The organism is Microbacterium sp. CnD16-F (assembly GCF_024124465.1).
Lineage (GTDB): Bacteria > Actinomycetota > Actinomycetes > Actinomycetales > Microbacteriaceae > Microbacterium > Microbacterium gawkjiense.
This window is the reverse complement of record NZ_JAMXSA010000003.1, coordinates 57,107-106,433: the sequence shown is the minus strand read 5'-3', so window position 1 is coordinate 106,433 and position 49,327 is coordinate 57,107. Positions and strand designations below refer to the sequence as shown.

The following is a 49,327-nucleotide window of genomic DNA, read 5'->3' as shown; positions in this document are numbered from 1 at the left end:
GCGCCTCGGCGCGCGAGGCGGGGGCCTCGGCGGCGGGCGCGTCCGAGATGGCGTCGCGGACGATGGCGACGACCTCGTCGGCCGTCGATGCGGCGCGCAGGCCCGCCGTGAAGTCGTCGCGCATGAGGCTGCGGGCGAGCTTGGAGAGCACGGCGAGGTGCTCCTCGGCGGCGGTGTCGGGAGCGGCGATGAGGAAGACGAGGTCGGCGCCGCCGTCCTCGGCACCGAAGTCGACGCCGGGGTTCAGCCGCGCGAAGGCCAGCGAGGCCTGCGTGACGGCGGCGCTCTTCGCGTGCGGGATGGCGATGCCGCCGGGCAGGCCGGTCTCGTCCTTCTCCTCGCGCGCCCAGGCGTCGTCGGCCAGGCGGGCGCCGTCGGTGGCCCTCCCCTGCGCCGCGACGCGCCGGGCGAGGGCGTCGATGACGGCGCGCTTGTCGGCGCCGAGCGGCTCGTCGATACTGACGAGTTCCGCGGTGATGATCTCAGTCACGGTGACCTCCAGTGGTCGGGTTGTCCTGCGAGAGGAGTCGCACCGGCACCGCGCCGGTCGACAGGTCGTGGGGGGTGGGAGGTTGGGTGCCCGGAAGCGACGCAGCCGCGGATCCGTAGCGGATGCCGGAGCGCAGGCGCTCCTCCGGTGCGGCACCGGTCGTCTCGGCGAGCAGGTAGCCGGCGAGCGAGCTGTCGCCGGCCCCCACCGTGCTGCGTACGCGCGTCGGGGGCGGTGTGCCGTGCCACGCGCCGTCGGCGGTGACGAGGACGGCTCCGTCGCCCCCGAGCGTCACGAGGGCGGCGGCGACGGATGCCGGGACCAGCCCGCGCGCGATCCGCGCGACGGCGTCGGGGAGCTCGAGCTCCGCGTCGAGGCCGCGACCGGTGAGTTCGGCGAGTTCCTCGTCGTTGGGCTTGATCAGGTCGGGGCGCCCGGCGGCGACGACGGCGGCCAGGGCGGGCCCCGAGGTGTCGACCGCGATGCGCGGAGCGGAGGGTCCCCAGGCCGCACGGACCGCCTCGATCACGCTCACGTAGTAGTCCACGAGCAGGCCCGGCGCGAGCGATCCGGCGAGCACCAGCCACGACGCGGCCTCCGACGCGGCGACGACCGCGGCGGTCAGGGCCGCGGCATCCTCTTCCGTGAACGCGGCCCCCGGCAGGTTCAGCTTCGTCGTGGTCCCGGCGTGGTCGGCGATCGTGATGTTCGCGCGGGTGGCGCCGTCGTGGGCGACGGTCCGCGTCGGGATGCCGGTCGCCGCCAGGGCGCCCGCGAACGGATCGCGGGGATCGAGCGGCAGGACGGCGAGAGTGGGACGGGATGCCGCGGCGACCACCCGCGCGACGTTGATCCCCTTGCCGCCCGCATCCTCGCGAACGCCGAGCGCGCTCTGCACCTCGCCCACCTGCAGGGGCGCGGCGAGGGAGATCGTGCGATCGAGGGACGGGTTGGTGGTGAAGGTGACGATCATCCGACCTGCACCTCCACGTCGGCGTCGCGGAGTGCGGCGGCGAGGGCTCCCGCCGGCGCCGTGTCGGTCAGGAGGACGTCGACGTCCGTCAGCGACGCGAACGAGACGAGGAGCTCCGCGTCGAACTTGTCGCCGTCGGCGACGACCACGATGCGGCGGGCCGACGCGACGATGGCGCGCTTGACGGCCGCCTCGTCGGGATCCGGCGTGCTGAGGCCGAATGCCGCGGAGACGCCGTTCGTGCCGATGAAGGCGATGTCGGGCCGGAGTCGGCCGATCGCCTCCACCGTCTGCGCTCCGACGGCGGCTGCGGTGAGCCCGCGCACCCGCCCGCCGATGGCCGTCAGTCCCACGGCGGGGGCGCCGGCGAGGATGTGGGCGACCGACATGGAGTGCGTGACGACCTCGAGGTCGCCGGCGGGGTGCGGTCCGGTCGCGAGAAGCTGGGCGATGGCCCCGGTCGTCGTGCCGGCGTCGAGGTAGAGGGCGCCGTCGAGCTCGGCGCCGAGCAGGTCGACGGCGGCACGGGCAATGGTCTGCTTCGCGCCGCTGCGCTGTCCCGCCCGCTCGGCGACCGAGACCTCGGCGGTGCTCGCGCGAGCCCGGTGGACGGCGCCGCCGTGGACGCGGCGGACGAGGCCGACACGCTCGAGGGCGGCGAGATCGCGACGGACCGTCTCGGTGGTGACCCCGAAGCGATCGGCGAGGTCGAGAACGGCGACGCGCCCGTCCGTGGCGATCAGCTGCTCGATCTGCTGCTGGCGCTCCGTTGCGTACATGTGGTCCTCCTCGAACAAGACCACACGTTACAACACAAAACCACACGAAACAAGAACCACTCACGCGACGACGCCCCCGGCCGAGGACCGGAGGCGTCGTCAGGGGGAGGCGAGTCAGGCCTCGCTCATCGCGAGGACCTCGCGCTGACCGCGAGCCGCGAGAGCAGCGGCACGGGCGGCGATGCGCCGCTCCTGCTCGGCCTGCGCGGCGTCGATGGCCTCCTGGTCGAGCGGAACGCTCTCGACCTTGTTCACGCCGTTGTACTTCTCCATGTAGGCGTCGAGCTCGGGGCCGGACTCCCACGACGTGATGAGGCAGTACCGCGGGGCGTCGCCGGGGTGGTAGGCGGCGTGCCACAGACGCTGCGTGTCGATGACGAGCTGCGCGCCGGCGGGCAGGGCGATGCGGGTTTCGCCGCCCGGGTCGGTGCGGTTGTCACGCAGGACGAAGAAGCTGTCCTTGTCGTCGGTGAGGTTGAAGAAGCTGCGGACGACCCAGCCGGTGCCGTCGGGGTTCAGCCGGTTGTTGTCGTCCTGGTGCAGGTTGTAGAGCGCGTCGGCGTAGGTGTTCGGCTGCAGCTCGATGATGCGGCAGCGTCCGACGTTCGAGCCCGGCTCGAGCGCGCGCTCGGTGAGCGTGGGCGCCTTCTCGGTCTGCGAGGGGATCCACACACCGTCCTTGTCGGTGCGCGGCGGCTGGTGGTTCCAGAAGCCGTTGCACTCGATCTCACCCTTGGCCGAGGCGAGCGGCGCGAAGCGGGTGTCCCCCGACGACTTCCAGTCGACGTACTCGACGTCGAGCCATTCCTTCGGATCGATGTGCTTGCCGTACATGTCGAGGACGGCGTAGCCGGTCTCCTCGAGCAGAGCACTCTTGATGTAACCCATGCGGATCAACCTTTCTGTCGGACGAGCGAAGTTTTTACAGGCCCGACTTAGGCCAGCCTACCTAGGCGTTCTGGGAGCGTCAGTAGACTCGACCGGGAAATTCGAGGAGCGATTCGAGGAACATGAGCAGCGCCACGAACGTCGATGCGACCGCCGTCAACACGATCGATTGGCTCTCCGCCTCGGACACCACGATCGTCGTGCCGGTCTATCAGCGGCAGTACCGCTGGGACATCGGCGGGTGCGAGCAGCTTCTCGGCGACATCCGCGCCGCAGCCGCAGGTGAAGACGGTCACACGCACTTCATCGGCTCCATCCTCTCGACCGCCAGCACGTCGGCGGAGGACGACGCCCACCTCGTCCTCATCGACGGGCAGCAGCGCGTCACGACGCTGATGCTGCTGGTCGCGGCGCTCCACCACACCCTCCGCGACGACGATCCGGCCCTCGCCGCCGAACTCGAGGCGGTGCTGGTGCGTCACGGCGAGCCGGCGCGGACGAAGCTGCGTCCCCACCGCGCCTGGGCGGACGTCTTCGAGAGCGTCGTGCTCGACCGCCGCTCCCCCGCCGACACCGACCGCGTGTCGCGCTTCGACGACAACTACGCGTTCTTCCGGAGCCAGATCCGGCCGGACGAGGCCGCCGACATCTGGCGTGGCCTGCGCAAGCTGGAGCACGTGTCGATCACCCTCGGCGGGCAGGCGAACGCGCAGCAGATCTTCGAGAGCCTCAACTCGACGGGCGAACCGCTGCGCGACCACGAGCTGATCCACAACTACGTGCTGATGGGCCTCACGCACGCCGAGCAGAGCGAGATCGAGAACGAGTACTGGCTCGCGATCGAGGCGAACACGGGCGAGCAGATCGGCGCCTTCTGGCGGGACTACCTCGTCATGCTGACAGGGCGCGAGGTGCTCGTCGAGGGCGAGCGCGGTGTCTACGACGCGTTCCGCCACGAGTTCCCGCGCTTGGATCGGACGACGCTGCGTGCCCGCGCGCAAGAGTGGCGTGAGCTGTCGGAGATCTACCGGCTCCTGCTCGAACCGGGCTCGGCGACGGATGCGGGCATCGCACGCCATTTCGCCGCGATCAACACGCTGGGCCGCGGCATGTATCCCCTCGCGATGCGGCTGTACCGGGACCACCTGCACGGTGAGCTCTCGGCATCCGATCTGTCGCTCGCCCTGACGCATGTGGAGTCCCTGCTGCTGCGCCGGACCGTCGTCGGCCTGTCCGTCGACCGGCTCGTCGCGCGCTTCTGCCGCGCGGCGGATGAGGGGATGGAGGCGCTCGTGCTCGCCATCGCCCGCATCACGCCGTCGGACGAGCGAACCCGAGTGGGTCTGCGCTACGGCGAACTTCCCCACGCGGGTTTCGTCCTCGCGCGCCTGACGGAGGTCGACGACGACGCGGACGTCGTCCTCGAGCACGTCCTCCCCGCGGCGCCCTCCGACGAGTGGACCGGCGACGGTGCCCGGCGCTGGGCCGACCTCAGCGACGACGAGCAGAACGCGCACCGCGCCCTCGTGAACACGCTCGGCAACCTGACGCTCCTCGAGGAGGACGCCGCCGATCGGGTGTTCGACGCCTCCTTCCCCGCGAAGCGGAGTGCCTACGCGTCGAGCGGCCTCGAGTTCACGCGTCGGATCGCGGATGCCGAGACCTGGACGACGGCTCGGATCGCCGAACGCACCGAGCAGCTGACCGCGCGCTTCATGGACGCGTGGCGCCGCCCCGCCGTGGTGGGGATCGACGACGACAACCTCACGCCGATCCTCGACGCCAAGAAGCGGCGCGGCTGGCCCCGCGGCTGGCAGCGCGAGTTCGACTACGTCGAGTACCGCGGCGAGCACTGGGACGTGCGGGACGTCCGCTACCTGTTCAATCGCGTGTTCGCGAGGCTCTGGGCCGACTCGCGGCAGAGTGTCGTCGAGTACAGCGCCCGCCAGGGCGGACCCGTCTACCCGGCGATGGCGTGGAACGGCCAGTGGGACACCCTCGACGAGGGGCGGTACCTCTACCTCGGTTGGGATTCGAAGTACATGCTGACCGCCGTGCAGGGCGTGCTCGAAGAGGCCGGGTGGGCCTCGGAGGTCTTCGTCAAGTACTCCTACATCGGCGACGCGATGCGCTGAGCAGGGTCAGTCCCCGTCGGCGCCGTCCGGCTCGGGTGCGGGATCGACGGGGATCTCGATCCACGTCGCCGTGGCGGGCGACACGGAGAGCAGGTCCGGAGACCAGTCCGAGACCGCGGGCCCGTCTCCCAGCCGCTCCACGGGGTTTCGTGGCTCCATCGGTTCGGCGGGGAGCCCTGCCCATTCCGACGGTTCTTCGGGTCGCTGCGTGAAGAGTCCCATGCGACCATTGTGCGCCTGTTGCGCTGATCCGCGCACTGGTTCCAGCAAAGCAAAACCCCCGCCGGAGCGGGGGTTTTCTACTTGCTGGGGTACCTGGACTCGAACCAAGAACAACTGAACCAGAATCAGCCGTGTTGCCAATTACACCATACCCCACCGGGTTTCAACCGGAGTCGTACCGAGGATCAAGCTTAGCCCACGGTACGGCCCCGGCCAAACCGGACGCGCATCCCGAGCGCGTCGCGTCTCAGCTGCGCTCGGCCCGCAGGCGCTCGAGGCGGTCGAGCGTGACGGCCTTGCCCAGCAGCTCCATCGACTCGAACAGCGGCGGCGAGACGCGCCGGCCGCTCAGTGCGACGCGCGCGGGTCCGTAGGCGACGCGGGGCTTCAGGCCCAACCCATCGATGAGGGATGCCGCCAGTGCCGCCTGGATCGCCTCGGCTGTGAAGGCATCCTCCGGCACCGCCTGCAGCGCGTCGATGGAGGCGGCGAGCACCTCGGCGGTGTTCGCGGGCAGTCCCTTCACCGCGTCCTCGTCGTACGCCTCCACGTCGCGGAAGAGGAATCCGAGCAGCCCCGGAGCGTCGCCGAGCATCTGCATCCGCTCCTGGACGAGCGGGGCAGCCTTCGCGAGCAGCTCGCGCTGCGCGTCGGTGGGAGGCGTGCTGACGACGCCGGCGCCGACCAGGTACGGGACCAGGCGCGACGCGAAGTCGGCGGGCTCCAGCATCCGGATGTGGTCACCGTTGATCGACTCGGCCTTCTTCTGGTCGAAGCGGGCGGGGTTGGGGTTCACGTTCACGATGTCGAACGCCTCGATGAGCTCCTGGCGCGAGAAGACGTCGCGGTCCGGCGCGATCGACCAGCCGAGGAGGGCGAGGTAGTTCAGGAGCCCCTCGTGGATGAAGCCCTTCTCGCGCTGCAGGAAAAGGTCGGCCTTCGGGTCGCGCTTGGAGAGCTTCTTCGTGCCCTCCTCGCCCAGCACGAGCGGCATGTGCGCGAAGCGGGGCACGAAGGTCGTCACCCCCGCGTCGATGAGCGCACTGTAGAGGGCGAGCTGACGGGCGGTGGAGGGCATGAGGTCCTCGCCGCGGAGCACATGGGTGATCCCCATCAGGGCGTCGTCGACGGGGTTGGTGAACGTGTAGAGCGGCACGCCGCCGGCGCGCACGACGACGAAGTCGGGGAACGATCCGGCCGGGAAGGTGACCTCGCCGCGGATGAGGTCTACGTAAGTGACGTCCTCGTCCGGCACGCGCAGTCGCCAGGCGGGCTCGCGCCCCTCCGCGCGGAACGCGGCCTTCTGCTCGTCCGTCAGCGTGCGGTCGAAGTTGTCGTAGCCGAGCTGCTTCGCGCGGCCGTTGGCTTCGTTGCGGGCGTCGATCTCCTCGGCCGTCGAGTACGACTCGTACACGGCGCCGGTCGCGATCAGCTTGTCGAGCACCTCGCGGTAGATGTCGTGGCGCTGCGACTGCCGGTACGGCTCGTGCGGGCCGCCCTTCTCGACGCCCTCGTCCCAGTCGATCTCGAGCCAGGTCAAGGCGTCGACGAGCTGACGATAGCTCTCCTCGCTGTCGCGAGCGGCATCCGTGTCCTCGACGCGGAAGATCATCTTGCCGCCGGTGTGCCGCGCGTACGCCCAGTTGAACAGGGCGGTGCGGACCATCCCGACGTGCGGGAGCCCCGTCGGCGAGGGGCAGAACCGGACGCGGACGTCGGAGCCGGAGGCGGTCGTGGTGAGGGGGTGCGGTGCAGTGGACATCGCCGTCAAGTCTACGACCGGCGCCGCTCCCGCCCCGCGCCCTCAGCGCCGCGCGTAGGGCGAGAGGACGGTGATCGCGACGACCACCGCGAGGGCGACGAGGGCGAGCCCGCCGTAGCCGATGAGGCTCAGGATGCCGCCCGCGAGCACCGATCCGATCGCCGCCGACAGCGTCATCGCCGTGTCGCTGCGCCCCTGCCTGCGGGGACGCAGTTCGGTCGGCGTCGCCTCGGTCAGCAGCGCCGCGCCGCCCACGGTCGCCGCGCTCCACCCGAGACCGAGCAACAGCAGAGCGATCAGGACCGCGGTGGACGAGTTCGGGGCGACCGCCGCCGTCACGAGGGACGCGGCGAGGATGCCCTGCCCCAGGAGGATCGTCTGCAGACGCCCCCACCGGTCGGCCAGGATGCCGAAGATCGGCGACAGCCCGTACATCCCGAACACATGGAGCGCGATCGTGACGCCGACGATCGTCGTCACGTTGCGGGGGTCGAGGTGGGAGAGGTGCACCGGGGTCATCGCCATGACGGAGGCCATCGTCACGTGCGAGCCCGCCACCGCGAACACGGCGTAGCGGGCGATGACGGGACGGTCCGGCTCGTCGATCTGCGGGTCCCGGGGATCGCGCGACCGCGCGACCTGCTGCGCGACCTTCAGCGGGTCGGGGCGCAGCGCCACCAGGTAGAGCGCCAGGGCGAGGGTCTGCGCGACGATCGAGAACGCGTACGAACCCGTGAGGGGCGGCATTCCGAGCCATCCGCCGACGGCCTCCCCCGGTGTGAGCATGAGCGGACCGACCACGCCCCCGACCGTGGTCGCCCACACGACCGTGCCGAGGTCGCGCCCCCGCCGCCCCTGCCCCGCGAGGTCGGTCGCCGCGAACCGGGACTGCAGATTGCCGGCGTTACCGGCGCCGATGAGGATCACGCCGACCAGGAGCAGGGGGAAGGCGCGGAGCGCCGCGGCCGTGATGACGACCGCGATCCCCACGAGGGCGAGCAGGTTGCCGAGGCTCAGCGCCCGGCGCCGCCCCTGCGCCGCCGCGAGCCGGGCGAGCGGGATCGCGCAGAGCGCGGCGCCGAGGGTGACGGATGCCGTCGCGAACCCCGACAGTGACTCCTGGCCCGACAGGTCGGCAGCCAGGAGCGCCCCCAGCGACACCGTCGCGCCGAACGCGACACCGCCGAGGACCTGCCCCGCCGCGAGGACGGTGACGGTGCGCCGCTGGATGCGCGCGACATCCGTCGTTGTGAGGGAGAGCAGTCCTTCGTCAGGCATTCCGCGCCGTGTTGCGCAGGATGCCGAGGCCCGAGATCTCCACTTCGAGGACGTCGCCGGCGTGGAACTCGCCGATCCCGGCCGGCGTACCGGTCAGGATGACGTCGCCGGGCAGCAGCGTGAACGCCGCCGAGGCGTAGGCGATGATCTCCGGTACCGAGTGGACCATGTCGGAGATCGGACCGTCCTGACGGACCTCGCCGTTCACGCGCGACACGATGCGCGCTCCCCCGTCGAGGTCGAACTCGGTCTCGATGATCGGTCCGAGCGGGCAGAACGTGTCGAATCCCTTGGCGCGGGACCACTGGCCGTCCGAGCGCTGCAGGTCGCGCGCCGTGATGTCGTTGCCGATCGTGTACCCGAACACGTAGTCGAGCGCCTTGTCGGCGGGGACGTTCTTCGCGACCCGCCCGATGACGACGGCGAGCTCGCCCTCGTAATCGGTGCGCTGCGACTGCGGCGGCCGCACGATCGCGTCGTCGGGGCCGATCACGGACGTGTTGGGCTTGAGGAACAGCAGCGGTTCGGTGGGCGCTTCCCCACCCATCTCGGCGGCGTGATCACGGTAGTTCTTGCCGACGCAGACGATCTTCGAGCGCGGAATCGAGGGCGCGAGGAGCGTGATCTCGGCGAGCGGGATCCGCTCACCCGTCGTCTCGAACCCGGTGAACATCGGGTCGCCGGCGAGCTCGACGACCTCCTTCTCGTCGATGATCCCGTAGCGGATGGCCTCGTTGCGGCTGTAACGGACGATGCGCACGGATCAGCCGTCCAGCCGGGTGAGCCAGCCGTGGACGTCCTCGACACGCCCGTACTGGATGTCGGTGAGGTGCTGGCGCAGCTCGAGGGCGAGCGTGCCCGTGGGCTGCGCGTCCTCGAAGCCGGAGGCCTTGAGCGCGCCGATGGGGGTCACCACGGCGGCAGTGCCGCACGCGAAGACCTCGACGATCTCTCCCGAGGCGACACCCTCACGCCACTCGGCGAGGGAGACGGCACGTCGCTCGACGCGGTGCCCGCGGTCCTCGGCGAGTCGGAGGATCGAGTCGCGCGTGATGCCGGCGAGGATCGACTCCGACTCGGGGGTCACGAGGGTGCCGTCCTTCATGACGAAGACGACGTTCATGCCGCCGAGCTCCTCGACGTTGCCGTCCTCGTCGAGGAAGACCACCTGGTCGCAGCCCTTCTCGTACGCCTCGGCCTGCGGCAGGAGGCTCGCGGCGTAGTTTCCGCCCGTCTTGGCCGCGCCGGTGCCGCCCTTGCCGGCGCGGGCATAGTCCTCGCTCAGCCAGATCTTCACGGGGGTCACGCCGCCCTTGAAGTAGGCACCCGCGGGGCTTGCGATCAGGTAGTAGGCGACCTTCTCGGCCGGGCGCACACCGAGGAACGCCTCCTTCGCGAACATGAACGGCCGCAGGTAGAGACTCTGGTCGGCGCCCGCGGGCACCCAGTCGCCGTCGACGGCGATGAGTTCGCGCAGCGACTGCAGGAAGTACTCGACGGGGAGCTCGGGGAGCGCCATGCGGCGCGCGGAGCGCTGCAGGCGCCGCGCGTTCTCCTCGGGCCGGAACGTGTGGATCGAGCCGTCCGCGTGACGGTACGCCTTGATGCCCTCGAAGATCTCCTGGCCGTAGTGCAGCACGGCGGCGGCGGGCGAGAGCGAGATCGGGCCGTACGGCGAGACGCGGGGACGGTGCCAGCCGCCCTTGGACGACCAGCAGATGTCGACCATGTGGTCGGTGAAGTTCGTGCCGAAGCCGGGGTTCGCGAGGATCTCCTCGCGGGCGGACGGCGAAGCGGCAGCCAGGTTCTTCGTCACCGAGAAGGTGAGGGGGGCTGCGGTCGAGTCGGTGAGGGTCATGTCAGTCCTGTTCCTCGCGCGGCGTCTGCGCGGCGCGCATCCACTCAGATTACGCCCGGAGGCGTGCGGTGATGGCGTCGCCGACCTGCGCGGTCGTGCGGGCGGTGCCGTCCCTGCTCTCGATGTCCTCGCGGGCCGCGCGGGTGACGCGCTCGGCCTCACCCTGCAGTCCGAGGTGGTCGAGCAGCAGGGCGACGGAGAGGATCGCAGCGGTGGGATCGGCGATCTGCTGTCCGGCGATGTCGGGCGCGGAACCGTGCACGGGCTCGAACATCGACGGGAACGCGCCGTCGGGGTTGATGTTCCCCGAAGCGGCGAGACCGATGCCTCCGGTGACGGCGCCGGCCAAGTCGGTCAGGATGTCGCCGAAGAGGTTGTCGGTGACGATCACGTCGAAGCGGCCCGGGTTCGTGACCAGGAAGATCGTCGCCGCGTCGACGTGCAGGTAGTCTACGGCCACGTCCGGGTGCTCCGCGGCCACCTCGTCGACGATCCGCTTCCACATGCCGCCGGCGTGGACGAGCACGTTGGTCTTGTGCACGAGGGTCAGCTTCCGACGGCGCTTCTGCGCCTGCGCGAAGGCGAACCGGACGACCCGCTCGACCCCGAACGCCGTGTTCACGGAGGTCTCGTTCGCGATCTCGTGCGGCGTGCCGGTGCGGATCGAGCCGCCGTTGCCCACGTAGGGGCCTTCGGTGCCCTCGCGCACCACGACGAAGTCGATCTCCCCCGGCTCCGCGAGCGGACCCGAGGCACCGGGGTACAGGACCGACGGGCGGAGGTTGACGTAGTGGTCCAGCGCGAAACGCAGCTTCAGCAGCAGGCCCCGCTCGATGTTCGCGTCCTTCAGACGGGGGTCCCCCGGCATCCCGCCCACGGCACCGAGGAGGATGGCGTCGTGCGCGGCGATCGCGGCGAGGTCCTCGTCGGTCAGGGTGTCACCCGTCTCGAGGTAGCGGGCGGCGCCCAGGGAGAACCGGGTCTTCTCGAACGTCACCTCGGCTCCCTCGGTCACGGCGTCGAGCACCTTCTCGGCCTCTGCGACGACCTCCGGACCGATGCCGTCTCCGGGGATGACGGCCAGCTTCACGACGCGCGACATCGCTCTCCTCGTTCTCGGGGGAACCCGCGCGGTCAGTCCTCGACGCGCGGGGTGCGGGTTCCCTTCAGCGTAGTGGCCGCGATGACGGCCGCGCAGACGACCAGGACGGCTCCGATGATCGAGGTGACGCCCACGCCCGCATCGAAGGCGGATGCCGCGGCCTCGACGACGCGGTCGCCCAGGGCGCCCGGGAGTCCGTCCGCGACGGCGACCGCCCCGCCGAGGGTCTCGCGCGCCGCCGCGGCCGCGCCCGCCGGCACACCGTCCGGGAGGACGAGTCCGGCACGGTAGAGGGCGGTGAGGATGCCGCCGAGCACCGCGGTCCCGAGCACGGCACCGAGCTCGTACGCAGTCTCGGACACGGCGCTCGCCGCTCCCGCCTTCGCGGGCGGCGCGGTGGCGAGGATGAGTTCGTTGGACACCGTCTCGGCCGCACCGATGCCGATGCCGAGCAGCGCGAAGGCGCCGATGAGGATGCCGAGGGCCGCGGCATCCGTCGACACCGCGATCACGACGTACGCCGCGACCGACAGGGCGAGGGCGACGGGGACGACCACCCGGGGCGACACCCGGCGGGAGACCGGCACGACGGCGAGACCCGACACGATCATGAGCGCGAGCCCGGGCACGAGGGCGAGGCCCGCCTGCAGCGGGCTCAACCCGACGATCAGCTGCAGATGCTGGGTCACGAAGTAGAGGAAGCCGACGAGGGCGACCACGCTCAGCAGGTTCACGAGGAGCGCGCCGGTGAACGCGCCGCGACGGAACAGGCGCATGTCGAGCATCGGGCTCTCGGAGCGCAGCTGACGGCGCACGAAAATCCACCCGAAGGCCAGCCCGACGAGCACGAGCACCAGCGGGAGCGGCCCCGGACCGTGGACGGCGACCTCCTTGATCGCGTAGACGACCGGCACCATCGTCGCCGTGCTGAGGACGATGCTGACGGGGTCGATGCGACCGGGGTGCGGGTCGCGACTCTCGGGCACGAGGAGGGGCGCGAGCACCAGCAGCGGGATGAGGACCGGCACGGCGAGCAGGAACACCGAACCCCACGCGAAGTGCTCGAGGAGCACACCGCCCACGATCGGCCCCAGCGCGGATCCGGCGGAGAACATCGACGCCCACACGGCGATCGCGAGGCGCCGCTGGTCGCGGTCGGTGAAGATGCTCCGCAGCAGCGACATCGTCGACGGCATGAGCATCGCGCCGAACAGGCCCATCGTCGCGCGCGCCGCGATGAGGAGCTCGGCCGAGGGGGCGAAAGCGGCCAGCGCCGAGACGGCGGCGAATCCGGTCGCACCGATCATCAGCATGCGCCGGCGGCCGAATCGGTCGCCCAGCGATCCCATCGTCACGAGGAGGCCGGCGAGCACGAGCGGGTAGACGTCGATGATCCACAGCTGCTGCGCGCTCGTCGGGGTCAGGTCGCGCGCGATCTCGGGCAGCGCGAAGCTCAGCACCGTGTTGTCGACCGACACCAGGAGCACGGGCAGCATGAGCACGGCCAGCGCCGCCCACCCGCGCCATCCCTGCCTCGTACCCGCCGCGTCGGCCGTTCGGATCTCTTCCGTCAACGTCATCATTAGTACACCGTCCAGCCGGTATAGTAACAGAATCAGGCGCTCACCCGCGAGAGGATCGGAGCATGGGCAGACCACCGAAAGCCAAGGAGAGCGTCCTCGACGCGTTCGAGGCGGCGCTCATCGACGGCGGCGCCCGGGGGGCGACGATGGAGGCCGTCGCCGCCGCCGCCGGGGTCTCCAAGGGCGGGCTGCTTTACCACTACGCGTCGAAGGACGCGCTGGAAGCCGCCCTCTTGGAGCGGATGCGACGCCTCGTCGAGATCGACGTGGAGGACATGCTCCGGGCTCCCGAAGGCGTCATCGCGGCCTTCGTGCGCACGTCGGTGCAGACCGGGTCGCCGCTGGATCGCGCGATCATCGCGGCCTCCCGCCTGGCGCAGACCGGCCACGCCGAGGCCTCCGACGCCCTCCGTCGGGTGCGGGAGCTCTGGGAGGAGGCCCTCCGCCCCCATACCCGCGACGAGACCGCGCTGCAGCTCGTGCTGCTCGTCAGCGACGGCCTGTACTTCAACAGCGCGCTCGCGACGGGCGCGCTCCCCGGACCTCTCCCGCGCGGCGCCGAGCTCGACGCGCTGATCGCCCTCGTCGAGCGCGCCGCGCGCTAGCGGCATCCGCTCCCCTGTCGCAAACGACCACCGCGCACGGCGCGTCGTGACAGGGGAAGAGCGGATGCCGGGGCGGGTCAGACCTCGTTGAGCTCGATCTGCCGGAACAGGTCGGCGGCGACGGCGTCGCGCAGCTCGTCGAGCATCGCCTCGGGGATCGGCGAGTCGACCGTCAGCACGGACAGCGCGCGGCCGCTCGCGTCCGGTCGCGCGACCTGCAGGCCGGCGATGTTGATGCCCGCCTCGCCCAGCTTCTGGCCGTAGATCGCGACGATGCCCGGGCGGTCGGCGTAGCGCATGACGACGTGGTACCGGCTGATCGGCACCTCGACCTCGTAGCCGTTGATGCCGACGACCTTGGGCACCATCCGCGTGCCGGCGAGGGTGCCTTCGACCGTGAGGACGGTGCCGTCGGACAGCGTGCCGCGCAGGATCGTGATGTTGCGGTACAACGGGCTCTCGGATTCCACGATGAGGCGGGTCTCGATGCCGCGCTGCTCCGCGAAGAGCGGCGCGTTCACGTACGAGACGTTCTCGCTCACGATGTTGGTGAAGATACCCTTGAGCGCGGCCAGGCGGTAGACGCTCACGTCGTAGTCGGCCAGTTCGCCGCGCACCTCGATGTCGAGGCTCGTCAGTGCGCTCGGTGCGAGCCCGGTGAAGATCTGGCCGAGCTGCTCGACGAGCGCGATGCCGGGGCGCACGAAGGGGTCGATGACGCCACCGGCGACGTTGACGGCGTCGGGCACGAGGTCGCCCTCGAGCGCGAGCTTGACGGACTTGGCGACCGAGACGCCGGCCTTCTCCTGAGCCTCCTCCGTCGAGGCCCCGAGGTGCGGGGTCACGACGACGTTCGGGAGCGACAGCAGCGGGAAGGCCGTGCCGTCCTGGGCGGGCGGCTCGCTCGTGAAGACGTCGAGTCCGGCGCCCGCGATCTGGCCCGTCGTCAGCGCGGTGTGCAGGGCCTCCTCGTCGATGAGGCCGCCGCGGGCGACGTTCACGACATAGGCCGAGTCCTTCATGATCTCGAACTGCGCGGCCCCGATCATGCCCGTCGTCTCGGGGGTCTTGGGCATGTGGATCGTGACGAAGTCGCTCGTCCGCAGCAGCTCGTCGAGGCTGACGAGCTGCACACCCAGCTGCTGGGCACGCGTCGGCGTGACGTAGGGGTCGTAAGCGACCACGGAGACCCCGAAGGCCTGCACGCGGGCCGCGATGAGGGCGCCGATCCGCCCGAGGCCGATGATGCCGACCGTCTTCTCGTACAGCTCGGTGCCCGTGAAGGACGAGCGCTTCCAGGCGCCGGCGGCGAGCGAGGCGTGCGCAGCCGGGATGTGACGGGCAAGGCTCAGGATGTGGCCGACGGTGAGCTCGGCGGCGGAGATGATGTTCGACGTCGGGGCGTTGACGACCATCACGCCGGCGCTGGTGGCCGCCTTGATGTCGACGTTGTCGAGACCGACGCCGGCGCGCGCGATGACCTTGAGCGACGGCGCGGCGGCGATCGCCTCGGCATCCATCTTCGTGGCCGAGCGGATGAGGACCGCGTCTGCGTCCGCGAGCGCCGGGAGGAGCGCCGCACGGTCGGCTCCGTCGACGGATCGGACCTCGAAGTCGGGGCCGAGGGCCTCGATCGTGGCGGGAGAGAGTTCTTCGGCGATGAGGACGACAGGCTTGGGCACGGCAGACCTTCGGGTACGCGGGGGTGGATCGCCACGGAGCCGGCCGAGAGGTGACCGACGACGGTACGCGGCACGCCCAGCCTAGCGAAGACCCACCACCGCCCCCGACCGTGTGACACCCGTCACGATCCGACGAGCGAGTTCCCGTTCGTGATCGCGTAGGTGAGGATGTTCAGCCAGAACACGGCGACGAGACCGAGCCCCACGAGGAGGACGACCGCGAGGTGGAGCACCGGGCGTCGCCGCGCGAGGACGACCCCGGCGACGAACACGATGATCGGGAAGACGACGGAGAACAGCAGGATCGCCCATCCGCCGCCGTTCAGGCCCTCGACGCCCGTGGCCTGCGCGAGCAGGAAGGCGAAGGCCGTCCAGACCGCGTACGCGTAGAACAGGCCGAAGACACCGGCGACGGCGGCGGGCAGCCAGGACGGACCGCGGCGCACCGCCTGGTTCGAGGTCGTCACGATCAGACTCCGATCACGAAGGGCCACGGCAGGAGCAGGAACACGCCGACGACCAGCCACGCGAACCTCACCCACCCGGCGGACGCGCGGGTGAGCAGCATGACGCCGCCGAACCAGAGGGCGGGGGCCGCGACCGCGACCCACAGCGCCGGCACGACGGCCGCCGGCTCCAGCCAGAACGACGTCGCCGCCGCCAGCCGCGAGCTCCCGAGCAGCCACCCCACGGTGTAGAGCAAGTAGATGCCGCCGAGGAGCCCCAGGGACACGAGGGCAACGTTGCCGAGGGGCGCCGGCTCCGCATCCTCGTCCGCCGTCGTCACCGCCTCCGGCGCGGGGGCGACGTCGTCGCCGGGAGTGGCCTCACTCCCCTTCCCGACGGCACGCCACCCGTCGGGGAGCGCAGCGCCGGTGCGCTCGGGACGCGCCGGACGCGTCGGCGAATCGTCGCCCTCCCAGCGGAAGGCGTCCTCGTCGTCGTGAGGGTCGGAAGCCACGCTCCGAGTCTACCGACGCCGAAGGCCCGACCCCTTGTAAGGGTCGGGCCTCCGTGGCTCACGAAAAGCCGGTCCCGGCGGATGCGCCGAGGGCTGGATGCCGAAGGTCAGCGCGCGGCGGAGCCTTCGGTGTAGTCGGCGTCCTGCTGCTTCCACGCGAACAGGGCGCGCAGGTCCTTGCCGACCGCCTCGATCGGGTGGGCCGCGGCCTTGGTGCGGAGCTCCTGGAACTCGACGGCGCCGTTGTCCTGGTCGTCGATGAAACGCTTCGCGAACCCGCCGGACTGGATGTCGGCGAGGACGGCGGCCATGTTCTCCTTGACACGCGGGTCGATGACGCGCGGGCCCGACACGTAGTCGCCGTACTCGGCCGTGTCGGAGACCGACCAGCGCTGCTTGGCGATGCCGCCCTCCCACATGAGGTCGACGATGAGCTTCAGCTCGTGGAGCACCTCGAAGTAGGCGATCTCGGGCTGGTATCCCGCCTCGGACAGCGTCTCGAAGCCGTACTGGACGAGCTGCGACACACCACCGCAGAGGACGGCCTGCTCACCGAACAGGTCGGTTTCGGTCTCCTCGGTGAAGGTGGTCTTGATGACCCCGGCGCGGGTGCCGCCGATCGCCTTCGCGTACGAGAGGGCGACGTCCCAGGCCTGGCCGGAGGCGTCCTTCTCGACGGCGATGATGTCGGGGATGCCGCGTCCCGCGACGAACTCCCGGCGCACCGTGTGGCCGGGGGCCTTCGGGGCGACGAGGATGACGTCGACGTCGTCGGGGACCTCGATGTAGCCGAAGCGGACGTTGAAGCCGTGGGCGAAGGCGAGGGTCTTGCCGGCGGCGAGGTGCGGCTTGATCTCGTCATTGAAGATCCCGCGCTGGTGCTGGTCGGGCGCGAGGATCATGATGAGGTCGGCCCACTCGGCGGCATCCGCCACGGACTTGACCTCGAAGCCGTCCTCCGACGCCTTCGGCGCGGACTTCGAGCCCTCCTTGAGGGCGATGACGACCTCGACGCCGGAGTCGCGGAGGTTCTGGGCGTGGGCGTGGCCCTGCGAGCCGTACCCGACGATGGCGACCTTCTTGCCCTGGATGAGCGAGATGTCGGCGTCGGCGTCGTAGAGGATCTCAGCCATGTTCGTGTGTGTCTCCTTGTAGATGTCGGTAGAGAAGTTGTGGGGTCAGCCGCGCAGGACGCGCTCGGTGATGCTCTTGCCACCGCGGCCGATGGCGACCATGCCGGACTGGGCGAGCTCCTTGATGCCGAAGGGCTCGAGGGCCTTGAGGAAGGCGTCGACCTTGCCGCGGTCGCCCGTCACCTCGACGACGAGCGCGTCGGTGGCGTAGTCGACGACCGAGGCGCGGAACAGGTTGACGACCTCGATCACGTTCGAGCGCGTCTGGTTGTCGGCGCGGACCTTCACGAGCATGTGCTCGCGCTGGACGGAGGTCGCGTAGTCGAGCTCGACGATCTTGATGACGTTGACGAGCTTGTTCAGCTGCTTCGTCACCTGCTCGAGCGGCAGCTCCTCGACGTCGACGACGACCGTGATGCGCGAGAGTCCGGGCACCTCGGTCACCCCCACGGCGAGGGAGTCGATGTTGAAGCCGCGGCGCGCGAAGAGGCCGGCGACGCGGGTGAGGAGACCGGGCTTGTCCTCGACGAGGAGGCTCAGGACGTGCTTGCTCATCGTCACTCCCCCTGCTCGAAGGCCGGCGCGTGCTCGCGTGCGTACTGGATGTAGCTGTTGCTGACACCCTGGGGCACCATCGGCCACACCATCGCGTCGGCGCTCACGACGAAGTCGATCACGACCGGGCGGTCGTTGGTCTCGAGGGCGGTGCGGATCGCGGCATCCACGTCCTCCTCCTTCTCGACGCGGATCGCGAGGCAGCCGTACGCCTCGGCGAGCTTGACGAAGTCCGGGATGCGGATGGTGTCGTGACCCGTGTTGAGGTCGGTGTTCGAGTGACGGCCGTCGTAGAAGAGCGTCTGCCACTGCCGCACCATGCCGAGCGAGGAGTTGTTGATGATCGCGACCTTGATCGGGATGTCGTTGATCGCGCAGGTGGCGAGTTCCTGATTGGTCATCTGGAAGCAGCCATCGCCGTCGATCGCCCACACCGTGCGGTCGGGCTGGGCGACCTTCGCGCCCATGGCCGCGGGCACGGCGTAGCCCATCGTGCCGGCGCCGCCGGAGTTGAGCCACGCGTTCGGGCGCTCGTAACCGATGTACTGCGCGGCCCACATCTGGTGCTGGCCGACGCCGGCGGCGAACACGCCTTCGGGGCCGGTGAGCTCGCCGATGCGCTGGATGACGTGCTGCGGCGAGAGGAGGCCGTCGCTCGTCGGTGCGGCGCCCAGCGGGAACTCCGTGCGGAGGCCGTCGAGGTAGGACCACCACTCCGAGATGTCGGGCTTCGCGACACCGGCGAAGGCCGCGTCGAGATCGACGAGCACGTCCTTCAGGTCGCCCACGATGGGGACGTCGGCGGAGCGGATCTTGGAGATCTCGGCGGGGTCGATGTCGACGTGCACGACCTTCGCGTGCGGGGCGAACAGGGCCGCCTTGCCGGTCACGCGGTCGTCGAACCGGGCACCGAGGGCGACGATCAGGTCGGACTCCTGCAGCGCGAGCACAGCGGGCACCGTGCCGTGCATGCCGGGCATGCCCAACTGCTGCGGGTGCGAGTCGGGGAACGCGCCGCGCGCCATGAGCGTCGTGACCACGGGGGCGCCGGTCGCCTCGGCGAAGCGACGGAGCTCACCGGCGGCTCCCGCGCGGACCACACCGCCGCCCACGTAGAGGACGGGCTTCTTGGCCTCGGAGATCAGCTGCGCCGCGGCCTGGATCTGCTTGCCGTGCGCCTTGGTGACGGGCCGGTAGCCGGGCAGGTCGATCTTCGGCGGCCACACGAACGGCGCCTTGGCCTGCTGCGCATCCTTCGTGATGTCCACGAGCACGGGTCCGGGGCGGCCCGTCGAGGCGATCTCGAAGGCCGCGGCGATGGCGCCCGGGATCTCGGCGGGGTCCTTCACGAGGAACGAGTGCTTGGTGATCGGCATCGTGATGCCCACGATGTCGGCCTCCTGGAAGGCATCCGTCCCCATCAGGGTCGAGTACACCTGGCCCGTGATGCAGACGATGGGCATCGAGTCCATGTAGGCGTCGGCGATCGCCGTCACGAGGTTGGTGGCGCCGGGGCCGGACGTCGCGATGGCGACGCCGACGCGACCGGATGCCGCGGCGTACCCCTCGGCGGCGTGACCGGCACCCTGCTCGTGGCGCACGAGGATGTGGCGCAGGTCGGTCGAGTCCATCAGCGGGTCGTAGACCTCGATGATGGCGCCGCCCGGGAGCCCGAAGACGTCGGTGACGCCCAGGAGCTCGAGCGAGCGGACGACGGCCTGCGCTCCGGTGAGCACGGGCGTGGACGGGCCTCCGGCCGGGGGCCGAGGCACAGCGGCGACGGTGTCAGAAGACATGAGTGATACCTCTGCGGTGATGGATGACGGAGTGTGTGGGGCCTAGCCCGTCGTCGCGCCCTCCGCGGCGGAGCGCACGAGCTTCGAGTACTTGGCCAGCACGCCACGGGTATAGCGCGGGGGAAGGGGCTCCCAGCCGTCGCGGCGGGAGTTCAGCTCAGCCTCATCGACGAGTAGGTCGAGAGAGCGAGCCGCGATATCGACCCGTATCAGATCACCATCGCGCACGAAGGCGATGGGACCAGCGTCCACCGCTTCGGGTGCTATGTGGCCGATGCACAGGCCGGTTGTGCCGCCTGAGAATCGTCCGTCCGTCAAGAGTAGTACATCTTTTCCGAGGCCTGCGCCCTTGATGGCGGCCGTCACGGCGAGCATCTCGCGCATGCCGGGGCCGCCCTTCGGGCCCTCGTAACGGATGACGACGACGTCGCCGGCGGCGATGCGACCCTCCTCGAGCGCGTCCATCGCGGCGCGCTCGCGCTCGAAGACGCGTGCGGGGCCTTCGAACACGGCGGCGTCGAAGCCGGCCGTCTTCACGACGGCACCCTCGGGCGCCATGGAGCCGTGCAGGATCGTGATGCCGCCGGTCGCGTGGATCGGGTCGTCGAAGGTGTGGATGACGGTGCCGTCGATCGGGTCCGGGTCGAGCTCGCGGAGGTTCTCGGCGAGCGTCTTGCCGGTCACGGTCAGCGCGTCGCCGTGGAGGAGCCCCTCGTCGAGCATGGCCTTCATGATGACGGGGATGCCGCCGTGCCGATCGACGTCGTTCATGACGTACTTCCCGAACGGCTTCATGTCGGCCACGTGCGGCACCTTGTCGCCGATGCGGTTGAAGTCGTGCAGCGTGAGGTCGACGTCGGCCTCGCGGGCGATGGCCAGCAGGTGCAGGACGACGTTCGTCGAGCCGCCGAGCGCCATCGCGAGGGCGATCGCGTTCTCGAAGGACTCCTTGGTCAGGATGTCGCGGGTCGTGATCCCCTGGCGCAGCAGGTTGACGACGGCCTCGCCGGAGCGGTGCGCGAAGTAGTCGCGGCGACGGTCCGCGGAGGGCGGAGCGGCCGAACCCGGCAGGCTGAGGCCCAGCGCCTCGGCGACGGAAGCCATCGTGTTGGCGGTGTACATGCCGCCGCAGGCGCCTTCGCCCGGGGCGATCGCGCACTCGATGCGCTTGAGGTCGGCCTCGCTCATCTTGCCGGCCAGGCACGCGCCGACCGCTTCGAAGGAGTCGATGATCGTGACGTCCTTCTCGGTGCCGTCGCTGAGCTTGACCCAGCCGGGGGCGATCGACCCCGCGTAGAGGAAGACGCTCGAGAGGTCGAGCCGGGCGGACGCCATGAGCATGCCGGGGATCGACTTGTCGCAGCCGGCGAGCAGGACCGACCCGTCGAGACGCTCGGCCATCATGACCGTCTCGACGGAGTCGGCGATGACCTCGCGGCTCACGAGGGAGAAGTGCATCCCTTCGTGGCCCATCGAGATGCCGTCCGAGACCGAGATCGTGCCGAACTGGAGCGGGTAGCCGCCGCCCGCGTGCACACCCTCCTTCGCGCCCTGCGCGAGCCGGTCGAGGCTCAGGTTGCAGGGCGTGATCTCGTTCCAGCTGGATGCGATGCCGATCTGGGGCTTGTCCCAGTCCTCGTCGCCCATGCCCACGGCGCGGAGCATGCCGCGCGAGGTGGTGGCTTCGATGCCGTCGGTCACCGCGCGGCTGCGGGGCTTGATGTCGATCGTCTCGTCGGGTGAAGGCATTCTCGAAGTCTATTGCCGAGCGGCGACCCGCTCGCGTGCGAGAGTCGACAGCAATCCGGCGAGTTCTTCGATGTCGCGCACACGGACGGATGCCGCGGTCTCCCCCGCGCCGACGCGGATCCCGAGGTCGTCCGGCTCGAGGGAGCGGAGGGCGTCTTCGTCGGTGACGTCGTCGCCGGCGAACACGACGGCTGTGGCCCCGACGACCTCGCGCAGGTGGGCGACGGCCGCATCCTTCCCCGCATCGGTGAAGGCGTACTCGACGATGTCGTGGCCCTGGCGCCGGCGCCAGTGCGGCGCGGCGTCCGCCATCATCGCGTCGACGCCCGAGCGCAGCGCAGCGGCCTCGTCGGCGTCGGCGACGGTGCGCAGGTGCACCCCAAACCCGAACGCCTTCGGCTCGATCCAGGCGCCGGAGACGCCGCTTGCGAGACGCTCCGCGTCAGCGCGCAGGCGATCGCGCAGCGCGATGTCCGCGGCGTCGACGTCGCCCTCGGACGGCGAACCGGGAATCCAGTACTCGGCCCCGTGCGAGCCGGCGAGCAGAATCGGCGAGTCGTCCTCGTGCTCGGCGATGACCCGCAGGTCGGCGAGGGTCCGGCCGGAGACGAACGCCACGAACGTATCGGGCGTCGTCAGGAGGGCGTCGACGGCCCCGCGCGCGGCAGGGGTCATCCGCGCCGTCATCGGTTCGTCGACCAGCGAGGACACGGTGCCGTCGAAGTCGAGGGCGACGAGCAGGCGCTCGGCCGCGGCGACCGCGGTGACACCGGTCACGCCCGCTCCTCGCGCGACTGGCCGAGGTCCGCCAGGAAGCGCTGCGACCACTTCGCGACGTCGTTCTCCCGCACCCGACGCCGCAGCGCCCGCATCCGCCGCTCGCGCTCGCGCTCGGGCATCTCGATCGCGTGCATGATCGCGTCCTTCAACCCTGCGATGTCATGAGGATTGACCTTGATGGCCTGCGTCAGCTCGTCGGCGGCCCCGGTGAACTCGCTCAGCACGAGGGCACCGCCGCCGTCGACGCGGCTGGCGACGTATTCCTTCGCGACGAGGTTCATGCCGTCGCGGAGGGCCGTCACGAGCATGACGTCCGCCGCGAGGAAGAGGGCGACCATCTCCTCGCGCGGATAGGAGTTGTGGAGGTACTGGATGGCGGTATAGCCGAGCTCGTCGGCGTCGCCGTTGATGCGACCGACGGTGAGCTCGATCTCGTCGCGCAGCTCCATGTAGGTCTGCACGCGTTCTCGGCTGGGGCTCGCGACCTGCACGAGGGTCACGTCGTGCACGGAGAGCCGGCCGTCGGCGAGCAGTTCGCCGTAGGCCTTCAGGCGGTGGCGGATGCCCTTCGTGTAATCGAGCCGATCGACCCCGAGGAGGATGGCCTTCGGATTGCCGAGGCTCGAGCGGATCTCGGCGGCGCGCGCCTGGATGTCCGGCCGATTCGCGAGCTCCTCGTACTCCGCGGCGTCGATCGAGATGGGATAGGCCCGCGCAACGGCCTTGCGCACTCCCCCGTCGGCGGTGGGCACCGAGATCGCGCCGGCCTTGGTGTCGAACCCCAGCTGCCGACGCACGGCACGGGCGAAGTTGCCGGCATCCGCCACCCGCTGGAACCCGATGACGTCGGCGCCGAGGAGACCCTCGAGGACCTGCCGGCGCCACGGCAGCTGGGCGTACAGGCCGTATGCGGGGAACGGAATGTGGTGGAAGTACCCGATGGTGAGATCGGGTCGGAGTTCGCGGAGCATCTTCGGGACGAGCTGCAACTGATAGTCGTGGACCCATACCGTCGCGCCGTCGGCGGCATGCGCGGAAGCGGCCTCCGCGAACCTGCGGTTCACCTTGACGTAGGCGTCCCACCACGCGCGGTGGTAGGTCGGGGCTGCGATCACGTCGTGGTACAGCGGCCAGATGGTGTCGTTCGAGAAGCCCTCGTAGTACAACTGCACATCGTCCGCGGTGAGGGTGACTGGCACGAGCTGGAGCCCGTCGAAGTCGAACGGATCGAGCTCCACGCCGGGCTGTCCCGGCCACCCGATCCAGGCACCGTTGTTGCGGCGCATCACCGGATCGACCGCGGTGACCAGTCCGCCCGGGGACCGCCGCCACGGCTCGTTCTCGTCATCCGTCCGATCGACCGGAAGGCGGTTGGACACGACGACGAAGTCTGAAGCCACGGTCACGGAGTTCCTCTCGACGGATGACTTCAGGCTAACAACCGCCGCGACGGGGACTCACCCCCACTACCGTGGGTGGTATGCGCAAATACCTCTTCGGCACCGGACTCCTGTCGGCCCTCACCGGAGGGGTCACCCTGGTGCGCTCCGCGCGCAGCGAGGAGAGCTTCACCTGGCGCACCGCGCTGGCCTGGCTGAGCTGGGCGATCACGATGGCCCTCGCGATCGGCTCGGTCGTCGACACGCGACGCGCTTCGCGCGGCAAGCTCATCCCGCTCGACTCGCCGCGCGCCGACGACAAGAAGAAGCTTCTGAAGAAGCGCGTGTCGCGTCGGCGCTGACGCCGAGGAGCCTCACGGCGCGAGCCTCTACCGAGTGAGGATCAGCGCCTCGCCCTGACCGCCGCCGCCGCACAGCGCCACACCGGCCGCCCCGCTCCCGCGGCGGGCCAGCTCGTGCACGGCGTGCACGACCAACCGCGCGCCGGACGCGCCGATCGGGTGTCCGATCGCGATCCCGCCGCCGTGGACGTTGACGACCGCATCATCGACGCCGAGCTCGCTTCGGGACTGGGCGACGACGGCGCCGAAGGCCTCGTTGATCTCGATGAGGTCGAGGTCGGCGGCGGCCATGCCCTGCCGCCCGAGCGCCTGCGCCAGTGCCCGCGCGGGTTGCGAGTGGAGCGAGTTGTCGGGGCCGGCGACCTGACCGGCCGAGCCGATCACCGCGAGGATAGTCCACCCCTCGGCATCCGCCCGGGAGCGGGTCGTCACCACGACCGCCGCGGCACCGTCGGAGATCGGAGACGCGTTGCCGGCCGTGATGTCGCCGTCGGGCGAGAACGCGGGGCGCAGGCGCGCGAGGGTCTCGACGGTCGTCTCGGGGCGGACACCCTCGTCCCGCGTGAGCCGGAGCGGATCGCCCTTGCGCTGCGGCACCTCGACCTCGACGATCTCCGCGTCGAAGACACCCGCCTCCGCCGCAGCGGCCGCCCGCTGATGCGACAGCGCGGCGACGTGGTCCTGGTCCGCGCGGGAGAGTCCGAGCCCGGGGTTGCGGCGCTCCGTCGACAACCCCATCGACACGCCGTCGTAGGCGTCGGTGAGCCCGTCGACGGCCATGTGGTCGAGGACCTCGACGGAGCCGTACGTCCAGCCGTCGCGAGACCCCATCAGCAGGTGAGGGGCGCGCGTCATCGATTCCATCCCGCCGGCGACGACCACCGCGGCATCGCCCACGGCGATCATCCGCTTCGCGTCGATGATCGCCGTCAGCCCCGACAGACACACCTTGTTGACCGACGTGGCGGGGACGTCCCAGCCGAGCCCGGCGCCGACCGCGGCCTGACGTGCGGGATTCTGCCCCGAACCGGCGGCGAGCACCTGCCCCAGGATGACCGCGTCGACGGATGCCGGGGCGACGCCGCCGCGCTCGAGGGCGCCGCGGATGGCGAGGGCGCCCAGTTGCGGTGCGGTGAACGGGGCGAGCTGCCCCTTCAACCGGCCCTGCGGGGTCCGCGCCGCCGCCACGATCACGATGTCTTCGGTCATGCTCCCACCTTCACATCCTGCGCGACCACGAGCTCGGGCTCGGTCGCATCCTTCACGCCCTGCACGGTGACCCCCGGTGCGGTCTCGACCAGCACCAGCCCCTCGGACGTCACGTCGATGACGGCGAGATCGGTGATGATCCGGTCGACGACACCGCGACCGGTGAGCGGCAGCGAGCAGTCCGTCACGATCTTCGGCGACCCGTCACGGGCCGTGTGCTCCATGAGCACGATCACCTTCGCGGCGCCGTGGACGAGGTCCATCGCACCGCCCGGGCCCTTCACCATCTTCCCCGGGATCATCCAGTTCGCGAGGTCGCCCCGGGCCGACACCTGCATCGCGCCGAGGATCGCGGCGTCGATCTTGCCGCCGCGGATCATCCCGAAGCTGAGCGCGGAGTCGAAGAACGCCGATCCGGGAAGGGTGGTCACCGTCTCCTTGCCCGCGTTGATGAGGTCGGGGTCCACCTGGTCCTCCGTCGGGTACGGGCCGACGCCGAGGATGCCGTTCTCCGACTGGAGCACGACGGTCACGCCGTCCGGGATGTGGTTCGGGACCAGCGTCGGAAGCCCGATCCCCAGATTCACGTAGGCGCCGTCCGGCAACTCGGCCGCCGCTCGCGCCGCCATCTGCGTCCGTGTCAACGCCATCTCACTCCCCCTCCGTCGCGACAGTGCGTCGCTCGATGCGCTTCTCGATCCCTGTGCCCACCTCGACGATGCGGTGCACATAGACGCCGGGCAGGTGCACCGCATCCGGGTCCAGCTCGCCGGGTTCGACGAGCTCCTCGACCTGCGCGATGCAGATGCGGCCGGCCATGGCGGCCAGCGGGTTGAAATTGCGGGCCGCCTTGTTGAAGACGAGGTTGCCGTGCCGGTCGCCGCGCAGCGCGTGGACGAGGGAGAAGTCCGTCGCGATGGCCTCCTCGAGGACGAACTCCCGGGCTTCACCGCGGACGTCGAAGCGACGGACGTCCTTCGGCGGGGATGCCACGGCCACGCCGCCGGCGCCGTCGTACCGACGCGGCAGACCACCCTCCGCGACCTGCGTGCCGACGCCCGTCTGCGTGTAGAAGGCGGCGATGCCGGCCCCGCCGGCGCGCAGCTTCTCGGCGAGGGTGCCCTGCGGCGTGAGCTCGAGCTCCAACTCGCCGGAGAGGAACTGGCGCTCGAACTCCTTATTCTCGCCCACGTACGACGAGGTCATCTTGCGGATGCGGCGCGCTCGCAGCAGAACACCGAGACCCCAGTCGTCCACTCCGCAGTTGTTGGAGACGACGGAGAGGTCCGTCGTCCCCTGTGCGAGCAGGGCGTCGATGAGGGCGATCGGGTTGCCGGAGAGGCCGAAGCCGCCGACGGCGATACTCGCGCCGTCGGGGATGTCGGCGACGGCGTCGGCCGCCGAGGGGACCGTCTTGTCGATCACGGTGCACTCCTTCGTGTCGTTGCTCCCAGCATCGACGTCGGAGGCCCCGGACCGCGAGCGGTCGGTTGCGATGTGGGACGCTCCGCGCCTAGGGTCCACGATGTGGAACACCCCTCGTCGACCGTCCCGGGAGCGCAGGCCATCGCGCGGGCGGCGCGCCTGCTCCGGCTCGTCAGCGCCGCCGGCGCGGAAGGCCGCGGTGTGCGCGAACTCGCCCACGAGGCATCCCTCTCCCGGTCGACGGCGCACCGCCTGTTGACCGCCCTGCGCGCCGAGGGCCTGGTCGATCAGGACGAGCGCACGGCACGATGGCTGGCCGGACCGGAACTCTTCCTCATGGGCGCGGCCGCCGCGCCCCGCTACGACATCACGCACGTCGCCGGCGACATCGTCCGATCGCTCGCGGTGAAGACCGAGGAGAGCGCGTTCCTGTCCGTCCGGCGCGGCGATGAGACCGTCTGCCTCATGCGCGAGGAGGGGTCGTTCCCGATCCGGTCGTTCGTGCTCAGCGAAGGAATCCGCTTCCCGTTGGGCGTCGCGTCCGCGGGGCTCGCGATCCTCTCGTTCCTGCCGCAGCCCGAGGTCGACGCCTACCTCGGCCGCCATACCGACCTCGCCGCGCGGTGGGGTGATGTCCACGATGCGGATCCCCTGCGCGCACGCATCGGGGAGACCCGGGACCGCGGTTACGCGGTGAATCCGGGGCTCATCATCCCGGGATCGTGGGGGCTCGGGGCAGCCGTGTTCGATCAGGAGGGGCGGCCCGCCTGGGCCCTCAGCCTCACCGGCGTCGAGTTCCGCTTCGGCCCGGACCGCCTCCCCGAGTTGGGGCGTCTGCTGCTCGCGCACGCGCACCAATTGACGACCCGCATCCAGTCCGTCCGCCGTCGATGACGACGGCGGCGGTCACAACCCCGCGGTCTCGAGCCAGCGCAGCCACACCTCGCTGACGGTCGGGTACGCGGGGACGGCGTGCCAGAGGCGGTGCAGCGGGACCTCGCCGACGATGGCGATCGTCGCGGCATGGAGCAGCTCGGCGACATCGGGTCCCACGAACGTCGCCCCGACCAGCACGCCGCGCTCCGCGTCGATGACGGCCCGTGAGCGCCCTTCGTACCGGTCGGAGTGGGTGCTCGCCCCCGCCACCCAGGACAGGTCGTAGTCGACGACCTTCACGTCGATGCCGGCGTCACGAGCGGATGCCTCGGTGTGTCCGACGGCGGCGACTTCGGGCTCGGTGAACACGACCTGGGGAACGGCGCTGTGGTCGGCGGTGGCCGCCAGCGCGCTCCAGGCCGACGTGTCCACGTCGTTCGACGCGGCGCGCCGCGCGATGACGTCGCCGGCGACACGGGCCTGGTATTTGCCCTGGTGGGTCAGCAGGGCCCGGTGATTGACATCGCCCACCGCGTACAGCCAGTCGTTCCCGGGGACGCGCATCGTGTCGTCTACCCGGATCCACGATCCCGCCTCGAGTCCGACGTGTTCGAGGCCGAGGTCTTCGGTGCGGGGCACACGACCCGTCGCCACCAGGATCTCCTCCGCTCGGACGACGGAGCCGTCATCCAGAGTGACACTCACCCCGTCGGAGGAACGGGCGACGTGCTCGACACCGCGCCCGGCGAGGACGGTCGCGCCCGCGCCCGTCAGGGCGGCGCCCACGGCCTCGCCCGCGAAGTCCTCGAGTCCGCCGAGGAGGGTGGACCGGGCGATCACGGTCACGTCCGAGCCGAGGGCCGTGAAAGCCGTCGCCATCTCGAGCCCGACGACGCCGCCGCCCAGGATGATCAGCGAGGACGGCACGGTGCGGACCCCCGTCGCCTCGCGACTGGTCCAGGGTGCGGCATCCTGCAATCCGGGGATGTCCGGGATCAGCGCTGCGGAGCCGGTGCAGACGGCGACCGCGTGCCGAGCCCGAAGCGTCGTCGTCTCGCCGTCGGCCGCGGTGACGGTCACCTCCCGCTCCCCGGCGAGGCGCCCGTGGCCGCGCACCAGGTCGATCCCCGCACCCTGCAGCCACTCGACCTGCGACGTGTCCTGATAGTCGTGCACGATGCGGTCCCGGCGCGCGAGCACGGCGGCGACATCGACCCCGCCGGTCACCGCCTCCGCGGCGCCCGCGACGTCGCGGGCCGCGCGAAGCGCGGCGGGCGCACGCAGCAAAGCCTTCGACGGCATGCACGCCCAGTAGGAGCACTCGCCTCCGACGAGTTCGCTCTCGACGATCGCAGCGGTGAGACCACCTCGTATCGCGCGGTCGGCGACGTTCTCACCGACGGGTCCTGCTCCGATGACGATGAGGTCGTATTCGCGTGTGCTCATGCCCTCACGCTAGTGACACCAGGCCCGCCCGGGACCGGAACGGGCGCTCCATCTGCCATACCCGCCATGTGACGTCAATGGTCGCGGAGGATTGCCGGGATGTCGGGGGCGTGTGGTTGGCTGAAACACCGGCCGAAAGGACCCCTCCATGGCGATCGAGTTCCGATCCGTCACCAAGCGCTTCGGCGATGGACCCGCCGCGGTCGACGATGTCACCCTCGAGATGCCGGCCCGCAAGACGACGGTCTTGGTGGGGTCGTCGGGGTGCGGCAAGACGACGCTCCTGCGCATGATCAACCGCCTCATCGAACCGACGTCGGGCGACATCACGATCGACGGCGAGTCGATCCACGCCAAGGACGCCGTCCAGCTGCGGCGGAGCATCGGGTACGTCCTCCAGAACGCCGGCCTGCTCCCCCACTACACGGTGGCGGACAACATCGCGACGGTGCCCGTGCTCACCGGACAGACGAAGGCGGCCGCACGGCGTCGCGCGCTCGAGCTGATGGAGGTCGTCGGCCTCGACGCCGCCTTCGCCGACCGGTATCCCGCGCAGCTCTCCGGCGGTCAGCAGCAGCGCGTCGGCGTCGCGCGCGCCCTCGCCGCGGACCCCAACATCCTCCTCATGGACGAGCCCTTCGGCGCCGTCGACCCCATCGTCCGCAAAGAACTGCAGGCCGAGGTCATCCGGCTGCAGCGAGAACTCGACAAGACCATCGTCTTCGTCACGCATGACATCGACGAGGCCTTCCTCCTGGGCGACCAGGTCGTGATCCTGCAGAAGGGCGCACACATCGCCCAGCGCGGCACGCCCTCGGAGATCATCGAATCCCCGGCCGACGACTTCGTCGCGACTTTCATCGGCACCGACCGCGGAGCGCGCGCGTTCCGCGCCAAGCAGACCCCTCGCGGTACCGTCCTCGTGGACGGCGCGGGACGCACGCAGGGAGTGCTCGTATCGGATACGGCCGAGGATCCGAGGTGACCTCCCCATGAACTGGGTCCTCGACAACCTGGACCTGATCGGTCGCCTGACCGTCGCCCACCTCCGACAGAGCACGATCGCGATCCTCGTCGGGTTCGCCGTCGCGGTGCCGATCGGTTGGGCGGCGTTCCGCTACACGCGGCTGCGCGGCACGGTGCTGGGTGCGGTCGGCATCCTCTACACGATCCCGTCGTTCGGCCTGTTCGCGCTCATCAGCGCGATCAGCGGCATCCCTCTGCTGTCCGAGACCAACCTCGTCGTCGCGCTGACCATCTACGCGGTCGCGATCATGACCCGGTCGGTCACGGATGGACTCGCGTCGGTCGAGTCCAGCGTCCGCAACGCCGCGATCGCAGTCGGCTTCGGTCCGTGGCGGCGCTTCTGGACGGTCGACTTCCCGCTGGCGGGCCCCGTCATGCTGGCGGGCCTGAGGGTGACGGCCGTCTCGACGATCTCGCTCGCCACCGTCGGCGCACTGATCGGCGTGCAGAACCTCGGGTACCTGTTCACGAACGGATCGCAGCGGAGGATCCTCCCCGAGGTCTTCGCGGGCGTGCTCGCCGTGGTGATCATCGCCCTCGTCATCGACGCGCTCCTCCTGCTGGCCGGACGCGCGCTGATGCCGTGGACCCGACGAACCTCGCCCCCGCGGTCGCGGGCACGGATGCGGGAGGTCGCCGCATGAACGTCTTCCTCGACGCCTTCGCCTGGATCTTCTCGCCGGATCGCACGACGGGATACCTCCCCCTCGGCGAGGCGATCCTCCAGCACCTCGGCTTCACCTTCGGCTCGGTCGCCCTCGCTGCGCTCGTCGCCGTACCCGCCGGATGGGCCATCGGGCACACCGGTCGCGGACGCGAGATCGCCGTCTTCCTCTCCGGCGCCGCCCGGTCGCTGCCCTCCCTCGGCCTCGTCGTCCTGCTCTACCTCCTGATCGGCGTGAACTTCAAGGAGCAGGCCGCCGTCGTCTCCTTCGTTCTCCTCGCCATCCCCTCGATCCTCGCGGGGGCCTACGCGGGGATCGAGGCGATCGAGCGCACGACGATCGAGGCGGGGCGCGCCGTCGGGATGACGCCGATGCAGGTCCTGTGGAAGATCGAGATCCCCCTCGGACTGCCGCTGCTGATCGGCGGCATCCGCTCCGCTGTGCTGCAGGTCGTCGCGACGGTCACCATCGCGGCCTACGTCGGCCTCGGCGGACTCGGCTTCGCCCTGATTCAGGGCATCCAGACCCGGAATCCGGCGCAGATCCTCGGGGCGTCGATCGTCGTCGTGGTCCTCGCCCTCGTGCTGGACGGCGTGTTCGCGCTGCTCCAGCGCATCCTCGTCCCCCGCGGCGTTGCCGTCCAGCGATCCGCGCCGCGCCGCCTGCGGCCTCGCCCGTCCCCCCAACCCGCCTGACTCACAGCAGCACGACCCCTATCCCACCCGGAGGCACCCATGTCCATCACCCGCACACGCATCCTGCCCGCCCTCGGCCTCGCCGCCGTCGCCGCCCTCGCACTCTCGGCCTGCGGGTCGAGCGAGTCCCTGCAAGGCGGCGGATCGGGCGGCAACGGCGGAGGCGAGGAGTCGTCGACGATCGTGATCGGTTCGCAGCAGTACTACTCGAACGAGATCATCGCCGAGATCTACGCCCAGGCTCTCGAAGCCGCCGACTTCACCGTCGAGCGCAACTTCTCCATCGGCCAGCGCGACGCCTACATGCCCTCGCTCGAGGACGGATCGATCAACCTCTTCCCGGAGTACACCGGCAACCTGCTGCAGTACTTCGACAAGGACGCCACGGCGACGACGCCCGACGATGTCTACGCCGCGCTGCAGGACGCCCTCCCGGACGGTCTGACCGCGCTCGACTACTCGCCGGCGACCGACCAGGACTCGTACAACGTGACCGCGGCCTTCGCCTCCGAGAACGACCTCACCGAGATCGGCGACCTCGCCGGCATCGACGGGCTGAAGCTCGGCGGCGCGCCTGAGCTGGAACAGCGTCCCTACGGCCCCACCGGGCTCAAGGACGTCTACGGCGTGGATGTCGCTTTCGAGGCGACCGCCGACACCACCGTCGACGAGCTCGTCGCCGGCAACATCCAGGTCGCCAACGTGTTCAGCGCCGACCCGCGCATCAAGACCGATGACCTCGTGACCCTCGAAGACCCGAAAGGCCTCTTCCTCGCGTCCAACGTCGTGCCGATCGCGAGCTCGGACATCTCGGACGAGATCGCCGACGTGATCAACGAGGTCAGCGCCGCAATGTCGCCCGAGGAGCTCGTCGCGATGAACGTCGAGTCCTCCGTCGACCAGCGGAACACCGAGGACATCGCGAAGGACTGGATCGCCGACAACCTGAGCTGATCCGTGCGCACCGAGGGCCCGCGGGCCGCCGCATCCGTCTCCGTCGTCATCCCTGTGAAGGACGACGCGGACGAGCTGCGACGCTGTCTGCGGGCCCTCGCTCTGCAGACGAAGCGGCCCGATCAGATCATCGTCGTGGACAACATGTCCTCCGATGAGTCCGCAGAGGTCGCCCGCTCGGCGGGCGCCGACGTGATCCACTGCGACCGGCCCGGCATACCGGCTGCGGCAGCCGCCGGCTACGACGCGGCGTCGGCCGACCTCATCCTCCGACTGGACGCGGACTGCGTTCCGGCGGGGTCGTGGGTCGCTGCCATGAGCAGCGCGGCCGACGCGCACCCCGAGGCCTCCGTGTTCGCCGGGGGCGCGCGGTTCGTGGACGGACCCCGCCCGCTGCGGACGCCGCTGGCGAGCGTCTACCTCGGCGCGTACGCGATCGTCCTGCTCCCCGTCCTCGGCCACGTCCCGCTGTTCGGCTCCAACCTCGGTCTGCGGCGCGACGCCTGGCGGCGCGTCAGCAGCAGCGTCCACCGGGACGATCCCGAGGTGCACGACGACCTCGACCTGTCGTTCCACCTCGGCGAGCACCACCGCATCCGCCTCGTCCCCGGCGCCGCGATGGGGATCTCGATGCGGCCCTTCACCTCCGCATCCGCGTTCCGTCGGCGGGTGCGCCGCGGCGTCCGCACCGTCGTGATCCACTGGCCCGCGAGCTTCCCGCCGGTCCGCTGGGCGCGTCTCGCGATGCGACGCGCGGGCTCCGCGGTCGCTCGGCGGGTGACCCGGTGAACCGCCTCCTCGGCGCCGTGGAGGCTCCGCTCCTCCACATGATGACGCTGAACGTGCGTCGTCCGATGCCCTCTCTGCTCTCTTCGCCGTCGGATCGCTGGGCACGCCGCCGCCCCGCCCTCGTGTCGATGCTCCGGCGGGAGAGCCCCAGCATCCTGTGCACCCAGGAGGTCCTCCCCGGTCCCGCGGCGGAGATCGCCGCCGCCCTCGGACCGTCGTTCGCGCGGATCGGCGTGGGGCGTCGACGAGGCGGGCGCGGGGAGGGCTGTCCCGTGTTCTTCGATCGAGACCGGCTCGAACCGCTCCACCACCGCCAACGCGCCCTGTCGGACACACCCGACGTCCTCGGCACCCGGTCCTGGGGCAACCTCGTGCCCCGCATCGTCACGGTCGGCGTCTTCCGCGACCGCACCACCGGTGCACGCTTCGCCGTCGTCAACACGCACCTCGACCCCTTCTCCGCGCGGTCCCGGATGCGCGGGGTGGAGGCCATCCGCACCGAGGTGCGCGGCACCGGGCTCCCGACCCTCGTCTTCGGCGACATGAACAGCGGCGCCGAGTCCGATGCACTCCGCGCCCTGCGCGCCGGCGATCTGCTGACGGACACGTGGACGGTCGCCGCGGAGAGGGTGACCCCCGCCTGGGGCACGTACGCGGGCTACCGCGCACCCGTCCGCGACGGCAAGCGGATCGACGTGATCCTCGCAACGTCGGACATCGAGGTCGAACGGGTCGGGATAGACGCGCGAACCGAGGACGGGATCGCGCCGAGCGACCACCTGGCCGTCCATGCCGCTCTCGAGGTGCCGCGATGAGGGAGGACTTCCTGCGCCCGCCGGCGTCGCCGGCGGAATGGGCGGCTGACGGCATCCGTCTCCTCGGCCTGATCAGCGTCCTGGCCGCCTTCGTCTGGTGGACTCCGACGGATGCCGGGATCCTCGCACTCGCACTGCCCGCCCTCCTCGTCCCGCGCCTGCTCGGTGTGCTTCCGTGGTTCGACGTCCTCTACGGAGTGACCGTCAGCGTCGCCGCGTGGAGCAACGTCCTCGACCTGTACCGGTCGATCGCGTGGTGGGATCTCGTCGTGCACTTCGTGGCGACGGGCATCATCGCGTCGATCGGGTACGTCGCCCTGCAGCGATCCGGCGTCCTCCCAGACCGGCCCCGGCGGCGCACCGCGATCGTCCTCCTGCCGACTGTCGGGCTCGCCATCAGTGCGATCTGGGAGATGGTCGAGTGGCTCGGGAAGACGTTCGTGGACTCCGAGATCTTCGTCACCTACCCGGACACCATCGGGGACATGGCCGTGGGAGGGGCGGGCGCCCTCCTGATGGGGCTCGTCCTCGCACGGATCCGCATCGACCGAGCCGCGAGTCACGCGGCGGACAGGAAGGACGCATCATGGCAGCGTTGAAGAAGGGCGACCGGGTCAGCTGGAACACCTCCCAGGGTCGCACCCACGGCACGATCGTCGAGCGGAAGACGAAGGACTTCACCTTCGACGGGCAGGACTTCACCGCGTCCAGCGACGAGCCCGCCTACATCGTGGAGTCCGAGAAGACCGGGGCGAAGGCCGCGCACAAGGGCTCCGCGCTGTCGAAGCTCTCCTCCTGAGGCGGAGCCGGCGGGGGGTCTCCCCATGGATCGGCCCTCGGGCGATTCCTATCCTCGGACCAGGAGGTGGCGCGATGGGCATGATGTCGCCGAAGTGCCTCGTGTGGGTCATGGAGAAGCTCGGCTTCGAGTGGCCGGACACCGACGAGGACGAGGTGCGCAGGGTTACCCCTCCTTCTACAACCAACCCGGTCAGGTCTCCACCCGCGTCCCCAGCGCGGAGATGCCCCCGATCCCGTGAGCCGAAGGAGAGTCGTGTCCACTGATCCGACGACGGAACTCATCCGTGCGATCGTCACGAACATGCAGGGCGCTCGCGACGACTGGAAGTCACTGGCAATGGTGATCAGCCTCGGCGGGGGGCGACTGAGCGAGACGTCGGGCTACGCCTACTCCCCGGACGGAACCGTCTCGGCGGTCGCCTCACGCCCCTCGCAGATCAAGCCCGCCGTCGACGCCTACCTCGCCGACCGCTACCCCGAGGGCGCCGAGCTGCCCGCGAAGTTCCTGCTGCAGTTCGACCGCGACGCCAAAGCGTACGAGATCACCTTCGAGGACGCCGACCCGATGCGATGGAAGGTGACCCCCGACAACGTCGAGGCGATACGGCAGGAGCTCAAGCCGAACCTCGGCTGACTCCCGGCCCGTCCGCGCACCGCGGCGCGGCGCGGCGCGGCATCCTCCCCTCTCGACCGCGGAGAATCGACCCATGCCCATCGTCGACAACGCCGTGTACGTAGACGGCCGCCGGATCCAGGACCCGGTGAACCTCAGCGAGACCTTCGAGCACATGCGCGACCACCACGGCATGGCGTGGATCGGCCTCTACCGCCCGACCGAGGAGGAAGTCGCCGCCGTCGCCACGGAGTTCTCCCTGCACCCGCTCGCCGTCGAGGACGCCCTCGCCGGGCATCAGCGCGCGAAGCTCGAGCGGTACGGCGACGTGCTGTTCACGGTGCTGCGACCGGCGCGGTACGACGACACGACGGATTCGGTGGACGTCGGGGAGCTGCACGTCTTCGTCGGTCCCGAGTTCGTGGTGACGATCCGGCACGCGGACTCGCCGGACCTCACGCAGGTGCGGGCGAGGATGGAGCACCAGCCCGAACTGCTCCGCATGGGCCCGGAGGCGGTGCTGTACGCCATCCTCGACCAGGTGGTGGACGAGTACTCCCCCGTGCTCGCCGGGGTCGAGAACGACATCGACGAAATCGAGGAGACGCTGTTCAGCGGGTCGGATGCCGGGCTGTCGCAGCGCATCTACACGCTGGCGCGCGAGGTGATCGCCCTGCACAAGTCGACGCTCCCGCTCGACGACATGCTGCAGCGGCTGCTGCAGGGGTCCGAGAAGTACAAGGTCGACATCGAGTTGCAGCGCTCGCTGCGGGACGTGTTGGACCACGTCATCCGTCTCAACGAGCGCATCGTGGCGTTCCGCTCGATCCTCGACAACGCCCTGACCGTGCATTCGACGCTCGTCACCCAGCGGCAGACCGACACCTCGCTCGAACAGAACGAGCAGGTCAAGAAGATCTCGGGGTGGGCGGCGATCCTGTTCGGACCGACCCTGGTCGGCACGGTCTACGGCATGAACTTCGACCACATGCCCGAGCTGCATTGGACCTTCGGATACCCCATGGCCCTCGGCTTGATGGTCGCGAGCTCGGTCGTGCTCTATGCGGTCTTCAAGCGCAAGATGTGGCTCTGACCGGGGCATCCGACACTGCAGAAGCAGAAGGCCCCGATCACTGGCGAGAGTGACCGGGGCCGTCCGTGCACCCCCTGGGACTCGAACCCAGAACCCACTGATTAAGAGTCAGTTGCTCTGCCGATTGAGCTAGAGGTGCGTGATTCGAAGAACTCGAACCGAGGGTCAACACTAGCATCACGATCGGCTGCTCCGCCAATCGAGACGCCCTCGGCGCCCACGAGGGCATCAGGCGCACCACGTATCCTGGAGCCGTGACGCCTCTGCCCTCCGCGACGGACTGGACCGCCCCCTTCGACGGCGACGTGACGGACGACCTCGCGCTCGCCCTGCGCCTCGCGGATGCCGCGGACCGCGTCGCGATGGAGCGTTTCGACGCGCCGGACCTCGACGTCCGCACGAAGGCCGACGCGACGCACGTCACCGAGGCGGATCTGGCCACGGAGCGCGCCATCCGCGACCTGCTCGCGGCGGAGCGACCCGCCGACGGTGTCTTCGGCGAGGAGTTCGGCACGAGCGGCCACGGATCGCGGCAGTGGATCATCGACCCGATCGACGGCACGGCGAACTACCTGAAGGGCATCCCGATGTGGGCAACCCTGATCTCGCTCGTCGTAGACGGCGTGCCGCGGGTCGGCGTGGTCAGCCAGCCGGCCATTTCGCGTCGCTGGTGGGGCGCCACGGGCGCCGGTGCGTGGACCCGCACCGCCGACGGCGCGACCCGCCGCATCCGCACCTCCGACGTCGCGTCGCTCTCCGACGCGAGCATCAGCTTCCAGAGCATCGCGCAGTGGGATGCCGAGGGTCGCGCGGACGACCTCCTGCGCCTCTCGCGCGCCGTGTGGCGCGACCGCGGCTACGGCGACGCCTGGCCCTACATGCTGCTCGCCGAGGGCCGTCTAGAGTTCGTCGCCGAGTTCGGGGTCCGCGAGTACGACATCGCCGCGCACGTGCCGATCATCCTCGAGGCCGGCGGCCGCTTCACCGACATCCACGGGGCCGAACGGCTCGATGCACTGTCGTCGCTGGCGACCAACGGCATCCTCCACGACGAGTTCCTCGGGATGCTCGGCGCGTGAGGTCCGCGCGACACGGGACGCGCCTCGCCGCCGCGGTGGCGGCGAGCGGCCTCACGGTGCTCCTCGCCACGGCGTGCAGTCCCACGCCGGGACAGGTCGCAGGGACGGCGGCGGCTCCCGCCCCGGGCGCCTCCGCACCCGCGGCATCCGCCCCACCGACCATCGATCCGGCAGACGTGACGTGCGAGAACATGCTCTCGCCCGAGACCGTGGACGCGTTCACGGCGACGGGGTGGACGGTCCGCGAGGATCCGTTCGTGATCCTGGACCTCGAGCTCCCCGAGGGCACGGCGTGCACCTGGGGCGACTTCAGCTCCCCCACCAACGACGACCTCGTCCTCTTCGGGTGGTCCCCGATCTCCCAGGCCGATGCCGACGCGACCGAGGCGGCGCTCGAGGCGGAGGGATGGCTGCGCGAGGACGACGACGCCGGCGTGATCATCACCGAGGACCCGGATGCGGCGCTCCGCGTGGACGAGCAGGGGTACGGCGTCACCTACCTCTTCGGCGACGGCTGGGTGAAGGTCTCGGACACCCGGCAGGGCCTGGATCTCATCGAGCTCGGCTGACGCACGACGAAGCCCCCGGCATCCGTACGGACACCGGGGGCTTCACTCCGTGACAACGGTTCGTGGAGATGGGGGGAATCGAACCCCCGTCCATCGCTGAGAGACGGCGTCTTCTCCGGGCGCAGTCTGTAAAAGGCGTTCTGCTCGGCTCCGACCTTCAGTACAGACACATAAGTCGACGAGCCCAGCCTGAAGAAAGTCCCGCGTGACGCTCAGGCGACGTCACGCAGCGAGATCCCTTAGATGACGCCAGGGACCGCGAGGGGATCACTCACGGACTGACGGACTCGGGCTCGCTGCTTACGCAGCGAGGGCGAAGTCGGACTGCTTCTTTTCGGCAGTTATTGGTTCGCAGAGATCGTTAACGAGATAACCCTGCATCCTCGGCCCGCTTCCCGCAGAGTCACAGGCGATGTCGAAACCGATCATCCCCGGGACGCCTGACGGCGTGTGGACCGTTGTCACACTGTGGAGTTGTCCTGTCTCGGATGCCGGAGCGTCCGAGCATCCCAGACTACCACCCGGACGGCCGGCTCAGTCCAAGAGGAAGTAGTCGCGCGCGAGCGGCGCGACCTCCAGCGCCTGCGCCTCCGCCTCGCCGACCCATCGGAGTTCGGCGATCTCCGCCGCGGCGCGCGGCTCCTGGCGACCGAGCGGAACGTCGAACACGTCTGCGACCACCGTGTGCCCGGCCTCATTCGCTGCCGCCGCCCGGAAGACACCCCGGGATCGGAGGTCGTCGACGGCGACGTCGACGCCGAGTTCCTCGCGCAGCTCCCGGACGAGCGTCTCGGCCGGGCCCTCCCCCGTCTCGGGCTTGCCGCCGGGCTGCATGAAGGCCGTCGTGCCCGTCTTGCGGACCAGCAGGAGCCGTCCGGAGGCGTCGCGGATGACGGCGGCCGAGACCCGGATCGAGCGGTCGGAGGCGTCGTCTGAGGCGGTCACGCCTGAACGCTAACAGGCTCGGCATCCGACTCGACGTAGAATCTCGTGTGCTTCCCGACACTCTCTCGTCCGACACGGCGATCGATCCCGCTGATCTCGCCACCACTCTCCGGGTGCTCGCGGCCCTCCCCTCCCTCCCCCGGACGCACCCCGACTTCATTGCCGTCCGGCAAGCGAGCGCAGCGATGTTCAAGGCGGCGAAGAAGGAACGGCGCCGCGAGATCCGTGAGGCCGTCGCGACCGCCGACCGCGAGGTCGTCCACGCGACGGCGACGGGAGCGCCGGACCGCATCGACGACGAGACGCGCGGCATCCCCATCGCCACCCGCACCGCCGCCCCCATCGCGGGCGTCCTCAAGAAGGCGCGCGGCTGCTACATCTGCAAGCAGCCGTACACGATCGTCGACGCCTTCTATCACCAGCTCTGCCCCGACTGCGCGGCCCTCAGCCACGAGAAGCGGGATGCCCGAACCGACCTCACCGGCCGACGGGCGCTCCTCACGGGTGGGCGCGCGAAGATCGGCATGTACATCGCGCTGCGCCTGCTGCGCGACGGCGCCCACACCACGATCACGACGCGGTTTCCGCGGGATGCCGTGCGTCGGTTCCGCGCGCTGCCGGACTCGGCCGAGTGGATCGACCGGTTGAAGATCGTCGGCATCGATCTGCGCGACCCGGCGCAGGTGATCGCCCTCGCCGACGACGTCGCCGCTGCGGGCCCGCTCGACGTGCTCATCAACAACGCGACGCAAACGGTGCGCCGCTCCCCCGGCGCCTACCAACCGCTCGTCGACGCCGAACTCGCACCGCTCCCCGACGGCCCGCTGCCCGAACTCGTCACCTTCGGGCACACCAACGACCGGCACCCCGAGGCCCTCGAGCGGTCGGTGAGCGCGCACCCGATCCTCGCCGCGGCGGCCGATCGCGCCGACGTGCTCACGCGCGAGGCGATGGCCGCCGGGTCGACGTCGCTCGACCGTCTCGCCGCGGGGACGGCGATCGACGCCGGCGGTCTGATCCCCGACCTCGACCACACGAACTCCTGGGTGCAGCGCGTCGAGGAGGTGGATCCGCTCGAGATGCTCGAGGTCCAGCTCGCGAACACGACGGCACCGTTCCTCCTCGTGTCCAAGCTCCGGCCCTCGCTCGCCGCGAGCCCCGCCCGGCGGACCTACATCGTCAACGTCAGCGCGATGGAGGGTGTCTTCGAACGCGGGTACAAGGGCCCCGGGCATCCGCACACGAACATGGCGAAAGCCGCGGTCAACATGCTGACCCGGACGAGCGCCCGCGAGATGTTCGAGAGCGACGGCATCCTCATGACGAGCGTCGACACCGGATGGATCACGGACGAGCGGCCGCACCCCACGAAGGTGCGCCTCGCGGAGGAGGGGTTCCACGCCCCGCTGGACCTCGTCGACGGCGCCGCTCGCGTCTACGACCCCATCGTGCGTGGCGAAGCCGGCGAGGACGTCTTCGGCGTCTTCCTCAAGGATTACGCGCCGGGCCGCTGGTGATCCCGTTCCCCGCTCCCGGGACCCGCGTGGTGGTGCGCTATCTACTGCCCGACGGGCGGGCGACGGACGCCCTCGGCGAGCTCGTGTCGGTCGAACCCGACGTGATCGTCGTCGACGGTAAGCGCGGGCTCGAACGCATCGGCCGCACGGCGGTCATCGCCGCGAAGGCGGTTCCGCCGCCCCCGGAACCGCGGCCACGGCGGCCACCGGCCTGAGGGTCACTCCCCCAGACGGTTGCGGCTGCGCATGGCCCGCTCGGCCTCGCGCTTGTCTTCGCGTTCGCGGATCGTCTGACGCTTCTCGTACTCGCGCTTACCCTTCGCGACGGCGATCTCGACCTTCGCCCGCCCGTCCGAGAAGTACAGCTTGAGCGGGATGAGCGTGTAGCCGCCGGCGGCGACCGCGTGGGAGAGCTTGACGATCTCGTCCTTGTGCAGGAGCAGCTTGCGCGTGCGCTTGGCGGCGTGGTTCGTCCAGTGACCCTGTGAGTACTCCGGGATGTGCACGGCGTCGAGCCAGGCCTGGCCGCCGTCGATGAACGCGTAGCCGTCGCTCAGGTTCGCGCGCCCCTGGCGCAGCGACTTCACCTCGGTGCCGGTCAGCACGAGACCGGCCTCGTAGGTCTTCTCGATGGCGTACTCGTGGCGCGCGCGACGGTTGGTCGCGATGACCTGTTCCCCGCGTTCCCTGGGCATGATGACTCCTCGACGCGGCCGCGCTCCGCGCGCGACCGGCCTGCCAGTCTAACGGAGGCGTACGCTCAGGTGCGCAGCCATCGGCGGATGGCGAAGCTGGCCGACAGCGCCGCCAGCACGAGACCGAGAACCACGATCAGCGGGATGACCAGCAGCGCATCCCGTCCGTCGATCCACGTCGTCACGAAGTCGATCTCGTCGACGAGGAACCCGTGCACGCCGTACTGCACGCCGAGCCAGACGGCGACGCTGGCGAGTGCCGAGCCGATGAAGGCGGCGAAGACGCCCTCGAGGACGAACGGCGTCTGGATGAACCGGTTGGATGCGCCGACGAGACGCATGATGCCGAGTTCCTTGCGCCGCGCGTAGGCCGAGAGCCGGATGGTGGTGGCGATGAGGAGCACGGCCGCCACGAGCATGAGCCCGGCGATCCCCACCGCGAAGTAGGTCGCGATCGTGAGCGCCGAGAACAGCGGCTGCAGATACTCCATCTGGTCGGTCACCCCCTCGACGCCCTGCGTTCCCGAGAACGCCTCGTCGATGACATCCGTCTGCGTGGGATCCACGAGGTTGACCCAGTACGTCTCGTTCAACTGGGCCGGGGTGATGAAGTCCTTGTAGTCCTCGCCCATGAGGTCGAGGACGTTCTGGTAGGCCTCCTCGCGTGTCTCGAACCGGACGCTGCGGACGATTCCCTCGAGAGCCGGGCTCTCGAGCTTCTCCTTGACCGCGGCGAGCTGTTCGTCCGTCGCCTCGCCGTCGCTGCAGGTGGTCTCCGTCGACCCGTCGCGGCACATGAAGATCGCGACCTGGGCGCGCTCGGCCCAGTACCCCTGCATCTTGGCGATCTGCATCTGCATGAGCAGGGCGGCGCCCACGAACGTGAGCGACACGAAGGTGACGAGGATGACGGAGATCACCATCGACGCGTTGCGACGAAGACCCGTGAGGGCCTCGCCGAGGACCAGACGAACTCTCATGCGGTGGGCCCCACTTCGTCGTCGTCGCGGTGCCCGAGACCCAGACGGTCCGCTGCCCCGAGCCCGTCGATGTCGCCGAGGTCGATGTCGGCGGGGGCGATCGGGATGCCTCTGGTGCCCGTGTCCGGCTCGGACGCCGCTGCCCGGGCCGCGGCATCCGTCTGCACCTCGGTCACCGGGGGCGGGTCCTGCACGACGGGGATGGCGGGCAGCACCGTCTCGGGCTGCGGGGCCGGAGGCTCGATCGGGTCCGGGAGGGGCTCGACCGCCCCCGTGTCGCCGGTCGCGATCTGCTTCTGCAGTTCGAGGACGGCCGTGAGCGCCGCCGTGGCCGCCGCGCCCTTGACCGTCTCGGGCGTGAGGACGGGCAGGCCCGATGTGTCGCCGTAGCCGCCGTGGCGCTCGTCACGCACGACCACGCCACCGCGCAGCTCGATGACGCGGCGCTGCATCTGGTCGACGAAGCCCGCCTCGTGGGTCGCCATCACGACGGTCGTACCGCCGGCGTTGATGCGGGCCAGCAACTGCATGATGTCGATGGAAGTTCCCGGGTCGAGGTTTCCGGTCGGCTCGTCGGCGAGCAGGATCTGCGGCCGGTTGACGATGGCGCGCGCGATCGCGACACGCTGCTGCTCACCGCCTGAGAGCTCGTGCGGCAGGCGCTTCTCCTTGCCCGCCAGGCCCACCAGGGCGAGGGCTTCGGGGACGGACTGCTGGATGAACGCGCGACTCGACCCGATGACCTGCAGCGAGAACGCGACGTTCTGGAAGACGGTCTTGTTCGGCAGCAGACGGAAGTCCTGGAAGACCGACCCGATGTGACGACGGAAGTAGGGGACCTTGCGCGTGCTCAGACCGCGCACATCGCGTCCGAGGACGACGACGCGACCGTCGGAGGCGGTGTCCTCGCGGAGGATGAGGCGCAGGCACGACGACTTCCCCGAGCCCGACGCGCCGACGAGGAACACGAACTCCCCGCGCTGGACGTCGAACTCGACGTCGCTGAGGGCGGGTTTGCTGGTGCCGCGGTACTTCTTGGAGACCTTTTCGAAGCGGATCATGGCCAGACGAGCCTAAGCGGCGGGGCCGCCGCATCCGTCAGCGACACTCCCGCGCGCTCAGGGGGCTGACAGGGTTCCCCGGACGATCGAGTCGCCCGAGTGACCCGGATCCCCGTCGACGTCCTCCTGCGAGATGTCGACCACGGTGAACCGCGACAGGTCGACGTCGTCGGGGATGTCGAAGGAGCCCGAGCTGCCGTCGAGCACGCCGAGGCTGATTAGGTCGCTGGCGTCCGACGTGAGCAGCCACACCTCGCGGTAGCCGTCGTCGGGGACGGATGCCGTCAGGTCGACCACGACGCGGTCGTGACCGTCGACGCGCTCGAGCATCGCCTCGCCCTGGGCGCCCGCCCAGGTCGGGAAGCCGTCGAGCCGGGCCTCGGAGATGATCTTGGGACGCGGGGCGATGCCCCCGGCCATCCAGACGCCTGCCACGATCGCCACGACGGCGACGGCCGCTCCCGCCATCACGAAGAACACCGGGCGACGACTGACCCGCCGGCGACGTGCCACGTGCCGGGCCCCGGTCGACGGCGCCTCGGAGGGACGGGATGCCGACTCGTCGGGCGTCGACTCCGGTGCGGTCGACGGCTCCGACGGCAGAGCGAGTTCGCTGCGGATGGACTCCCAGACGCGGTCGGGGGGCGTCAGGAGTTCCTCGCCGGTGCGGGTCGCCCGGCCTGCGGCGACCGCGCGCGCGAACGAGGCGACTTCGGCCGTGCAGTCCGCGCAGGAATCGAGGTGATGCTGCTCGTCGGCGGAAGGCTGCTCCCCCATCGCCAGGAGGGCGGCGACCTCGGGGTCAAGATGTGACATGGTGCGCCTCCAATCGGGTTCGCAGGCGGGTGAGACTTCGTCGGATGTGGCTTTTGACGGTGCCGAGCGGCATCCCCAGTCTGTCGGAGATCTGCTGGTGGGTCAGATCCTCGTAGAACGCCAGCGCCAGGACGGCACGGGCGTCGGGCTCGAGCTGGGCGACCTCGTCGGCCACGAGCATCGCGTCGGAGACGTCGTGTTCGGCGACCTCGTCGGGGACGACCGCCTTCAACGCCTCCTCGAGACGTGCCGCGCGGGCACGGGCCTCGTGGGCGTCGGCGATGCGGCGACGCGCGATCGTGATGAGCCACGCGCCGAGAGGCGCCCCGTCCGGGCGGTACGACGACCGGGAGGTCCACGCCGAGACGAACGTGCGCTGTGTGACGTCCTCCGCCTCGGTCGTGTCGCCGAGCGAGCGGACGGCGAGGGTGTACACGATGCGCGACCACCGGTCGTACATCGCCTTCACCGCGGTCTCGTCACCCGCCGCGAAACGCTCAGCGAGGTGAGTGTCGTCGTCGACGGCCTGCTCCTTCCGTGCGGCGAGCCGAGGCGGGGCCGTGATGGTCACGACTGCGCCTTCGCAATGAGCACCACGTTATCGCTGTAGGTGCGGGTCTGTTGATCGAAATCACCGCCGCAGGTGATGACGGCGAGGGTCCGCGGACCCTCGCGGGTGAACAGGTCGTCAACGGGGAGCTCCGCGCGGGGGATGTACGTGACCGACTCGGTGACGTAGGTGGTGACCGTGCCGTCGGCATCCGTCACCGTCACCTCGTCGCCCTCCTTCGCTTCACGCAGTCTGGCGAGCGGTCCCACACCGTACTCCCGGTCGTCCACGTGGGCGGCGATCACGGTCGTGCCTTCGGCGTCGGCGGGGGCCTTGCCGAAGCGGTACCACCCCGCGATCGACGGACGTTCCGGGATCTCCATCTCGCCGGTGTCCTGCACCCCGACCGCCTCCACCGGCATGTCGACGTCCAACGACGAGATGGCGAGCCGCTCCGGTGCCGGAGCGCGCAAGACGGCCTGCGGAGTGGCGGGAGCGACCGGGACGGAGACCTGCGGCGTGGGAGCCGCCGGTCGAGGGGAGACCGTCCCGGTCGCGCCCGAACCGGTGTCGGAGGGGGGTGATCCCGTCTCCGACACCGGTGCACAGGCCGCCAGCATCAGGGCCGTCAGCGTGACGGCGATGACCGACAGGCGGCGCATGTCAGGACCTCAGCGGCGCGCAGCCGAGGTACGGGCGACGAGCACACCACCGGCGACGAGACCGGCGATGAGGGCGGCACCACCGGCGATGAGCCAGCCGTTCGGGCCGTTCTCGGCGACGAGGCCCGCCGAACCGGTGTTGACACCGTCGGGGCCGGAGTGCAGACCGTCGATGGTCTGCGTGGCCAGTGCGAGGTTGCCGTCCTCGGCCGAGCCCCAGGCGTAGGCGATCGTCAGGACGCCCTCCTGGACCTCGACGTCGGCCGGGCCGATGACCGGGTCGGTCGTGCCCTCGAGCGCGACGGCCGCGCTCACTGTGCCGGCGGGCAGGTCGAGCGACTCCTCGTTGGGGTTGCTGAGGCCGGTGATGACCGCTTCGCCGCCGGCGAGCACGTCGACCGCGGGAGCGGCGGCCACGTGGCGCACCGTCAGACGACCCTCACCGGCAGCGGTCTCGGAGGTGTCGTTCGTGAACAGGTTCGCAGTGGGGGTGCCCTCGGCGTCGAGGTGCGCGACCGCGGTGTAGTTCATGCCGGCCTCGAGGGTGAGGTCGATGGGGCCGAGGACCGGATCGGAGTCGTCGGTGGCGTCCGCGGCGGTCAGCGCGACCGAGTAGGTTCCGCCGGGAAGCTCGAGCGGACCGCCGAGGTCACCCGGCTGGAAGTCGTCGATCGTCAGGTCGCCGTTGACGTACACGTCGACGGGGGTGTCCGGGATCGCGTGGAGCACCGCGAGGTCGGCCGTGTTCGACGTGGCAGCGGATGCGGGGGCGAATGCAGCGAATGCCACGGCGGCACCGAGGGCGACGCCCGCAGAGAGTGTCTTGCGCATGGGAACTCCTCCTGATTCGGCGCGAGGTGTTCGCGCTTTCACAGAGGTATTCCCGCGGTCCACCGACTGTGGATGCAGGTGGATGAGAAAATCTCGAAGAGATTCCTCCGCGTCGACTCAGTCGTCGTCCTTGCGCTTGCGCCAGCGGATGCCGGCCGCGATGAAGCCGTCGAGGTCGCCGTCGAACACGACCGCGGGGTTGCCCACCTCGTGTCCCGTGCGCAGGTCCTTCACGAGTTGCTGACCGTAGAGGAAGTACGAGCGCATCTGGTCGCCCCAGCTCGCGGTGATGGTGCCGGCGAGCTCCTTCTTCTTCGCCGCCTCCTCCTCCTTCTGCAGCAGCATGAGTCGGGTCTGCAGGACGCGCATCGCGGCCGCGCGGTTCTGGATCTGGCTCTTCTCGTTCTGCATCGAGACGACGATGCCCGTCGGGATGTGGGTCAGTCGCACGGCCGAGTCGGTCGTGTTGACCGACTGTCCGCCGGGCCCCGACGAGCGGAACACGTCGACGCGGATGTCGCCCTCGGGGATGTCGACCTCCTGGGCCTCCTCCATAACGGGGATCACCTCGACGGCGGCGAAGCTCGTCTGGCGCTTGTCGGCCGAGCCGAAGGGGCTGATCCGCGCGAGGCGGTGGGTGCCCGCCTCGACCGAGAGCGTGCCATACGCGTACGGCGCATCCACTTCGAAGGTGGCGGACTTGATCCCGGCGCCCTCAGCGTAGGACGTGTCCATCACCTTGACGGGGTACTTGTGGCGTTCGGCCCAGCGCAGGTACATGCGCATGAGCATCTCGGCGAAGTCGGTGGCATCGTCGCCGCCGGCGCCGGAGCGGATCGTGACGACCGCCCCGCGGTCGTCGTACTCGCCGTCGAGGAGCGTCTGCACCTCGAGCTGGCTGATGACCTTCTCGAGGTCGGCGATCTCCCGGCGGGCCTCCTCGGCGGAGTCCTCGTCGTCCATCTCCTGCGCGAGCTCGACGAGCACCTCGAGGTCGTCGAGCCGCTGCTCCACCTCGGTGACGCGCTTGAGCTCGGACTGGCGGTGGCTGAGGGCGCTGGTGACCTTCTGTGCTTTCTCGACGTCGTCCCAGAGGTCGGGGGCGCCCGCCTCTTCGGACAGACGGGCGATCTCGGCGGAGAGAGCGTCGACGTCGACGACCGCCTTGATCTCACCGAAGGTGGAACGGAGGGCCTGGATGTCCGCAGACGGATCGAATTCAAGCATGACACTCCAGAGTAACGTGGATGGGGATGACCGACCGCCCCGACTCCCCCGCTGCTCGAGATGTGCTCTGGCGATTCGGCCCCATGGTCTATGCACCGACCGTCCTGTTCGCCATCGGCGAGGGTGCGGTCCTCCCCCTCATCCCGAGTCTCGCCGGCTCTCTCGGCGCCGACGTCGCCCTCTCGGCGCTGATCGCGTCGATGCTCGTCGTGGGCCAGCTCATCGGGAACCTCCCCGCCGGCTGGGCCGTCGCGCGCGTCGGCGAACGGGCCACGATGATCGCCGCGGGAGCCCTCGCCCTCGGGGTCTCCCTGACGGCAGCGCTCCTGCCGTCGCTGCCCGTGTTCGCCGGCGCCGTCTTCCTCATCGGGTTCTGCGCCGCGGCGTTCGGTTTGGCGCGGCACTCCTTCATGACGACGCGTGTGCCGGTGCTGTTCCGCGCCCGCGCCCTCTCGCTGCTCGGCGGCACGTTCCGGCTCGGCATGTTCACCGGCCCGTTCATCGCCGCCGCGCTCATCGGATTGTTCGGCGACGAGCGGGCGACCATCTGGTTCTTCGCCGTCTGCCTCGCGGCCCTCATCGTCCTGGTCACCTTCGGTCCCGATCCGGAGAAGCAGTTCGTCGCGCAGCCCGTGCACAGCCACGATGCCGAGGACTCGGGCGAGCCGGTGACGGGATCGATCCCGGTGGCCGAGCGCATCGGCGTGTTCCGGACGATGTGGCGGCACCGGCGGGTGCTTTCGCGCGTGGGACTCGCAGCGGCGTGCCTGTCGGCCGTGCGGTCGGCCCGTCAGGTGGTGCTGCCGCTGTGGGGCGTGTCGATCGGCCTCGACGCGCAGACGATCGCCCTCGTCGTCGGCATCTCCGGGGCGCTCGACTTCGCCCTCTTCTATGCGAGCGGCCAGGTCATGGACCGCTTCGGACGCCTCTGGGCCGCGCTGCCGGCGATGATCCTGATGGGCAGCGGCTTCCTCGCCCTCTCCGTGACCCACGACGGAGCGTCCGCCGAGATGTGGTTCGCGATGTTCGCCGCCGTCCTCGGCGTCGGGAACGGGCTGTCCAGCGGCATCCTCCTCACCATCGGTGCGGACCTCGCTCCCAAGGACGATCCCGCTCCCTTCCTCGGGTCCTGGCGGACGCTGACGGATGCCGGTGGTGCCACGACCCCGCTGATCGTGACCGGCATCACCGCGATCTCGTCCCTGTCGTTCGCCGCCGGGGCGGTCGGTCTGATCGGCGTGCTGGGTGCCGTCGCCTTCGTGCGCTGGTTGCCCCGTTTCCTGCCGCACGTGGACCGCCGCCCCTGACCAGCGACACGACGGCGATCGCGATGCGTCGGGGCGACCTCACGGTCCGCGCGAGTCTCACCTGGCGCCGGGAGGGGTGGCGCTACGCCGTCTGGCTGTCCTCCGACGCCGTCGAGACGATCGAAGAGGTCGCCGATGACGCCTTCGAGGCTCTGTGCCGGGTTCGCGAGCACCTCGAGCCGCGGGGCTGGCGCATCGGCGTCGTCGGTGCGCAGGCCGACGTCTGGCCGAGCGGGATGGCGCGGGATCAGGGCGGCGGGCTGCGCGCCTATCGAATGGGTGAGGACCGCGTCGGCGACCTCGTCGACGTGTTCGCACCCGCCGATCCCGACACGGTCACGACCGTGGCGGCCCAGCGCGCCGAGACGGATCGGCGATTCGAGCTCATCCGCAGGGCTGCAGAAGGCTGATCGCCGCGCCGGCTCCCTCGGGTGATCACGGCTCCGGCCCCAGGACGGGGTTGCCCTCGTCGTCGAATCGGCCTCGCCACCACGCATCGGTCCGGTACTGCTCCGGGAGTGAGGTGAGCGGGTCTCCGAGCTCGTACGCGCCGCCGGTGACCCGATCCACGGCATCCCACCACTGCTCGCTCAGATCCGTCGGAAGCCG

Annotated in this window: 54 protein-coding genes, 2 tRNA genes and 1 other RNA gene (1 of these 57 only partly in view); 20 read left to right on the top strand and 37 right to left on the bottom strand. The window is 70.2% G+C overall.

The window, feature by feature from the left end; translation table 11 throughout:
* The 4 genes from NH287_RS01830 to NH287_RS01815 all read right to left on the bottom strand — a co-directional run.
* Positions 1 to 490, bottom strand: a 490-nt coding sequence (locus NH287_RS01830) for a fructose PTS transporter subunit IIA (RefSeq protein WP_253034248.1), incomplete at its 3' end; no start/stop codon positions are given.
* The gene (locus NH287_RS01825; RefSeq protein WP_253034247.1) at positions 483 to 1,463 is read right to left on the bottom strand and encodes a 1-phosphofructokinase family hexose kinase; all 981 of its coding nucleotides are present in this window, start codon (positions 1,461 to 1,463) and stop codon (positions 483 to 485) included. The genes NH287_RS01825 and NH287_RS01830, both read right to left, overlap by 8 nt.
* Positions 1,460 to 2,242, bottom strand: a complete 783-nt coding sequence (locus tag NH287_RS01820) for a DeoR/GlpR family DNA-binding transcription regulator (RefSeq protein WP_253034246.1) — start codon at positions 2,240 to 2,242, stop codon at positions 1,460 to 1,462. Before NH287_RS01820 ends, NH287_RS01825 begins: the two co-directional genes overlap by 4 nt.
* A gap of 114 nt (positions 2,243 to 2,356) precedes the next feature.
* Positions 2,357 to 3,130, bottom strand: coding sequence for a hypothetical protein (locus tag NH287_RS01815; protein ID WP_253034245.1), 774 nt, complete (start codon positions 3,128 to 3,130; stop codon positions 2,357 to 2,359).
* A gap of 122 nt (positions 3,131 to 3,252) precedes the next feature.
* On the opposite strand from NH287_RS01815, the gene NH287_RS01810 reads away from it, so the two are divergent.
* The gene (locus NH287_RS01810; protein ID WP_253034244.1) at positions 3,253 to 5,265 is read left to right on the top strand and encodes a DUF262 domain-containing protein; all 2,013 of its coding nucleotides are present in this window, start codon (positions 3,253 to 3,255) and stop codon (positions 5,263 to 5,265) included.
* Positions 5,266 to 5,271: 6 nt separating this feature from the next.
* On the opposite strand, the gene NH287_RS01805 is transcribed toward NH287_RS01810, so the two are convergent.
* From NH287_RS01805 to NH287_RS01770, 8 genes are all read right to left on the bottom strand, one after another.
* Entirely contained in the window at positions 5,272 to 5,487 is a 216-nt protein-coding gene (locus NH287_RS01805) for a hypothetical protein (RefSeq protein WP_217530051.1), read from the bottom strand.
* A gap of 84 nt (positions 5,488 to 5,571) precedes the next feature.
* Positions 5,572 to 5,643 (bottom strand) — tRNA-Gln (locus NH287_RS01800).
* 91 nt (positions 5,644 to 5,734) lie between these two features.
* On the bottom strand, positions 5,735 to 7,249 hold the full coding sequence (gene gltX / locus NH287_RS01795) for a glutamate--tRNA ligase (RefSeq protein ID WP_253034243.1): 1,515 nt from the start codon (positions 7,247 to 7,249) through the stop codon (positions 5,735 to 5,737).
* A gap of 42 nt (positions 7,250 to 7,291) precedes the next feature.
* Positions 7,292 to 8,527 carry an MFS transporter gene (locus NH287_RS01790; RefSeq protein WP_253034242.1) on the bottom strand — a complete coding sequence of 412 codons (1,236 nt, stop codon included), beginning with the start codon at positions 8,525 to 8,527 and terminating at the stop codon, positions 7,292 to 7,294.
* On the bottom strand, positions 8,520 to 9,287 hold the full coding sequence (locus tag NH287_RS01785; protein WP_064001919.1) for a fumarylacetoacetate hydrolase family protein: 768 nt from the start codon (positions 9,285 to 9,287) through the stop codon (positions 8,520 to 8,522). The genes NH287_RS01790 and NH287_RS01785 overlap by 8 nt, the downstream gene beginning before the upstream one ends.
* Positions 9,288 to 9,290: 3 nt before the next feature.
* Entirely contained in the window at positions 9,291 to 10,385 is a 1,095-nt protein-coding gene (locus NH287_RS01780; protein ID WP_253034241.1) for a branched-chain amino acid aminotransferase, read from the bottom strand.
* 49 nt (positions 10,386 to 10,434) lie between these two features.
* Positions 10,435 to 11,487: a 3-isopropylmalate dehydrogenase gene (locus NH287_RS01775; protein WP_253034240.1), complete on the bottom strand. Its 1,053-nt coding sequence runs from the start codon at positions 11,485 to 11,487 to the stop codon at positions 10,435 to 10,437.
* A gap of 32 nt (positions 11,488 to 11,519) precedes the next feature.
* Positions 11,520 to 13,070: an MFS transporter gene (locus tag NH287_RS01770; RefSeq protein WP_374209352.1), complete on the bottom strand. Its 1,551-nt coding sequence runs from the start codon at positions 13,068 to 13,070 to the stop codon at positions 11,520 to 11,522.
* Positions 13,071 to 13,132: 62 nt separating this feature from the next.
* Between NH287_RS01770 and NH287_RS01765 the strand changes: the two genes are divergently transcribed.
* Entirely contained in the window at positions 13,133 to 13,675 is a 543-nt protein-coding gene (locus tag NH287_RS01765) for a TetR/AcrR family transcriptional regulator (RefSeq protein ID WP_253034239.1), read from the top strand.
* Positions 13,676 to 13,752: 77 nt separating this feature from the next.
* On the opposite strand, the gene serA is transcribed toward NH287_RS01765, so the two are convergent.
* From serA to NH287_RS01720, 9 genes are all read right to left on the bottom strand, one after another.
* On the bottom strand, positions 13,753 to 15,357 hold the full coding sequence (gene serA / locus NH287_RS01760; protein ID WP_253034238.1) for a phosphoglycerate dehydrogenase: 1,605 nt from the start codon (positions 15,355 to 15,357) through the stop codon (positions 13,753 to 13,755).
* Positions 15,358 to 15,479: 122 nt separating this feature from the next.
* Complete coding sequence (locus tag NH287_RS01755; RefSeq protein ID WP_064001914.1) at positions 15,480 to 15,824, bottom strand: hypothetical protein; 345 nt, start codon at positions 15,822 to 15,824, stop codon at positions 15,480 to 15,482.
* A gap of 2 nt (positions 15,825 to 15,826) precedes the next feature.
* Positions 15,827 to 16,318 carry a DNA polymerase III subunit gamma/tau gene (locus tag NH287_RS01750; RefSeq protein ID WP_253034237.1) on the bottom strand — a complete coding sequence of 164 codons (492 nt, stop codon included), beginning with the start codon at positions 16,316 to 16,318 and terminating at the stop codon, positions 15,827 to 15,829.
* Positions 16,319 to 16,425: 107 nt separating this feature from the next.
* A complete protein-coding gene (gene ilvC / locus NH287_RS01745; RefSeq protein ID WP_253034236.1) occupies positions 16,426 to 17,451 on the bottom strand; it encodes a ketol-acid reductoisomerase in 1,026 nt (341 codons plus the stop codon).
* Positions 17,452 to 17,496: 45 nt separating this feature from the next.
* On the bottom strand, positions 17,497 to 18,006 hold the full coding sequence (ilvN, locus tag NH287_RS01740; RefSeq protein WP_217530089.1) for an acetolactate synthase small subunit: 510 nt from the start codon (positions 18,004 to 18,006) through the stop codon (positions 17,497 to 17,499).
* Between the two features lie 2 nt (positions 18,007 to 18,008).
* Positions 18,009 to 19,802, bottom strand: a complete 1,794-nt coding sequence (locus NH287_RS01735; protein ID WP_064001910.1) for an acetolactate synthase large subunit — start codon at positions 19,800 to 19,802, stop codon at positions 18,009 to 18,011.
* A gap of 42 nt (positions 19,803 to 19,844) precedes the next feature.
* Entirely contained in the window at positions 19,845 to 21,551 is a 1,707-nt protein-coding gene (ilvD, locus tag NH287_RS01730) for a dihydroxy-acid dehydratase (RefSeq protein WP_253034235.1), read from the bottom strand.
* Positions 21,552 to 21,560: 9 nt separating this feature from the next.
* The gene (gene otsB / locus NH287_RS01725) at positions 21,561 to 22,328 is read right to left on the bottom strand and encodes a trehalose-phosphatase (protein WP_253034234.1); all 768 of its coding nucleotides are present in this window, start codon (positions 22,326 to 22,328) and stop codon (positions 21,561 to 21,563) included.
* Positions 22,325 to 23,737, bottom strand: coding sequence for a trehalose-6-phosphate synthase (locus NH287_RS01720; protein WP_253034233.1), 1,413 nt, complete (start codon positions 23,735 to 23,737; stop codon positions 22,325 to 22,327). The genes otsB and NH287_RS01720 overlap by 4 nt, the downstream gene beginning before the upstream one ends.
* A gap of 74 nt (positions 23,738 to 23,811) precedes the next feature.
* Here NH287_RS01720 and NH287_RS01715 point away from each other — a divergent pair, with 74 nt between their 5' ends.
* Complete coding sequence (locus tag NH287_RS01715; RefSeq protein WP_253034232.1) at positions 23,812 to 24,072, top strand: hypothetical protein; 261 nt, start codon at positions 23,812 to 23,814, stop codon at positions 24,070 to 24,072.
* A gap of 27 nt (positions 24,073 to 24,099) precedes the next feature.
* On the opposite strand, the gene NH287_RS01710 is transcribed toward NH287_RS01715, so the two are convergent.
* Genes NH287_RS01710 through NH287_RS01700 form a run of 3 tightly spaced genes read right to left on the bottom strand, consistent with a single transcriptional unit; the run spans position 24,100 to position 26,706 of the window.
* On the bottom strand, positions 24,100 to 25,281 hold the full coding sequence (locus NH287_RS01710; RefSeq protein WP_253034231.1) for an acetyl-CoA C-acetyltransferase: 1,182 nt from the start codon (positions 25,279 to 25,281) through the stop codon (positions 24,100 to 24,102).
* Positions 25,278 to 25,931 (bottom strand): 3-oxoacid CoA-transferase subunit B, encoded by a 654-nt coding sequence (locus NH287_RS01705; RefSeq protein WP_253034230.1) that lies wholly within the window; start codon positions 25,929 to 25,931, stop codon positions 25,278 to 25,280. The genes NH287_RS01710 and NH287_RS01705 overlap by 4 nt, the downstream gene beginning before the upstream one ends.
* A gap of 1 nt (position 25,932) precedes the next feature.
* Entirely contained in the window at positions 25,933 to 26,706 is a 774-nt protein-coding gene (locus NH287_RS01700; RefSeq protein WP_064001903.1) for a CoA transferase subunit A, read from the bottom strand.
* A gap of 102 nt (positions 26,707 to 26,808) precedes the next feature.
* On the opposite strand from NH287_RS01700, the gene NH287_RS01695 reads away from it, so the two are divergent.
* A complete protein-coding gene (locus tag NH287_RS01695) occupies positions 26,809 to 27,600 on the top strand; it encodes an IclR family transcriptional regulator (protein WP_253034229.1) in 792 nt (263 codons plus the stop codon).
* Between the two features lie 12 nt (positions 27,601 to 27,612).
* Here the strand turns inward: NH287_RS01695 and NH287_RS01690 are convergent, their stop codons facing one another.
* Positions 27,613 to 29,028, bottom strand: coding sequence for an NAD(P)/FAD-dependent oxidoreductase (locus NH287_RS01690; RefSeq protein ID WP_253034228.1), 1,416 nt, complete (start codon positions 29,026 to 29,028; stop codon positions 27,613 to 27,615).
* Positions 29,029 to 29,176: 148 nt separating this feature from the next.
* On the opposite strand from NH287_RS01690, the gene NH287_RS01685 reads away from it, so the two are divergent.
* The 10 genes from NH287_RS01685 to corA all read left to right on the top strand — a co-directional run bounded on the left by NH287_RS01685 (position 29,177) and on the right by corA (position 36,479).
* The gene (locus NH287_RS01685; RefSeq protein WP_253034227.1) at positions 29,177 to 30,013 is read left to right on the top strand and encodes an ABC transporter ATP-binding protein; all 837 of its coding nucleotides are present in this window, start codon (positions 29,177 to 29,179) and stop codon (positions 30,011 to 30,013) included.
* 7 nt (positions 30,014 to 30,020) lie between these two features.
* Entirely contained in the window at positions 30,021 to 30,698 is a 678-nt protein-coding gene (locus NH287_RS01680; protein ID WP_217530112.1) for an ABC transporter permease, read from the top strand.
* Positions 30,695 to 31,414: an ABC transporter permease gene (locus NH287_RS01675; RefSeq protein ID WP_253034249.1), complete on the top strand. Its 720-nt coding sequence runs from the start codon at positions 30,695 to 30,697 to the stop codon at positions 31,412 to 31,414. Before NH287_RS01680 ends, NH287_RS01675 begins: the two co-directional genes overlap by 4 nt.
* A gap of 39 nt (positions 31,415 to 31,453) precedes the next feature.
* On the top strand, positions 31,454 to 32,368 hold the full coding sequence (locus NH287_RS01670) for an ABC transporter substrate-binding protein (RefSeq protein WP_253034226.1): 915 nt from the start codon (positions 31,454 to 31,456) through the stop codon (positions 32,366 to 32,368).
* A gap of 3 nt (positions 32,369 to 32,371) precedes the next feature.
* Positions 32,372 to 33,157, top strand: a complete 786-nt coding sequence (locus NH287_RS01665) for a glycosyltransferase family A protein (protein WP_253034225.1) — start codon at positions 32,372 to 32,374, stop codon at positions 33,155 to 33,157.
* Complete coding sequence (locus NH287_RS01660) at positions 33,154 to 33,972, top strand: endonuclease/exonuclease/phosphatase family protein (protein WP_253034224.1); 819 nt, start codon at positions 33,154 to 33,156, stop codon at positions 33,970 to 33,972. The genes NH287_RS01665 and NH287_RS01660 overlap by 4 nt, the downstream gene beginning before the upstream one ends.
* Positions 33,969 to 34,571 carry a hypothetical protein gene (locus NH287_RS01655; protein WP_217530119.1) on the top strand — a complete coding sequence of 201 codons (603 nt, stop codon included), beginning with the start codon at positions 33,969 to 33,971 and terminating at the stop codon, positions 34,569 to 34,571. Before NH287_RS01660 ends, NH287_RS01655 begins: the two co-directional genes overlap by 4 nt.
* Complete coding sequence (locus tag NH287_RS01650) at positions 34,559 to 34,771, top strand: DUF2945 domain-containing protein (RefSeq protein WP_064001895.1); 213 nt, start codon at positions 34,559 to 34,561, stop codon at positions 34,769 to 34,771. Before NH287_RS01655 ends, NH287_RS01650 begins: the two co-directional genes overlap by 13 nt.
* A gap of 255 nt (positions 34,772 to 35,026) precedes the next feature.
* Positions 35,027 to 35,407 carry a hypothetical protein gene (locus tag NH287_RS01645; protein WP_253034223.1) on the top strand — a complete coding sequence of 127 codons (381 nt, stop codon included), beginning with the start codon at positions 35,027 to 35,029 and terminating at the stop codon, positions 35,405 to 35,407.
* 73 nt (positions 35,408 to 35,480) lie between these two features.
* Positions 35,481 to 36,479, top strand: coding sequence for a magnesium/cobalt transporter CorA (corA, locus tag NH287_RS01640; RefSeq protein WP_253034222.1), 999 nt, complete (start codon positions 35,481 to 35,483; stop codon positions 36,477 to 36,479).
* A gap of 66 nt (positions 36,480 to 36,545) precedes the next feature.
* Here corA and NH287_RS01635 read toward each other — a convergent pair.
* A tRNA-Lys gene (locus NH287_RS01635) sits at positions 36,546 to 36,618 on the bottom strand.
* Between the two features lie 115 nt (positions 36,619 to 36,733).
* Here NH287_RS01635 and NH287_RS01630 point away from each other — a divergent pair.
* Together NH287_RS01630 and NH287_RS01625 are read left to right on the top strand one after the other, a co-directional pair.
* Entirely contained in the window at positions 36,734 to 37,558 is an 825-nt protein-coding gene (locus tag NH287_RS01630; RefSeq protein WP_253034221.1) for an inositol monophosphatase family protein, read from the top strand.
* On the top strand, positions 37,555 to 38,127 hold the full coding sequence (locus NH287_RS01625; RefSeq protein ID WP_253034220.1) for a hypothetical protein: 573 nt from the start codon (positions 37,555 to 37,557) through the stop codon (positions 38,125 to 38,127). The genes NH287_RS01630 and NH287_RS01625 overlap by 4 nt, the downstream gene beginning before the upstream one ends.
* Positions 38,128 to 38,187: 60 nt before the next feature.
* On the opposite strand, the gene ssrA is transcribed toward NH287_RS01625, so the two are convergent.
* Both ssrA and NH287_RS01615 read right to left on the bottom strand, forming a co-directional pair.
* Positions 38,188 to 38,560, bottom strand: a transfer-messenger RNA (tmRNA) gene (gene ssrA, locus NH287_RS01620).
* Between the two features lie 101 nt (positions 38,561 to 38,661).
* Entirely contained in the window at positions 38,662 to 39,072 is a 411-nt protein-coding gene (locus NH287_RS01615) for an NUDIX domain-containing protein (protein ID WP_253034219.1), read from the bottom strand.
* A 47-nt stretch (positions 39,073 to 39,119) separates the two neighbouring features.
* Here NH287_RS01615 and NH287_RS01610 point away from each other — a divergent pair, with 47 nt between their 5' ends.
* Both NH287_RS01610 and NH287_RS01605 read left to right on the top strand, forming a co-directional pair.
* On the top strand, positions 39,120 to 40,589 hold the full coding sequence (locus NH287_RS01610) for an SDR family oxidoreductase (RefSeq protein ID WP_253034218.1): 1,470 nt from the start codon (positions 39,120 to 39,122) through the stop codon (positions 40,587 to 40,589).
* Entirely contained in the window at positions 40,586 to 40,804 is a 219-nt protein-coding gene (locus NH287_RS01605) for a hypothetical protein (protein WP_253034217.1), read from the top strand. The genes NH287_RS01610 and NH287_RS01605 overlap by 4 nt, the downstream gene beginning before the upstream one ends.
* A 3-nt stretch (positions 40,805 to 40,807) precedes the next feature.
* Here NH287_RS01605 and smpB read toward each other — a convergent pair whose 3' ends face one another.
* The 8 genes from smpB to prfB form a co-directional block, all read right to left on the bottom strand.
* On the bottom strand, positions 40,808 to 41,284 hold the full coding sequence (gene smpB, locus NH287_RS01600; protein ID WP_064001887.1) for an SsrA-binding protein SmpB: 477 nt from the start codon (positions 41,282 to 41,284) through the stop codon (positions 40,808 to 40,810).
* A gap of 65 nt (positions 41,285 to 41,349) precedes the next feature.
* A complete protein-coding gene (gene ftsX, locus NH287_RS01595; RefSeq protein ID WP_217530131.1) occupies positions 41,350 to 42,264 on the bottom strand; it encodes a permease-like cell division protein FtsX in 915 nt (304 codons plus the stop codon).
* Positions 42,261 to 43,325, bottom strand: a complete 1,065-nt coding sequence (ftsE, locus tag NH287_RS01590; protein WP_253034216.1) for a cell division ATP-binding protein FtsE — start codon at positions 43,323 to 43,325, stop codon at positions 42,261 to 42,263. Before ftsE ends, ftsX begins: the two co-directional genes overlap by 4 nt.
* Before the next feature lie 57 nt (positions 43,326 to 43,382).
* On the bottom strand, positions 43,383 to 44,141 hold the full coding sequence (locus NH287_RS01585; RefSeq protein WP_253034215.1) for an anti-sigma factor: 759 nt from the start codon (positions 44,139 to 44,141) through the stop codon (positions 43,383 to 43,385).
* On the bottom strand, positions 44,128 to 44,706 hold the full coding sequence (locus NH287_RS01580) for an RNA polymerase sigma factor (protein ID WP_374209353.1): 579 nt from the start codon (positions 44,704 to 44,706) through the stop codon (positions 44,128 to 44,130). The genes NH287_RS01585 and NH287_RS01580 overlap by 14 nt, the downstream gene beginning before the upstream one ends.
* 2 nt (positions 44,707 to 44,708) lie before the next feature.
* The gene (locus NH287_RS01575) at positions 44,709 to 45,353 is read right to left on the bottom strand and encodes a class F sortase (protein ID WP_253034213.1); all 645 of its coding nucleotides are present in this window, start codon (positions 45,351 to 45,353) and stop codon (positions 44,709 to 44,711) included.
* Between the two features lie 9 nt (positions 45,354 to 45,362).
* The gene (locus NH287_RS01570; RefSeq protein ID WP_253034212.1) at positions 45,363 to 46,184 is read right to left on the bottom strand and encodes a DUF4397 domain-containing protein; all 822 of its coding nucleotides are present in this window, start codon (positions 46,182 to 46,184) and stop codon (positions 45,363 to 45,365) included.
* 117 nt (positions 46,185 to 46,301) lie between these two features.
* On the bottom strand, positions 46,302 to 47,411 hold the full coding sequence (gene prfB, locus NH287_RS01565) for a peptide chain release factor 2 (RefSeq protein WP_253034211.1): 1,110 nt from the start codon (positions 47,409 to 47,411) through the stop codon (positions 46,302 to 46,304).
* A gap of 26 nt (positions 47,412 to 47,437) precedes the next feature.
* On the opposite strand from prfB, the gene NH287_RS01560 reads away from it, so the two are divergent.
* Both NH287_RS01560 and NH287_RS01555 read left to right on the top strand, forming a co-directional pair.
* A complete protein-coding gene (locus NH287_RS01560) occupies positions 47,438 to 48,718 on the top strand; it encodes an MFS transporter (RefSeq protein ID WP_253034210.1) in 1,281 nt (426 codons plus the stop codon).
* A gap of 23 nt (positions 48,719 to 48,741) precedes the next feature.
* Positions 48,742 to 49,128 carry a hypothetical protein gene (locus NH287_RS01555; RefSeq protein WP_253034209.1) on the top strand — a complete coding sequence of 129 codons (387 nt, stop codon included), beginning with the start codon at positions 48,742 to 48,744 and terminating at the stop codon, positions 49,126 to 49,128.
* A 25-nt stretch (positions 49,129 to 49,153) separates the two neighbouring features.
* Here NH287_RS01555 and NH287_RS01550 read toward each other — a convergent pair whose 3' ends face one another.
* Positions 49,154 to 49,327, bottom strand: partial view of a hypothetical protein gene (locus NH287_RS01550; RefSeq protein WP_253034208.1) — the 3' portion only. 207 nt of this gene lie beyond the right edge of the window; only the last 174 of its 381 coding nucleotides appear in the window; the start codon falls outside the window, past its right edge; its stop codon occupies positions 49,154 to 49,156.

Coding starts and splice junctions, on each gene's coding strand:
- NH287_RS01680 (WP_217530112.1), top strand. CDS start 30,021: ATGAACTGGGTCCTCGACAACCTGGACCTGATCGGTCGCCTGACCGTC.
- NH287_RS01715 (WP_253034232.1), top strand. CDS start 23,812: ATGCGCAAATACCTCTTCGGCACCGGACTCCTGTCGGCCCTCACCGGA.
- ilvC (WP_253034236.1), bottom strand. CDS start 17,451: ATGGCTGAGATCCTCTACGACGCCGACGCCGACATCTCGCTCATCCAG.
- NH287_RS01650 (WP_064001895.1), top strand. CDS start 34,559: ATGGCAGCGTTGAAGAAGGGCGACCGGGTCAGCTGGAACACCTCCCAG.
- NH287_RS01585 (WP_253034215.1), bottom strand. CDS start 44,141: ATGTCACATCTTGACCCCGAGGTCGCCGCCCTCCTGGCGATGGGGGAG.
- NH287_RS01735 (WP_064001910.1), bottom strand. CDS start 19,802: ATGTCTTCTGACACCGTCGCCGCTGTGCCTCGGCCCCCGGCCGGAGGC.
- NH287_RS01685 (WP_253034227.1), top strand. CDS start 29,177: ATGGCGATCGAGTTCCGATCCGTCACCAAGCGCTTCGGCGATGGACCC.
- NH287_RS01570 (WP_253034212.1), bottom strand. CDS start 46,184: ATGCGCAAGACACTCTCTGCGGGCGTCGCCCTCGGTGCCGCCGTGGCA.
- NH287_RS01825 (WP_253034247.1), bottom strand. CDS start 1,463: ATGATCGTCACCTTCACCACCAACCCGTCCCTCGATCGCACGATCTCC.
- NH287_RS01780 (WP_253034241.1), bottom strand. CDS start 10,385: ATGACCCTCACCGACTCGACCGCAGCCCCCCTCACCTTCTCGGTGACG.
- NH287_RS01690 (WP_253034228.1), bottom strand. CDS start 29,028: ATGAGCACACGCGAATACGACCTCATCGTCATCGGAGCAGGACCCGTC.
- prfB (WP_253034211.1), bottom strand. CDS start 47,411: ATGCTTGAATTCGATCCGTCTGCGGACATCCAGGCCCTCCGTTCCACC.
- gltX (WP_253034243.1), bottom strand. CDS start 7,249: ATGTCCACTGCACCGCACCCCCTCACCACGACCGCCTCCGGCTCCGAC.
- corA (WP_253034222.1), top strand. CDS start 35,481: ATGCCCATCGTCGACAACGCCGTGTACGTAGACGGCCGCCGGATCCAG.
- NH287_RS01555 (WP_253034209.1), top strand. CDS start 48,742: ATGCGTCGGGGCGACCTCACGGTCCGCGCGAGTCTCACCTGGCGCCGG.
- NH287_RS01820 (WP_253034246.1), bottom strand. CDS start 2,242: ATGTACGCAACGGAGCGCCAGCAGCAGATCGAGCAGCTGATCGCCACG.
- NH287_RS01560 (WP_253034210.1), top strand. CDS start 47,438: ATGACCGACCGCCCCGACTCCCCCGCTGCTCGAGATGTGCTCTGGCGA.
- ilvN (WP_217530089.1), bottom strand. CDS start 18,006: ATGAGCAAGCACGTCCTGAGCCTCCTCGTCGAGGACAAGCCCGGTCTC.
- NH287_RS01810 (WP_253034244.1), top strand. CDS start 3,253: ATGAGCAGCGCCACGAACGTCGATGCGACCGCCGTCAACACGATCGAT.
- NH287_RS01775 (WP_253034240.1), bottom strand. CDS start 11,487: ATGTCGCGCGTCGTGAAGCTGGCCGTCATCCCCGGAGACGGCATCGGT.
- NH287_RS01770 (WP_374209352.1), bottom strand. CDS start 13,070: ATGATGACGTTGACGGAAGAGATCCGAACGGCCGACGCGGCGGGTACG.
- ftsE (WP_253034216.1), bottom strand. CDS start 43,325: ATGATCCGCTTCGAAAAGGTCTCCAAGAAGTACCGCGGCACCAGCAAA.
- NH287_RS01765 (WP_253034239.1), top strand. CDS start 13,133: ATGGGCAGACCACCGAAAGCCAAGGAGAGCGTCCTCGACGCGTTCGAG.
- ilvD (WP_253034235.1), bottom strand. CDS start 21,551: ATGCCTTCACCCGACGAGACGATCGACATCAAGCCCCGCAGCCGCGCG.
- NH287_RS01655 (WP_217530119.1), top strand. CDS start 33,969: ATGAGGGAGGACTTCCTGCGCCCGCCGGCGTCGCCGGCGGAATGGGCG.
- NH287_RS01815 (WP_253034245.1), bottom strand. CDS start 3,130: ATGGGTTACATCAAGAGTGCTCTGCTCGAGGAGACCGGCTACGCCGTC.
- smpB (WP_064001887.1), bottom strand. CDS start 41,284: ATGCCCAGGGAACGCGGGGAACAGGTCATCGCGACCAACCGTCGCGCG.
- NH287_RS01575 (WP_253034213.1), bottom strand. CDS start 45,353: ATGCGCCGCCTGTCGGTCATCGCCGTCACGCTGACGGCCCTGATGCTG.
- NH287_RS01710 (WP_253034231.1), bottom strand. CDS start 25,281: ATGACCGAAGACATCGTGATCGTGGCGGCGGCGCGGACCCCGCAGGGC.
- NH287_RS01670 (WP_253034226.1), top strand. CDS start 31,454: ATGTCCATCACCCGCACACGCATCCTGCCCGCCCTCGGCCTCGCCGCC.
- NH287_RS01675 (WP_253034249.1), top strand. CDS start 30,695: ATGAACGTCTTCCTCGACGCCTTCGCCTGGATCTTCTCGCCGGATCGC.
- ftsX (WP_217530131.1), bottom strand. CDS start 42,264: ATGAGAGTTCGTCTGGTCCTCGGCGAGGCCCTCACGGGTCTTCGTCGC.
- NH287_RS01805 (WP_217530051.1), bottom strand. CDS start 5,487: ATGGGACTCTTCACGCAGCGACCCGAAGAACCGTCGGAATGGGCAGGG.
- NH287_RS01790 (WP_253034242.1), bottom strand. CDS start 8,527: ATGCCTGACGAAGGACTGCTCTCCCTCACAACGACGGATGTCGCGCGC.
- NH287_RS01705 (WP_253034230.1), bottom strand. CDS start 25,931: ATGGCGTTGACACGGACGCAGATGGCGGCGCGAGCGGCGGCCGAGTTG.